Source organism: Comamonas sp. MYb396, assembly GCF_037479555.1.
Taxonomy (GTDB): Bacteria; Pseudomonadota; Gammaproteobacteria; order Burkholderiales; family Burkholderiaceae_C; genus Comamonas.
Genome location: NZ_JBBGYU010000010.1, coordinates 171,099 through 228,769, shown reverse-complemented (window position 1 = coordinate 228,769; position 57,671 = coordinate 171,099). Strand labels below are relative to the sequence as shown.

34 protein-coding genes (1 of these 34 only partly in view) are annotated in these 57,671 nt (G+C 61.6%); 26 read left to right on the top strand and 8 right to left on the bottom strand.

The features are described from left to right. Positions 1-147: 147 nt before the first annotated feature. From WH265_RS21175 to WH265_RS21115, 13 genes are all read left to right on the top strand, one after another. Positions 148-2,088: a two-partner secretion domain-containing protein gene (locus WH265_RS21175; RefSeq protein ID WP_339559567.1), complete on the top strand. Its 1,941-nt coding sequence runs from the start codon at positions 148-150 to the stop codon at positions 2,086-2,088. A 2-nt stretch (positions 2,089-2,090) separates the two neighbouring features. Next, on the top strand, positions 2,091-3,794 hold the full coding sequence (locus WH265_RS21170; RefSeq protein WP_339559566.1) for a ShlB/FhaC/HecB family hemolysin secretion/activation protein: 1,704 nt from the start codon (positions 2,091-2,093) through the stop codon (positions 3,792-3,794). A gap of 86 nt (positions 3,795-3,880) precedes the next feature. Next, the gene (locus WH265_RS21165; RefSeq protein ID WP_339559565.1) at positions 3,881-15,286 is read left to right on the top strand and encodes a hemagglutinin repeat-containing protein; all 11,406 of its coding nucleotides are present in this window, start codon (positions 3,881-3,883) and stop codon (positions 15,284-15,286) included. 87 nt (positions 15,287-15,373) lie between these two features. After that, complete coding sequence (locus WH265_RS21160; RefSeq protein WP_339559564.1) at positions 15,374-16,144, top strand: Imm49 family immunity protein; 771 nt, start codon at positions 15,374-15,376, stop codon at positions 16,142-16,144. Between the two features lie 455 nt (positions 16,145-16,599). Further along, complete coding sequence (locus WH265_RS21155; protein WP_339559563.1) at positions 16,600-17,394, top strand: Imm49 family immunity protein; 795 nt, start codon at positions 16,600-16,602, stop codon at positions 17,392-17,394. Between the two features lie 371 nt (positions 17,395-17,765). Next, positions 17,766-21,470 carry a hemagglutinin repeat-containing protein gene (locus tag WH265_RS21150; protein ID WP_339559562.1) on the top strand — a complete coding sequence of 1,235 codons (3,705 nt, stop codon included), beginning with the start codon at positions 17,766-17,768 and terminating at the stop codon, positions 21,468-21,470. Position 21,471: 1 nt separating this feature from the next. Further along, positions 21,472-21,873 carry a hypothetical protein gene (locus WH265_RS21145; protein WP_339559561.1) on the top strand — a complete coding sequence of 134 codons (402 nt, stop codon included), beginning with the start codon at positions 21,472-21,474 and terminating at the stop codon, positions 21,871-21,873. 516 nt (positions 21,874-22,389) lie between these two features. Then, positions 22,390-22,614: a hypothetical protein gene (locus WH265_RS21140; protein ID WP_339559560.1), complete on the top strand. Its 225-nt coding sequence runs from the start codon at positions 22,390-22,392 to the stop codon at positions 22,612-22,614. A gap of 233 nt (positions 22,615-22,847) precedes the next feature. Next, positions 22,848-23,552 carry a hypothetical protein gene (locus WH265_RS21135; RefSeq protein WP_339559559.1) on the top strand — a complete coding sequence of 235 codons (705 nt, stop codon included), beginning with the start codon at positions 22,848-22,850 and terminating at the stop codon, positions 23,550-23,552. Positions 23,553-23,639: 87 nt separating this feature from the next. Next, positions 23,640-25,202: a hypothetical protein gene (locus WH265_RS21130; protein ID WP_339559558.1), complete on the top strand. Its 1,563-nt coding sequence runs from the start codon at positions 23,640-23,642 to the stop codon at positions 25,200-25,202. A gap of 201 nt (positions 25,203-25,403) precedes the next feature. After that, on the top strand, positions 25,404-27,131 hold the full coding sequence (locus tag WH265_RS21125) for a molecular chaperone HscC (protein WP_339559557.1): 1,728 nt from the start codon (positions 25,404-25,406) through the stop codon (positions 27,129-27,131). Further along, positions 27,128-28,927: a molecular chaperone DnaJ gene (locus WH265_RS21120; RefSeq protein WP_339559556.1), complete on the top strand. Its 1,800-nt coding sequence runs from the start codon at positions 27,128-27,130 to the stop codon at positions 28,925-28,927. The genes WH265_RS21125 and WH265_RS21120 overlap by 4 nt, the downstream gene beginning before the upstream one ends. Further along, a complete protein-coding gene (locus WH265_RS21115; protein ID WP_339559555.1) occupies positions 28,924-29,205 on the top strand; it encodes a hypothetical protein in 282 nt (93 codons plus the stop codon). Before WH265_RS21120 ends, WH265_RS21115 begins: the two co-directional genes overlap by 4 nt. A gap of 486 nt (positions 29,206-29,691) precedes the next feature. Here WH265_RS21115 and recQ read toward each other — a convergent pair whose 3' ends face one another. Next, positions 29,692-31,620, bottom strand: a complete 1,929-nt coding sequence (gene recQ, locus WH265_RS21110) for a DNA helicase RecQ (protein WP_339559554.1) — start codon at positions 31,618-31,620, stop codon at positions 29,692-29,694. A 332-nt stretch (positions 31,621-31,952) separates the two neighbouring features. Here recQ and WH265_RS21105 point away from each other — a divergent pair, with 332 nt between their 5' ends. Beyond that, positions 31,953-33,017 (top strand): homocysteine S-methyltransferase family protein, encoded by a 1,065-nt coding sequence (locus WH265_RS21105; RefSeq protein WP_027011114.1) that lies wholly within the window; start codon positions 31,953-31,955, stop codon positions 33,015-33,017. A 42-nt stretch (positions 33,018-33,059) separates the two neighbouring features. On the opposite strand, the gene WH265_RS21100 is transcribed toward WH265_RS21105, so the two are convergent. Beyond that, entirely contained in the window at positions 33,060-33,734 is a 675-nt protein-coding gene (locus WH265_RS21100; protein ID WP_021027885.1) for a GntR family transcriptional regulator, read from the bottom strand. A gap of 315 nt (positions 33,735-34,049) precedes the next feature. Between WH265_RS21100 and WH265_RS21095 the strand changes: the two genes are divergently transcribed. The 6 genes from WH265_RS21095 to WH265_RS21070 all read left to right on the top strand — a co-directional run bounded on the left by WH265_RS21095 (position 34,050) and on the right by WH265_RS21070 (position 40,740). Further along, positions 34,050-34,784: a DUF969 domain-containing protein gene (locus WH265_RS21095; RefSeq protein ID WP_021027884.1), complete on the top strand. Its 735-nt coding sequence runs from the start codon at positions 34,050-34,052 to the stop codon at positions 34,782-34,784. Continuing rightward, entirely contained in the window at positions 34,781-35,737 is a 957-nt protein-coding gene (locus tag WH265_RS21090; protein WP_021027883.1) for a DUF979 domain-containing protein, read from the top strand. The genes WH265_RS21095 and WH265_RS21090 overlap by 4 nt, the downstream gene beginning before the upstream one ends. Before the next feature lie 24 nt (positions 35,738-35,761). Next, positions 35,762-36,430 carry a pyroglutamyl-peptidase I gene (gene pcp / locus WH265_RS21085; protein WP_339559553.1) on the top strand — a complete coding sequence of 223 codons (669 nt, stop codon included), beginning with the start codon at positions 35,762-35,764 and terminating at the stop codon, positions 36,428-36,430. Positions 36,431-36,452: 22 nt separating this feature from the next. Then, entirely contained in the window at positions 36,453-37,229 is a 777-nt protein-coding gene (locus WH265_RS21080; protein ID WP_339559552.1) for a LamB/YcsF family protein, read from the top strand. A 14-nt stretch (positions 37,230-37,243) separates the two neighbouring features. After that, on the top strand, positions 37,244-38,836 hold the full coding sequence (locus WH265_RS21075; protein ID WP_339559580.1) for a 5-oxoprolinase subunit B/C family protein: 1,593 nt from the start codon (positions 37,244-37,246) through the stop codon (positions 38,834-38,836). 179 nt (positions 38,837-39,015) lie between these two features. Next, on the top strand, positions 39,016-40,740 hold the full coding sequence (locus WH265_RS21070; protein WP_021025274.1) for an acetyl/propionyl/methylcrotonyl-CoA carboxylase subunit alpha: 1,725 nt from the start codon (positions 39,016-39,018) through the stop codon (positions 40,738-40,740). Positions 40,741-40,847: 107 nt separating this feature from the next. On the opposite strand, the gene WH265_RS21065 is transcribed toward WH265_RS21070, so the two are convergent. Next, positions 40,848-43,250, bottom strand: a complete 2,403-nt coding sequence (locus WH265_RS21065; RefSeq protein ID WP_339559551.1) for a glucose/quinate/shikimate family membrane-bound PQQ-dependent dehydrogenase — start codon at positions 43,248-43,250, stop codon at positions 40,848-40,850. Positions 43,251-43,466: 216 nt separating this feature from the next. Here WH265_RS21065 and WH265_RS21060 point away from each other — a divergent pair, with 216 nt between their 5' ends. Then, a complete protein-coding gene (locus WH265_RS21060; protein WP_339559550.1) occupies positions 43,467-44,387 on the top strand; it encodes an aminoglycoside phosphotransferase family protein in 921 nt (306 codons plus the stop codon). A gap of 180 nt (positions 44,388-44,567) precedes the next feature. On the opposite strand, the gene WH265_RS21055 is transcribed toward WH265_RS21060, so the two are convergent. Both WH265_RS21055 and WH265_RS21050 read right to left on the bottom strand, forming a co-directional pair. Next, positions 44,568-44,828, bottom strand: a complete 261-nt coding sequence (locus WH265_RS21055) for a DUF7661 family protein (protein WP_339536681.1) — start codon at positions 44,826-44,828, stop codon at positions 44,568-44,570. 118 nt (positions 44,829-44,946) lie between these two features. After that, the gene (locus WH265_RS21050) at positions 44,947-46,893 is read right to left on the bottom strand and encodes a sigma-54-dependent Fis family transcriptional regulator (protein ID WP_339559549.1); all 1,947 of its coding nucleotides are present in this window, start codon (positions 46,891-46,893) and stop codon (positions 44,947-44,949) included. A 304-nt stretch (positions 46,894-47,197) separates the two neighbouring features. Between WH265_RS21050 and WH265_RS21045 the strand changes: the two genes are divergently transcribed. Together WH265_RS21045 and WH265_RS21040 are read left to right on the top strand one after the other, a co-directional pair. Continuing rightward, positions 47,198-49,018: an NAD(P)/FAD-dependent oxidoreductase gene (locus WH265_RS21045; RefSeq protein WP_339559579.1), complete on the top strand. Its 1,821-nt coding sequence runs from the start codon at positions 47,198-47,200 to the stop codon at positions 49,016-49,018. Positions 49,019-49,120: 102 nt separating this feature from the next. Beyond that, the gene (locus WH265_RS21040; RefSeq protein WP_339536679.1) at positions 49,121-50,101 is read left to right on the top strand and encodes a YihY/virulence factor BrkB family protein; all 981 of its coding nucleotides are present in this window, start codon (positions 49,121-49,123) and stop codon (positions 50,099-50,101) included. 70 nt (positions 50,102-50,171) lie between these two features. Here WH265_RS21040 and WH265_RS21035 read toward each other — a convergent pair whose 3' ends face one another. The 3 genes from WH265_RS21035 to WH265_RS21025 form a co-directional block, all read right to left on the bottom strand. Beyond that, entirely contained in the window at positions 50,172-51,473 is a 1,302-nt protein-coding gene (locus WH265_RS21035) for an MFS transporter (protein ID WP_339536678.1), read from the bottom strand. Between the two features lie 231 nt (positions 51,474-51,704). After that, positions 51,705-53,225, bottom strand: a complete 1,521-nt coding sequence (locus tag WH265_RS21030; RefSeq protein ID WP_021027273.1) for an acetyl-CoA hydrolase/transferase family protein — start codon at positions 53,223-53,225, stop codon at positions 51,705-51,707. A gap of 236 nt (positions 53,226-53,461) precedes the next feature. Next, the gene (locus WH265_RS21025; RefSeq protein WP_339559548.1) at positions 53,462-54,754 is read right to left on the bottom strand and encodes a solute carrier family 23 protein; all 1,293 of its coding nucleotides are present in this window, start codon (positions 54,752-54,754) and stop codon (positions 53,462-53,464) included. Positions 54,755-55,041: 287 nt separating this feature from the next. Between WH265_RS21025 and WH265_RS21020 the strand changes: the two genes are divergently transcribed. The 3 genes from WH265_RS21020 to WH265_RS21010 all read left to right on the top strand — a co-directional run. After that, complete coding sequence (locus tag WH265_RS21020) at positions 55,042-55,980, top strand: double zinc ribbon domain-containing protein (protein ID WP_339559547.1); 939 nt, start codon at positions 55,042-55,044, stop codon at positions 55,978-55,980. Between the two features lie 23 nt (positions 55,981-56,003). Beyond that, positions 56,004-56,642, top strand: coding sequence for a hypothetical protein (locus WH265_RS21015; RefSeq protein WP_339559546.1), 639 nt, complete (start codon positions 56,004-56,006; stop codon positions 56,640-56,642). Between the two features lie 92 nt (positions 56,643-56,734). Further along, positions 56,735-57,671, top strand: partial view of a hypothetical protein gene (locus WH265_RS21010; RefSeq protein WP_339559545.1) — the 5' portion only. The gene runs 542 nt beyond the window's last position; only the first 937 of its 1,479 coding nucleotides appear in the window; its start codon is at positions 56,735-56,737; the stop codon falls past the right edge of the window.

Genomic DNA, 57,671 nt, shown 5'->3' with positions numbered 1-57,671 from the left:
TAATAATATTATTTGATGCTCTCAGGCCACAAAAATACAAGAAATATCAACTGTCAACGGACTAATCCCGAATTGTTAACATTTCAGCGATGACCCCTCGTTAAGATGACCGGAATTTTCTAATATCTCACTTCCTCCAGGATCGTCATGCGTTCGCGTTATTGCCTGCAGCTGGGCTTGCTACTGGCAGCCATTCAGTCTTGCTACGCCCAAGGGGTTACCACGTCAGTGGTTCCACACGCCACCAGCGGCCCCCAAGTTCATATCGATGCAGCAGGGCGTGCGCATGTCACGCCCAATGCCTCAGAAAATGGGGTGTCCTACAACGGCTTTCAGCAGTTCGATGTGGGCAAGCCCGGTTTGTCGTTTCAAAATGAGCAAGCCAATGCCCGCACGATTGTGGCGGAGGTATTCTCGGCCGCGCCATCGCGCATTCAGGGCGATATGGATGTGGTGGGCCCCCGCGCCAACCTCATCCTGGCCAACCAGAACGGCATCTCGGTCAACGGCGCCAACTTCTCCAACTTTGGCAGTGTGGCGCTCACCACCGGCGCCTTGAGCCTGCGCGATCAGCAGCAAAGCGAAGGCCAGGTGCAGCGCTATGTGGATGTAAGCACTAACCAAGGGCGCATCCATATTGGTGATGAGGGCATGGCCGGCAACCTGATCCGGCTCGAGCTGATCGCCAAAAGCATCCAGGTCGATGGCCCGCTGACCAATGAATTCACGTCGTCGAGCGCCCATATCCGCATGGTGGCAGGTGAATCCACAGCCAGCTTTGATACGGCTGCGTCGCCTGTCGATAATCTGACACCCTGGGTGTACTACAAGCCCGGCCAGGCCCAGAGCAACGAGGTCGCCATTAAGGTCGGTGCCGGCTCCAAGGTCACGGCGGGCCAGATCCAAATCCTGGTGACGGATAAAGGGGCGGGCGTACGCAATGAGGGCGAAATGGTCGCCTCAGCGGGTGGATTTACCTTGTCATCCACCGGCGATGTGGTGCAAATGGGTGGTCAGATCAGCGCGCAGGGTTCCGTCCAGATCCAAGCCGCCAATATCCACCTGCAAGGTTCCGCCGAGCGCCAAAGCCTGGTGTCGGCCGGATTGCAAACCCGGCTGGAGGCAGAGCAATCCATTCGCAATATCGATGGCGAGATTGTTGGCACCCAGCGCATCTCGGACGATACCCCCTATGCCGTTTATCTGAAGGCGGGCGACGCCATCGAAAACCGCAGCCCCATCGGCGCCGAAAAAACCACTGTCATTTTTGGCAAGGGCGATTCGGTCAAGCTTGACGCTGGTGCAGGCGGCATTAGCTCCACCAATGCGCGCATCATCAGCAACCTGAATCTGGATCTGGTCAGCACCGGAGCCATCTCCAACCAAAGCGCCCATATCGCGGGCGAGGCATCGCAATGGGAATCCTCCGGTGGGCTGAGCCGCCGCACCAGCTACAGCGCCGACCAGGGGCGTCTGGCCGATGAGAACCACCAGGGCTACTGGGTGGCGCAGGGCGATCTCAGCGTACAGGCCCAGTCGTTCAGCAATACCGGCGGCTTTGTGTTCTCCAATGCGGGCAGCGTCAAGATCAAGTCCGAGACCGACATCCACAACGAGGCGCTGACTGTGGGCGGCTACGACTACAGCCGGCGCTGCTTCCTCTTCATCTGTAAAACGCGGGCCAGCAGCACCGAAAAACTGGTGGGCGGCCAGATCATGGCGGCCACGGGGCTGACCATGGAGGCCGGTGGCACCGTGCTCAACCATGGCGGCCTGGTGTATGCCGGCCAGGGCATGCAGGTGGTGGCGCCCACAATCATTGCACGCGCCAAGCCCGTGCACACCGTCATCCTGCGTGACCGGGGCCTCAAGGCGCTATTTGGCGATACCTGGGCGCAGATCTATGCGACCGACCAGGGCGGCAGCTTTACCGCCCAGCAAGGGCGGCTGCTGCTGCAAGGCGCTGCCCGCCAGGATGGCGGCAGCTTTGTGGCCCAGGAAGGCATTGACGGCGAGATCGAAGTGCTGCGCAAGCCGCACCGCGACCCGGTCCGCATTGAAGACCACCTCGGCATTTTCTGGTGGTGATGATGCGCAACAATCTTCCTATGCCTGCGCTGGGCAAGCATGCGCTGCTGGGTACCTTGCTCGGCCTGGCCTGTCTGTCGGCAGCGGCGCAGACCAACCCCGTGCGCGACCCCAATGACCAGCTGCTGCGCGAGCAGCAGGAAAAGCTGCGCCAAGAGCTGCTGGAGCAGAACTCTGCTGGCAAGATCCAGCAGGACAGCCAGCCCGCAGCCCCCGCCGCTGACGACAACGCCTTCCCTGCCGATATCCAGGCCACGGGGCCCAGCTTCGACATCCAGCACATCCAGGCAACAGGCGACAGCAACTTGCTGAGCGCACGCGCCTTTGACCGCATCACCCAGCCCTTTGTGAACCATGCGCTGGCCGTCGAGCACATCAATGTGCTGCTGGACCGCATCAACAAGGCGCTGATCCAGGCGGGCTACACCACCTCCCGCGCCTATGTGGGTGGCCAGAACCTCAAGGAGGGCGTGCTGTCCATCACCATCGTGGCAGGGCGCATCGAGGCCATCGTCTTCAACGGCGCGCCAGCCACCGGGGTCGGTGCCTGGCTGGCCATGCCCATGCAAGAGGGCGATATCCTGCGCCTGCGCGACATCGAGCAGGCCGTTGACCAGTTCAACCGTCTGCGCCGCAACAACGTGCAGGTGCTCATCAAGCCGGGCCAAACCAACGGTGGCTCCATCGTCGAGTTCGTCAACAAAGAGGGCCCCGTTGCCCGCTACAACCTGGGCATCGACAACCAGGGCTCCAGCAACACGGGCCGCGCGCGCATCCAGGCCGGTGTGGACCTGGGCAATGTGCTGGGCCTGATGGAGTCCATCACCCTGGGCCTCACCTCCAGCAAAGAGACCAATGCGATCTATGGCCTGGTGTCGGTCCCTTGGGGCTACAACACCATCTCGGCCGTCGCCTCGATCTCGGAGTACCAGAACCTCATTGGCGATACCGCGCTGGTGTACGGCCGCTCCAAGAACTTCTCGCTGTCGCTCAACCGCCTGCTGGCGCGCGACCAGAACAGCAAAACCGCGCTCGATATCTCGCTGTCCAAACGCGAGTCGACGCGCGAGGTGAACAACTTTGCGCTCACCCCGCAAGCGCAGACCAGCCTGCGGGTGGGCGTCAACCGCCTGACCCGTTTCGATACCGCGCTGGGCGCCGGGCAATGGACAGTCGATGTGGGCCTCTCGCGGGGCCTGCCCATTTTGGGCGCGGACAAGGACCCGGATGACCTGCCCAAAGAGGCCGCGCGCTACCAGTTCACCAAGCTGGACGCTGCGGTATCGCTGGACCGGCCCGTGGCCGAGCGCCTGGTCTACCGCAGCCGGGTGAGCGCGCTGTGGAGCCACCAGCCGCTGTACTCGTCCGAGCAGCTGTTTGCCGGTGGCGTCTCCAGCGTGCGTGCTTATCCCGAGTCTTTCCTGGGTGGCGACCAGGGCCTGGTCTGGCGCAACGAGCTGGCGCTGGCCAAGACCCAGCCGCTGTGGGGCAGCGCCCGCTACGAGCCCTATGTGTTTGCCGATGCCGCCATCTTGCGCACCGTCTCGGACAAGCGCTCCAGAAGCATTGCGGGCCTGGGCGCGGGTGCGCGCATTGCCTACCAGGGCGCTTTTGCCGACCTGCAGCTGGGGCGGGCCTTGCGCTCCCCCGATGGCTATGAAAAACAAGGCTGGCGTGTGAACGCCAGCCTGACCTACCAGTTTTAACGTTGGTGCCTGAGGGCACGCAGCGACAGATGTGAACGAAGGCGCAGTGGCTGTGCCGCAGCGCCTTTGGCGACAGGAGTGTGGTGATGAGTGAGAGAAACAAGAACGAGCAGCAAAAGCCCCAGGCCACCCGGGTCTTCAGCGACCGGGGCAAGAAGCGCATTGCTGCCACGGTGATGTGGGCCCATGTGCTGACGCAAGCCAGCCTGGGCGTGCTCTCGCCCGCGTATGCGCAAACACCACCGCTGCCCCCCGCGCCCGCCATCCCCGCGATGGCGCCAATTGCAGACCCGCGCGCGCCGATGGCATTCCAGCCCGGTGTCGAATCGCTCTCCAGCGGGGCATCGCTCATCAACATCACCACCCCCAATGCGGCGGGTCTGTCACTCAACCAGTACCAGCGTTTTGATGTACCAGAGGCCGGTGTGGTGCTCAACAACAGCCAGATTGGTGGCAGGCCCTTGCTGGGTGGCACGGCAGGGGCCAACCCGAACTTGACGGGCGGCACGGCCAACACCATCGTCAACGAGGTCACGGTCCAGGGCAGCCCCAGCCAGATCAACGGCACCGTCGAAGTGTTCGGCAACCCCGCCGCAGTGATCATTGCCAACCCCAGCGGCATCAGCTGCAATGGCTGCGGGGTCGTCAATACCCCGCGCCTGTCCTTCAGCACCGGCAGCATCACCTTGCAGGATGTGAATGGCGCCTCCAGCAACTTTGATCTGGCATCGGGCATTGGCTACAACGTCCAGGGCGGGCAAATCAGCATCGATGGCCGGGGTGTCGAAGGCACGGTCGGCCAGATCGACCTGGTGGGCGAGCTGCTGCGCATCAACGGGCCTTTGCGTGCGCACTACCTCAACCCGGGCATCTCCAGCATCAACCTGACGGCGGGCAAATCGCCCAACGCCGCCACGCAGACGGCCGATGCCAATGCATTGATCGCCGGCACCGCTGCCGTGCCTGGCACCACCGTGGCCATTGATGCCAGCGCACTGGGCGCGATGACGGCTGGCCGCATCACCGTGGTCTCCACCGATGCCGGCATGGGCGTGAACCTACGCGGCCCGCTGTTGGCCTACCAGGAAGATGTCGACATCCGCAGTGCCGGCCGGGTCAACACCGGCGATGTCGCAGCCTCGCGCAACATCCGCATCAATGCCGATGGCTTCGTGGTGGCAGGCGGCAATGTGGCTGCCAATGAGCAGCTCCAAGTCAGCGGCAACGACGGCGTGTTGCTGGCCGGGCCAGCCCGGGGCAACCAGCAGATTGCGCTGAGCAGCAGCCAGGGCAGCGTCAGCACCCAAGGCCCGCTGGTCACCTCCGGCGATCTGAACGTACAGGCCGCGCAGGCGGTGCGCCTGGAGTCTCGGACCGGGGCCAGCCAGATTGCGGGCAACACGCAGCTGCGTGGCGGCACGGTCAGCGTGGCCGGCGCCTTCCAGGGCGGCGGCGATGTCAGCATCCAGGCACGCGATGGCGCGTCCATCGCTGGCGACGCCACCATTGGCGGCAACCTGCAGATGCAGACCGGTGGCGATGCTGCGCTGTTCGGCCGTGTGCAGGTCAACCGCGATGCGCAGGTCACAGCCTCCAATGTGCGCAGCTCTGGCGAACTCACCGTGGGCCAGAACCTGCAGCTGTCCGGCGCCCAAAGCGTGGATCTGCAAGGCAATACCACCGTGGGCCAGCGCCTGCAGGTCGATGGCGGCGAAGTCACCCTGGGTGGCGATATCGATGCCGGCCAGACGGATGTGACTGCCCAGCAACTGAACCTGGGCGGCGCGGACGGCAACCTCAATGCACGCGGCGACTTGAATCTCAACGTCAGCCAGTCCTTCCACAACACCGGCCAGGTCAATGTCTCGGGCAGCTTTGGCCTCAACACCGGGGGCGATGCGCGCTTTGATGGCGCGGTCACCACGGGCTCGGGCTTTGGCGTCAACGCCGGCGGCGACATCGCCATCAACAACACCGTCAACAGTGGCGGCAGCATCAACCTGAATGCGGGCAACAACCTGCAGGTAGGCGATACCTTGACCGCCGGTGGCGGCATCAACGGTACGGCCGGCGGCAACATTGCGCTGAACGGTCAGGCCAACTCGGCCGGCTCACAAAACTGGCGTGCGCAGGGCGATTTCAGCGCTACGCAAGGGTTGCAAGGCAACAACGTCAGTATCCAGGGCCACAACGTCAACGTGGCAGGCCCGGTGCTGGGCCAAGGCGCCGTCAACATTGCCGCGACTGACCAGTTGCAACTGGGCAGCGAGGTGCGTGCCAACGGCAATGTGGCGCTCTCCAGCAGCCAAGGCAGCATCAGCGCGCAAGATGTGTTCTCCAACGGCTCGGTCAGCCTGCAAAGCCAGACCCATACCGAGGTGCAGAACGTGCAGGCCGGTGGTGATGTCTCCATCACCGCCACGGCAGGCCCCGTCACGGCGCAGTCCCTGTTGGCAGGGCGTGATCTGTCGGTCAACGCCCAAGACCGCATCCATGTCGCGGGCGACCTGGGCGCTGGCCGCAACGCGGCCGTGACCTCCAGCCAGGCGGATGTGCAACTGGCCAATGCCTCGGCAGGCGGCAACCTTAGCCTCAACGCAGCGCAGTCGCTGCAAGTGACTGGTGGCGCCAGTGCCGGCGGCAACGCCACGCTGACATCGCAAAACGCCGGTGTCAGTGCCCAGTCGCTGCTCGCCAACGGCGATATCAACACCCAGGCCGCAGGCGACATCGCCATTGCCGGCGAGGTGGCATCGGGCGGAAGTGCCCGCTTGGCCAGCACTGGCGGCAAGGTCGATGTAGGCGGCGCTGTCTATGGCGCGCAAGGCGCCACCGTGCAAGGCAGCAGCGTCAGCTTGGGCCAGGGTTTGCAATCGGGCGGAGCGGCCACCATCACGGCCAGCACCGGTGACATCAGCAGCGGCGCTGGCATCGCGTCCGTAGGCAATCTCAGCCTGCAATCGGAAGGCGCCATCCAGGTGGCAGGCCCCGTGCAATCTGCCGGCCAGGTGGCCTTGCAAAGCGGTGGCGACACCCGCATCAACGGCGACCTGATTGCCGAGCAAGGCCTGCAAGCCCAAGTAGGTGGCAGCCTGGTGGCCAACACCGTGGCATCGGGTGGCAACGCCAGCTTGGCTGCGGGCAGCATTGATGTGCAAGATGTGCAGGTCACTGGCGCAGCCCAGCTGCAAGCCCAGCAAGACATTCGCATCGCCCAGAACCTGATGGCCGGCGCCATCACCACCGAATCGATGGCGGGCAACACGACCGTGGGCGGCCAGGTAGGCACGGCTGGCGCATTGGATATGCGCGCAGGCGGCGATATTGCGGCCGGCCAGGTGGTGGCAGGTGTGGCGGGCGGCGCATTGGCATCGATTGATGCCGATGGTTCCGTGCAACTGGCCAGCCTGCAAACCGGTGGCGACTATGTGGGCCGTGCAGGCCAAGACCACGCGGTGACCGGCGAGATGGCCGTGCAAGGCCATGCCGATGTGCAGGCGGGCGGCACTATCCAGGCCGGATCGCTGGCAGCAGGCGCGGGCCTGCAGGCGCAGGCGGGCGGCGATATTGTGGTGAACGGCGATGCGCTGGTCATCGGCAACGCCCAGCTGCAAAGCGGTGGCGCCCAGCAGGTGGCGGGCAACCTGCAGGTGACCGACCAGCTCGTCTCTGACGCGCAAGGCGGCCTGCAAGTGGGCGGCGATCTGGTGGCTAACAATGGCCTGCAGGTCAGCAGCTCGGCAGGCGCGCTGCAAGTCGGTGGCATGCTGGGCACCCAGGGCCATGCCTTGGTCGATGCGCAGCAAGGCATTCAGGTGGGCGGCAATGTGCTGGCCCAATCGGTAGATGTGCGCAGCAGCGCCGGCGCCATTGCGCTGGGCGGCCAGCTCGCTACCCAGGGCAATGCATCGCTGCAGGCGCAGCAAGACATCGCCATTGCCGGCGCTACGGCCGTCATGGGCAACCTGCAGGCCAGCAGCACCGCAGGCAGCATCAGCTTTGAGGACCAGCTGCAAGTGGCGGGTGATTTCAGCGGCCATGCGCACAAGGACCTGAACTTTCTGGGCGACAGCCTGCTGCTCGGACAGGCCGACCTGAAGGCCGATACCGGCCGCATCCTGAACCAGGGCAATATGACCTTTGGCCAGGCGGTGAACATCGACACCACCGGCGATCTGGTCAACGAAGGCACGATCCAGTCGCAGGGCGATATCAGCATCAGCGCCCGCAATATCGACAGCAACCTGGCCAGCCAGGGCGGCATCGCCACGGCGGGTAATCTGCAGTTGGCAGCTTCGGGCAGCACACGCCTGGGCCAGAGCGGCACCTTGAGCGCCGCCCAGGACATCACCCTGCAAGCCGCATCGGGCACGCAATCGGCCGGCACCATCCAGGCCGGGCAAGACCTGCATTACTCCGGCGGCACTCTGTCCAACAGCGGCACCGTGGTGGCGCAGAACGCGGACATCGATGCGGGTCTCGCCAACCAGGGCAAGGTCTACATCCAAAACCAGCTGGGCGTGACCGGCAGCAGCAGCAACAGCGGCGAGATTGCCGCCAACACGCTGACCATGGCCGCACTGACCAACAGTGGCAAAGTCGGCGCGCAAACCGCATCGCTGGGCAGCACCAGCAATGCCGGCGAGATCACCGCCAATACCATCGACATCAGCGGTGGCCTGGGCAATACCGGCGCTGTCAGCGCAGGCGACAGCCTCACGGTAAGCGGTGGCTACACCAGCAATGACGGCAGCATCACGGGCGGCTCGGTGTCCATCTCGGGCGGCAGCATCAGCAATGGCGGCCAGATCCAGTCATCGGGTGCCATGCAAATTGCCGGTGGCTCTTTCGAGAACCGCCTGCAAGAGACCAAGAGCTGCGCGCTACCCGGTGGCTGCAGCACCCCCGATAGCTACGAGTACAGCCAGACGCCCGGCACGGTGTCTGCTGGCACCACGCTCAGCATCAACACCAGCACTGCCCACAACCAGGGTGTCATCCATGCAGGCTCTGACATCACCATCAACAGTGCGCTGAACAACGAACGCAGCACCAACGACCCCTATACCTCGGGCGGTGCCAGCGGCGCAGCCGTCTCGGGCATCATCTCTGCGGGTGGCAACCTGACAGTGACCGGCGCATCGCTGCAAAACAGCGGCCAGCTGCAAGCGGCCAATGCGGTGCAGATCACCACCGCCGGCGCTTTTGCCAATACGGCGCCTACCGCTGATGTGGCAGGCCAGGTACTGGGCCAAAGCGTGCAGATCACCGCTGGCTCGGTCAGCAACGAAGGCATGGTGCTGGCCCAGGCCGGCAATGCCCAGATCACTGCCACCAGCGGCGCCATTGCCAACCAAGGCAGCATCGTCGCCAGTGGCGATCTGGCCTTGACCGCAACGGGCGCCGTCTCCAACGGCAAGGACGGCAAACTGCTGGCCGACAACATCGCCATCAAGGGCGCGTCGTTCAGCAACGCGGGCATTGTCTACGGCCAAAACGCCCCGCCCAGCACCATCAGCATCGAGACCACCGGGGCCTTCAGCAATGCCGCCACCGGTGTGGTGATTGCCGGAGAAAACCTCGACATCAAGGCCGGCGGCTACAGCAACGCTGGCGGCACCGTGGGCAGCTTGCAAGACGCTAGCCTGACGATGGCCGGCACCTACACCCCCGCCGGCAATGCGCTGGTGGCCCTGGGTAGCTTGGATCTGAACGTGGGCGGTATCTCCGTGGGCGCTGGCGAGAGCTGGAACGTGGCCAGCCAGGATGTGCGCTGGACCGGCACCCTGCACAACCAAGGCACGGTGGCCATCGCCGGCAATGCCGATGGAACCATCCGCAACGAAGCCACCGGCACGCGCGACCGCGCTGGTGCGCCCGATATCAGCCAGGGTGCCTATGACGTCGATGCCCCGCCAGCGGGCCTGACGGGTGCGCAGGTGATCAGCTACACCGATGTGGCCAACCGCGCGCAGCTCTACATTGGCGGCGCCTTTACTGGCCATCTGGACAACATCGCCTCCGATGCGCAGGTGAGCGGTTCCTTCTCCCTCAACCAGCAAAACATCGACCAGACCGTGGTGTGGGAGGGCAAGGACGCCAATGGCGATACCGTGCAGATGACGGGCACCTCTGTCTCCAAACCCCGCCTGGATACCAGCGCTGGCGCCACCGAGCTGACCCTGACCGGCCCGAACATCGGCACCATCGTTGGCGACAGCCTCATCATCAACGGTGGTGACATCACCATCAAAACCCCCATCGATCCTGCCACCGGTTTGCCGCTGATCACCGATGCACAGAACACGCAGGTGAACGCAGGCAACGCCCAGGCGGGCGATGGCTCTGAGACGACCACGGGCGAGATCAAGCCCCTGGTCGTAGAGAACGCCCAGGCCATCAAGTACAGCGATGGCGAGGGCACGGACACCAGCGGTGCAGGCGCTGGCGCCGGCAACAACGCCGGCGCGGGCAATACCGGCTCTGCCGGCACGCCCGTGGCGGGCAATGGTGATGGTCCAGCGCCCACCCCGCCAGAGCGTGGCCTGAACCTCAAGGACCCCATCTTCCAGACCCCGGAAGGCGCCGTCGCCGTGCTGATGGGCGCGGGCTTCAGCCCGCAATGGAGTGACTGGAGCCAGCTGCGCGTGGTGCCCGGCGGCCTCAGCGCCAATGACCTGCAGCTCAACCTGAGCGGCCAGTTCATCAACCACGGCCGGTTGGATGTGACCAACCAGCTGATCATCAATGCCGCGCAGGGCATCGACAACTTTGGTGCCAGCATCAGTGCAGGTGGCACCGCCAGCCTCAACGGCAAGTACCTGAACAACGACAACGGCCTGATCCAGGCCGGCTCCCTGATCACCGACATCAAGGGCGACATCAGCAACAACCGGGGCCGCATCGTTGCCAGCAACGGCGGCTTCCTGAAGGCGGATGGCAATATCTCGGCGACCGAAGGCCAGTTCATCAGCGACGCCGGCAAGTTTGTGCTCGACGCCGGTGGCGATGTGGACCTGATCGCCAGCAAGGTGGTGGGTAAACAGGGCGTGGGCATCAATGCTGGCGGCAACGTCAACCTGGGGGTCAAGCAGACGACCCAGACCACCCATGCCGATAAAAACAGCCGCGAATACCAGGCCTGGAACAACAGCGCCACTGGCAGCGATACCTTTGTAGAAGGCATCGCCGTCATCGACAGCCGCCAGACCAGCACCAGCACCGCCACCACCAGCGTGGGCACCACCATTGACAGTGCGGACGGCAGCGTTGCCATTGCCGCCGGCGGCAAGCTCGCCATCACCGGTGGCAGCATCAATGCCGGCCAGGATGTGCTGCTGCGAGGCGCCGAGGTAAGCGTGCGCGCCGCGCGCGACACCACGGTGACTGAGCAGGCGCAGAGCCGTACGGTAGACGGCCGCGTGACCGACAGCCAGACCAGCAGCACGAACAGCGAAAGCTACAGCGGTGGCACAGTGACGGCCGGCGGCAAGGTGGCGGTGATTGCCAATGGTGATGCGAGCCAAGGCAGTGGCAATGTGTTGCTGGCGGGTAGCCGGATTGAAGGCAAGCAGGGTGTTGGCATCTCGGCTACGGGTAACGTGGCATTGCAAGCCCTGCAAGCGGAGAGCACCACCACCAGCAATGGCCAGCAAACCACGTACACCAGCACCCGTACCGAAGGACAAAGTGCTTCGGTAAAGAACTACGGTGCGGCCGTATCCAGCAGCGAAGGCGATGTGCAGATCGGTGCCAAGGGCACTGTGGACGTGCTTGGCTCCAATGTCAGCGCGGGCAAAGACATCGTCATTCAAGGCGCCAGTGTCAACGTACAGGCCGCGAAGGACAGCACATCCACCAACGATTACGAAAAGCGCGGTGGCAAGGAGCGCCGTGTTGCGCAAACCGATGAAGTGCTCAGTGGTGGTGAGATCTCTGCGGGCGGCGGCATCGCGCTGATTGCCAATGGAACACCGGTGCCCAGTGCCAGCAATGCGAGCCAAGGCACAGGCACAGCCGACGACCCGATTGCCCACAAGCCCAGCGTTGTCCAGCCTGGTACAGGCCCCGGCAATATCACGCTGCAAGGCGCCACGGTCACTGCCAAGGGTGACACCTCTCTGATTGCCAGCGGCGATGTGAATGTGCTCGATATGCAAACCGAGCACGGACGTTATGAGTCCAGCTACAGCAAGAGCAGTGGCCTGCTGAGCAGCAAGCGCACCACCACTTTGGATGTGGGCCATTCCAGCCTCAGTGAAGGAAGCATCGTCAGCGGCGACAAGGTCTATGTGCAAGCGGGCCAGGACGTCAACCTGCGCGGATCGCACGTGATCGCGCAAGACTCGGCGACCATCACTGCCAAGCGCGACGTCAACATCTTGGCCGGGCAAGACACGGCCAGCGCGGAGAGCTTCAAGGAAACCAAGAAGAGCGGCATCTTTGGCAATGGTGGCTTTGGTTTCACCATCGGCAGTAGCACCACGACCACTGAGCGCACCAATGAAAGCGTGCGCGCTGCAGGCTCTAGCGTGCAGGCCCAAGGTGGCAAGGAGGGTGAAGGCAAGAAGGGCGACGTCACCATCGTCGCGGGCAACCATTACCAGCAGACGGGCTCAGCAGTGTTGGCTGCGGGTGACATCGACATCGTGGGTAAGACGGTCAGCATCGATGAGGCCAGAGAGATTGAGCGCGACAAGTTTGAAATGCGCGCCAAACAAAGCGGCCTGTCGGTGAGCTTCAGCAATTCGGTGGTGAGCCTGGCTCAAAGCGCTCAGGCGACTGCCAATCTTGCGGCTGCAACGACGCAAGTCAGCGATGCGCGTATGCAGGCAATGGGGGCAGTATCTACTGGCTTGGCGGCATATGACACAGCGAATTTGGCTACGGATTTGGCCAACAACCCAGGCTCAGCGGCGAGTGTCGGTATCAATGTCAGCTTGGGTAGCAGCGCTAGCAAAAGCAATAGCAGCTACGAGGTCGACAGTGCCTCTGGCTCATCCATCCATGCGGGTGGCAACGCCAGGATCACAGCCACAGAAGGCGATTTGCATGTCCGTGGCAGCAGCATCGAGGCAGGCAAGGATCTGTCGCTGGATGCCAAGAAAGGCAATCTCATCCTGGAAGCAGCTGAGAACCGCTTCCAGGAGAAAAACAGTCACTCCAGCAGTTCGGCGAGCATTGGCATGGGCTTCAATGTGGGTGCGAACTCGGGCTACTCGTTCAATGCCTCTGCCAGCCAAAGCAAGGGCAACGGCCAAGGTGAAAGCCTGAGTTACACCAACACCCAGATCAAGGCGAGTGGTAACACCACCTTACACAGTGGACAAGACACCACCTTGCGTGGCGCTACCGTGGCTGGCGACAGCGTCAAGGTCGATGTGGGTGGAAACCTGCTGATCGAAAGCCTGCAGGACATCAACGTCTATAAGGAAACCGGAAGCAGCAGTGGCTTTGGTGTGTCAGTTTGCGTGCCACCGCTTTGCTACGGCTCGTCAAGCCTCAGTGTCAGTGCCGGGCGCACCAATATCCACAGCGACTACGCAAGCGTGGGTGAGCAAAGCGGCATACGCGCAGGCGATGGCGGCTTCCAGGTGAATGTGGCTGGAGACACCAACCTCAAGGGTGGTGCCATCACCAGTACACAAACGGCGATCGATGGCGGCAAAAACAGCTTTACCACCGGCGGCACGCTGGCGATGAGCGATATCGAAAACAGTGCTCAGTACGACGCGAACAGTTGGAATGTGTCGGCCTCGGTATCCGGTCAAATAGGTGATCAATCCACAGCAAAGACGCCCGAACAGATCACCTCAGCTGAGAAAGACAAAGGCAGGGCCAGCGGTAGTGCGGGTGTTGGCAGCGCAAGCGGCAGTGCCAGCAGCACAACCTATGCGGGTATCTCTGGCGTAGCAGGCAACAGCGAAGCCAGAACCGGCGACAAAGAAACCGGCATCAAGCCGATATTCGACAAAGAGCGCGTAACGGCCGATGTCAATGCGCAGGTGCTGATCACGGCAGAGTTTGGTGCGCGCGCCAGCAAGCTGATCGGCGATGAGTTTGGCAAAAAAGAGAGAGAACTCAAGGAGCTGGCCGATAAGGAAACTGATCCCGCCCGCAAACAGGAACTGAAAGATGAAGCCGAAAGATATGGTGAAGGTGGCATCTACCGGGTGATCGCGCACACGGTAGTGGGCGGCCTTACTGGCGGCGCAGGTGGCGCAGCTGGTGCAGCTGCAAGCCAAGCGGCTGTCGGCCATGCAGATGAACTGTTGACTGAACTGGGAGTGACGGGGCCGGGTAGGGATGCCGCATTGGTGCTGGTTGGCGGTGCTATCGGTGTGGCTACAGGCGGTGCTGCAGGGGCAGGTGCTGCAACCAACGCCACTGTCAACAACTATCTGACCCACCAACAGTGGAAAGGCCTCGCCAAGGATCTCGAAAAATGTGAAGGCAATCCTGAATGCACTAATGCAGTATCAGACCGATACCAAACCCTGAGTGATACCCAAGAAGGCCAGATGCGTGCTGCTTGCCAAGATCTGGGCAGTGCAGCTTGCTTACAGCATGTCAATGCCGCGCTAGAAGGACGCAAGGAGCAAGAGCAGCTTGCGGTGGATGGAAAAATTCCACCAGAGTATCTGGGTGGCCGCGACTACAACGCAAACGCAAAACAGACCGCGTACAACATCCTTAGTAACAATTTCCGTCAAGCATGTTCAGCATCGACCGCATGCTCGGATAAAAGTGAAAAAGCCATGCTCACGCTGGCAGGCGTGGTGTTGGATTTCACGCCTGGTATTGGCGATGCCAAGGCTTTTGTTGAAGCGGAAACACCATTTGACTATTTGCTAGCCGTCGCTGGCACGATCGGAGGTCCTGCAGGCGATTTGGTCGGTAAGTTGCTGAGAGAGGGCAAAGCGCTCGAGAAGGCCGGTGACATCGAAGGTGCCGCTTCTAAATTGGAGCAGGCGTTTAGGGCTGATGGCACGTTCCCAAATAGCAGAGGGGTTCTTAGCAAGGGAAAGCTGGCAGACTCAACCGTTGTCCCAATTGACTCCATGAAACAGCGATTGATAATCAGTGATGTGGTGGCCAATAACGATAGATATGGCGTCAAAACTGAAGCGTTGGTAAATGATATTTTGAACGCCGATCCTAGTATGAAAGTTCTGGACGGAACAAAATATCATGGTAACAACGGTCTGGATCATGTGGTTCAATATGTCGACCAAGAAACCGGTAAAACCATGACTATGGTTATTGATAGTAAACAGTTAGCGAAAAGAGGGACGGTTACGCTCGATACAAAGGCCGCTGGTGGATTGATGCAGTTATCTGATCAATCATTGATTAATGTCATTGAGAAATTAGGTAATACACCTGCCAGCAATGCCTTGTCAAATGCTTTGGATAATGGAACGCTGGTGAAGGGTGTAGCTTATGTTGACAAGAATACTGGTGAGTTAAAGTTTATTAGGGTTAAAAATTAAATGAATAAATACACATCAATATATGAAGATAGCGTGAACAATGGATTGACACATATAAAAGGCTTGGCTATCTTGAGGGAGAATACCGTGGCCCTTTTGAATGCAAAAGAAGGCTCGCGTTCAGGTTGTCTCTTAACCTTGTCGGGGAATATGGAGGCTATTGCTTTTGAATCATATTTTAAAAATGTTAATATTGATGGCTTTAAGCAGTATTTATATTTATGTGCAAAGCAAAGAATAATGCGGCAACATATTTTTCCTGGCGAAGGGTATTTGGTTACAGATTTATTCACTGTTTTAGTTTCTGACAATGCTGAGTTGATCGAATGGTATCGACAATGCAATTCTATGTTTTATCCAGATAAGGCCATTTCTGATGGAGATAAGGATAATCCTAAGAATTGGATGTTTTATCGGTATCAATCATGGTTGGCCTTAAATTCCCGTTGGGATGAGCTGGGTGAACGCTGCGAAAGAGTATTAGCAATAAAAGATGAAATAAAAAAGGATCGATCGTATCTTATTGATCATCGTTTTTATTTGGCATTGGCCAAAGGCGATAAAGCCGGAATGGAAAATGTGTTGGAAGAAAAAAGCCTTCCCAAAAATAGAAGAATTAGATATGAGCAGGAATCGGGAATAACAAGAGATTTCATTGATTCCTATGCAACGTTTTTTGCAAAACTGGCTTGGTATAACGGCTACGAAGTGGAGGTCGAAAATCCTTGGATTCCCAAAGATTGGCTGCCGATAAAACCCAATGATCAATACGACGATGTTTGGGAGTTTATGAAGGAATTTGATATTTGGCAGCCGTTTGCAGAGCCTTGGACAAAGTTCTCACCAAGGCTGCGTTAGTGCTGGTTGTCCGAAGGACTTGAGTAGCTGATTTGATAAATTCCTGAGAGAGGGAAAAGCCCTTCAGAAGACCGACGATGTTGAAGGTGCTGCAGCTAAATTGGGGCAGGCGTTTAGGGCTGATGGCACCTTCCCAAATTGCAGCGGCTTTCTTCGCAAGAGAATGCTGGCAGACTCAACTGTTGTTCCCAACGACACGATGAATTAGTGAATGATGATCAGCGATGTGGTTGCCAGTGGCGATGAATATAGAGTCAAAATTAAAGCGTTGATAAATGACGCTTTGAGCGCTGATCCTTGTATGAAGGTTCTGGGAGTGGGGATATTGTGGTAACAACGGTCTGGATCATATGGTTCAACATTTCGACCAAGAAACCGGTGGGTAAGACTGAATGAATACATACACTTCAAACGTCAAAGACAGTAGAAGCAATGGTCTATCTCTCTTGGAAAACATGGCTAATGTTGACCAAAGACCCATTGATCTTTTAAATGCAAACGAAGGTTCTAGATCGGCCTGCTTATTGCTCTTGTCAGATAATTTGGAGGCGATAGCTTTCAATTATTTCTTTAAAAATAATGACATTTTAACTTTCAAGCAATTTTTATATTTGTCTACGAAACTTCGAGTTATGCGACAGCACATCGATCCAGGGAAAGGGTATTTGATAACTGATCTTTTTACCGTGCTAGTTTCTGATAATGCTGAGTTGATCGAGTGGTATCGGCAATGCAATTCTATGTATTATCCAGATAAGTCCACTTCTGATGGAGATAAGGATAATCCTAAGAATTGGATGTTTTATCGGTATCAATCATGGTTGGCCTTAAATGCTCGTTGGGATGAGTTGGGTGAACGCTGCGAAAGAGTACTGGCAATAAAAGATGAAATAAAAAAAGATCGATCGTATCTCATTGACCATCGTTTTTATTTGGCATTGGCCAAAGGTGATAAAGCCGGAATGGAAAAGGTGTTGGAAGAAAAAAGCCTTCCCAAAAATAGAAGAATTAGATATGAGCAGGAATCGGGAATAACAAGAGATTTCATTGATTCCTATGCAACGTTTTTTGCAAAACTGGCTTGGTATAACGGCTATGAAGTGGAAGTTGAAAATCCTTGGATTCCCAAAGATTGGCTGCCTATAAAACCCAATGATCAATACGACGATGTTTGGGAGTTTATGAAGGAATTTGATATTTGGCAGCCGTTTGCAGAGCCTTGGACAAAGTTCTCACCAAGGCTGAGTTAAAGCTGTTTGCGCGAAGGCCTTGAGCCAAGCGAGCGACTGTTGACTCCTATCCGAATGCAAGCAATTTTTGCTCGCTTTGCACAAAGACTTTTGACAGGTCTTGCGTTCTCCCTGCCCTCAAACAATCCGTGAGACCACTCACCTTTCGATCCATCGCCCTTTTTATCCTGCAAGCCCTGATATTCGTGCTGGTGCAAGCGGGATATGGGGTCGCGGGCTCGGTCACGACCACGGGCGTCATCAAATCCCTGGCGGTTGAGAACGCCCAGGCCATCAAGTACGACGGTGGTGAAGGCACGGACACCAGCGGTGCTGAGGCAGGTGCCAGCAACATCAACCTCAAGGGTGCCACCGTGGTGGCCCTGGGCGATGTGTCCCTGGTTGCGGGAAACAACATCAACGTGCTGGACCAGCACACCGAGAGCCACGAGTTTGAGGCGGAGTACAAAAAGACCAGCGGCTTCTTGAGCAAGAAGACCAGTACCTCGCAATCGGTCACCGACACCGTCGCCACGGTCGGCTCGCAAGTCAGCGGCAAGAACGTGCTGCTGCAAGTCGGCCAGGTGGGCGAAGACGGCAAGCTGGTCGCGGGCAGCGGTGATATCAAAATCCAGGGCTCCGACATCAGTGCCAGCGACAAGGTCACCTTGAACGCTGGCCGCGACATCCACATCGTGCCCGGCCAGGGCAGCCTGCAAGAGTCGCATGAAGAGACGCACAAGCGCTCGGGCTTGTCAGCCAGTTTCATGTCTGGCGTGTCGGTAGGTACCAGCAGCGCCAAGGGCACGGGGAGCTCCAGCCAGACCATCAACGTGGGCTCGCGCATCCAGGGTGGCGACATCCAGATGCAAGCCGGGCGCGATGCCACCATCCAGGCCAGCCAGGTGATTGCCGACCGGGACATCGATGTCAAGGCCGGGCGCAACATCAACATCACCGCTGCGCGCGATATCCAGAACAGTGAGTACGCATCGAGCAGCCGTAGCAGCGGCATTGGCCTGTTGCCAGGCCTGTCTGCCAATTTCACGCTGCTCAGCCACACGACGACCGATCAAAACGGCAAGGACCGGCTGGGCGTAGGCACCACCAGCGTGTTGAGCGCCAACGAAGGCAACCTGACCCTGCGCGCCGGCACCGACGAGCAGTACAAGGGCACGGGCCAAGGCAATGTGACCACGCAAGGAGCCGACCTGCTGGCCAAGGAGCGCGTCAGCATCAGCGGCAATGCGGTAGACCTGCAGGCGGTAGAGACCACGCACGAGAGCGAAGACCATCTGCGCAGCAAGAGCCTGGTGGTGGGCACACGCCCTGCGGGCATGGTGGGCGCCATCATCAACACGGCCGATGCAGCGCTGCAAAGCGCTCGAAGCGGTTCCAATCGCCTGGCCGCAGCCAATGCCCTCAAGGCCGGTTACGACGCCTACAAGTTCGACCAAAACGGTGCGGCCAATGAGGCTGCTGCCGTCCGCCAGGTCACTAGCAGCGGCGGTGACGGCAAAGCGATCGATCCCAATGCCGCCAGCTATGGCGTGAGCGTCTCCATCAGCTATAGCGAAAGCCGCCAGGACAGCAGCCAGAACAGCACTACGCAGCGCGGCACCAACGTCCAGGCGTCCAACATCGACATCACTGCGAACGAAGGCGACATCACCACCCATGGTGCCAAGCTGCAGGCAGAGAACATTGCGCTTGACGCTGCCAAGAACATCCACCTGCTGGCCGTTCAAAACACCCAAGCGGTGCAAAGCAGCAGCAGCAGCTCGGGTGGCGGCCTGGGTGTAACGGTGGCGCTGGGCGAGCAAAGCGGGGTGAGCTTCCAGGCCAACTACGGCCAATCGCGCAACCGTGGCAATGGCACGGAGACCGTGCACGACAACACGCAGATCATTGCCGGCAACCGCCTGAGCATTAAATCGGGTGGTGATACGGAACTGCGCGGCGCGCAAGTGGCAGGCAAGCAAGTCTCGGTCGATGTGGGGGGCAACCTCACCATCGAGACCTTGCAAGACAAGACCACCTACGAGATGCAGCAAAGCAGCTCAGGCTTTAACCTCAGCCTGTGCATACCGCCCATCTGCTATGGCAACCCGGTGACCGGCAGCGTCAACGTCAGCCGCACCGAGCTGAACCACAACTACCAAAGCGCGGTGGGGCAAAGCGGCATCTCTGCCGGTGAAGGCGGCTACGACATCAAGGTGGGCGGCAACACCCACCTGATTGGCGGCGCCATCACCAGCACTGCAGAGCCGGACAAAAACCAGCTGCAAACGCAAAGCCTGACCTTTAGCGACCTGACCAATACGCAGGACACCCATGTCAGCGCAAGCAGCATCGGCCTGAGCTATGGCGGCGGCAGTGCCCTGGCCACCGCTGCAGCCAACGCCACCAGCAACCTGCTGGGCGGCACCGCTGCCCTGGCTGGCCTGCCTGAAGCGGGCAGTGACCGCAGCCAGACCCAAAGCGTCATCAGCCCCGGCAGGGTCACCATCACCGGCCAAGACGCCGATGGCAGCAGTGCCCAGGCAGTGGCCACGTTGACTCAGCGCGACCCGGAGACGGCAGATCAAGGCCTGACCAACCGCCTGACCTTGGTGCAAGCCCAGCAGATTGAGGCGAACCAGAGGGAGGCGCAGGAAAACCTGCAGGCGGCCAACATCTTTGGTGGTGTGGCAGCTGGCGTGGTGGGGGATATTGCCGAAGACAAGCAGTGGAAAGAGGGCTCGCCAGAGAAGGTAGCTTTGCACGGCATAGTGGGCGCGGCTGTTGCGGCCATCGGTGGCGGCAATGCTGGCATTGGTTTGTTGACCGGTGCAGCCAATGAACTGGCAGTTGGCGTTATGGCCGATTACTTAGTGGGCCTGGGTTATGTGAAGGGAACCCCCGAGTTCAATGAGCTGATGAAGGCTGGCTCGGCCGCACTGGGTACTTTGGTAGGCAAGGCTGCTGGTGGCAACGCCACGGACGTGGCCGTGTCAGGCCAGTTGGCTAAGGGTGCAACGGAGAACAACTATCTCAAGCACACCGATGTCGACAAGCTCTCTAAGGCCTTGAGAAAGTGCGAGGACCAAGCCTGCCGCGACTCGGCCATGCTGGAGGCGTATACCGCTAGCGCAAAAAATGACGTTGAACTGCTGAACTGCAATGCCACCGCCAACTGCGATGAATTGATTGCGGAATACAGAAAAGGCTATGCAGCGATCCAGAACTTGGTGGACGCAGGCGTTGACGACAATACCCTTGGGCATATCTTCAACATGGAAGATAGCGCCTCCAGGATGATTGGCACCGGTGCGTATAAAAAGCAATGCGTCACCGCAGAATGCGTCACTACCGCGCAGTATTTGGTGGGGATTGGAACCGGGCTGAGTAATATCACTCCCGCAGGTGTTGCGGTTGGGACCGTTGATGCTGCCTACCAGCTCATTAACTCCATTGCCAATAGAGGGCTGACTGAAACCACGATTGCCATCGTCAAGGGCATTCAAGGGTTGCCAGAAAATATCGTTGAAGGGCTTAATAGCACTGACCCCAAGGTCCGGGGTGAAACGCTGGTTAATGCGTTGCTGATTACGGGCGTTGCTACGACCGTTGGTCCGAAAATTGGTGTGAAGATTCTGGAGAATGCTGGCACGGGGCCATCTGCGGGATCTCGGGCGGCGCAGAGAGGGGGCGTTAAGGTAGGAGATAACTCACCTATTTCTGGAAATAATGTGCCACCCCGTGTTTTCACCTCTGGGGATCCACTAGTTGGGCAGACTGCAACTAATATTGAAAAATTTTTACCGGGGTCTGTCAGGGATGTTAATGTTCCTATTAAAAATGATGCTATTGGAAAGAATTCTGATGCAGATATCATGTTGAAGAATGGAGATGTTATTGAAGTCAAGTCGGGAGGCGGAAAGGGTGCTACGAGCCAAGTATCGAATCAATCCAAAATAATTGGCGATTCTGGTGAGGTGATTGTCTATGGGCCAGATTTGAAGCCTTCTGTTGTAAAGGGGATTCAACGTTCCGGTACTAAAGTTTTTAGTGATTTCGATGATCTTGTTTCATATATAAAATCGAAAGGCTTGTGATATGTTTAGTTTTTTGATTGTTTCAAATGATATAAATTTCTCTAATTGCATTTTTCAGGTTTTCTGCACAATGGGTGCGCCTAAATTAGAGGTTGATGGTCGAATATTCCTCGAGGCTGATCAAGGAATGAAGCATGGTTGGATAGCATGTCAACGTATAGAAAATATCAATGATGACTATGAGGAGGAGGAACTGATAGAGATTAATAAGTTAGTTCCTAATGCCTCTTTTTATTTGGTGGAGGGGAGAAATGAAAAGATGATTTTTTCTAATGAGTTAATAATGAAAATAAATCCGTTGTGTAAAGTACTTGTAGATAATGATCATGGATTGATTGCTGATATTTCAGTGATAAAAAATAGAATTAAAAATAACCAGGATTGGCTTTATTCTACTAATTAGGTGCTTCATCTGCTAGTGTGGTGATGGGTCAATTTAAATGATGAATTAGATAAGCTATTTTGTCGAAGAACGATGAGAGTGATTTAAAGGTTATTGCATTCTAGTTTTTTATGGAGTCTATGTTCTTGATTTGGTCGTAAAAGAGTGGGTTGTGCAAGATGTAAAAAATTTGGGAGGACCCTGTGAAATTTCACTGCGTAGGCGCAGCGGAAGAAGGGACTACGAAGTACGAATTTTAAGGAAGTCTTCACGAGTTCGGCTCTTCGGTGTCTACAACAATTGAGGCTCAGCGATTCGCATTACAGATCTTGGGGAAAGACGACCCAGCAAGGCAATCTTGAAATTTTTGTCACTGGAGCTTTAAGTTTGTCGAATTCAATCTGGGTCTGAAGTCCGATGGTAGATTTGCAATTATTCATTGAGCGCTGTTTAAATTTTAAAATATAAGAGTTTTGAGAACATATTAATTAATTTGCGAAGAGAATGCCAAAATTTGCATGTCGTTGTGGTTATGTAATGAATCTATCTAATGGTTCTCCTGATTTTGAGCTGGCTCTCGTTCCTGAACGTTGTATTGATGAAATAGGCGAGAAGTTAGATGTGGATAATAATATTAATTCTGAGAGATTTTTCGAACTAATTGATGAAGTGAAAACTACTGTTTATCGTTGCCCATCCTGCGGAAGAGTTCACTTTGATGAAGGAGCTGGAGTTTTTAGAGCGTTTGTGCCCGAATTTTAATAATTGGCGAAGATAGATATGCCTGTTAGGAAAAAATGACATGAGAGTGCAATGCCTAATTGGTAATCAATAGATTTAACACGACATTCATGTCGAGAACGATCGCTTTAAAGATAGATCGAGACCCAATATAGATAATTATTTTAAATAGTGAATTTATCCGCTCCATCGATAGAAATTTTAAATTAATTATTTAAGAGCTAAAGCTTCGACCAATACATGGAATTTAGGAAATGATCAAAGTAAACAAGTCTTTTGTTAGTGCCATCGCCAGCGCCGCCCTACTGGCAGGCTGTGCCACAACCACCAACACGCCCCCTGGAGCCGTCAAGGTCGACTACTCCAGTGCGTTCATCAATGGCGCCAAGCTCAAGGAAGTGCCGACCGAGGTGCAGATCGTGAAGCGAGAGGACACGGGCAATGCGGTGGCTGCGCAGGTGGGGCTGAATGTGCTGATGCTTGCCTTGGGCGGCGGCGTGGCCGCCAGTGGCTTTAGCAAGGATGACCTCAAAGGTGCGCCCATTGAGGATGTAGCGGACCGGCGCTATTTGCAAAACCCAGTCCCCACCGGTTTTGTTCAATCGCTGCAAACGGCTGTGGATGCGCGTATGGCGCAAGACAAGCTGGCCCAGGCGCAGAGCTTTCGTTACCCGTTGGTGGTGGGTGGCGGCTCCGCGCAGCTGGTGTACGACAGCCTGACGGGCGCTGAAGTCCCGAACTACCAGCTCTTGCTGAGCCTCGATGTGTATAAGCGCCGCGAGTCCAATTGGGTGCTGCCTCCAAAGCTGGTGGCCTGCAGCGGCCGCTCCGAGCCCGCGCAACCTTTGGCCTATTGGGCAGAAGACTCTTACCGCAATGTGCAGCAAGAGCTGAACCGCATGCTGGCCGACTGCCAAGCCAAGGTGCTGGCGGATCTGCCCAACCTGTTAGAGCAGTAAACCCCTAAGAACCCTGAAGAGGATCCCTCGCCTTGCCAGCGCGCTGGCAGGTTTTTTTAGTGCGTTAGTGTTGAAAAGGATAGTTGGATGAAGAAGCATTCCTTGGCCTGGTTGGCCCCTGTACCGGTGGCGGTGTCCCTGTTGAGGGCGAGCGGCGCGCAAGCAGCCGAGCGCAGTTTTACGCCGCAGGCGGGTACCTGGGTGGTGACCAGCGAAGTCAATGGCAAGCCGGGCCGTGGCCTGGCCATTGATGTGCAGGAGGACACGTTCTTCATGCAGGTTTACAACTACCAGGCCAATGGCGAGGCAACCTTCCACACGGCACTCGGCGTGATGCAGGGCAACACAGTGACGGCGCCGCTGACCTACTACGCAGGCGGCCGCTACTTTGGCAGCGAGGCGCGCACGGCCGATGAAGCCGGCCAGGCTGGCAATGTGACGATCACCTTCGAGAACGGCCTGAAGGGCACGGTGCAGTTCCCCGGGGAGGCGCCGGTGGTCATTGAGCGCTTTGTGGCGGGCGACTCTGCCGATGCCTTCAAACCCCAGAACGCTGCCTTGATGCAGGGCGGGCAAAACGCCGTGTGGGCCACCATCGATGGCACGAACCTGCACGAGGTCTGGCAAAGCAATCTGGTGCCAGCGGGCGCCGGCTACCGGCTGACATTGCGCCCGTTCAGCCAGGTCATCGCGCCACCGTTTACCGTTATCCGCGAGCTCAACTACGACTGCCAGCGCACTACTCAGAGCGCCGCTGGTTTCGACTGCACGCAAGACGCTTCGCAGGCGGATTTGGACTACCTGCCTAAGCTGAGCTTTCGCTATGCCGCTGCCGATGTAACGGGCACCGCCGTGGCCAGCGAGGCATCGGGCAAGGAGCTGAAGTTGGTGGGCCACCTGCTGGCCAATGGCACGGTGCCCAGCGCCAATGCGGCCGAATGCCAGCCTGCGCTGCAAACCTTTGTGCCGGGCAATAGCTGCAATGCCTCGCGCATTCCCGTCAACGGCACCTGGGTGGTGGCCGATGAGCTCAATGGCAAGCCGGGCCGGGGTATCAGCATGGATGTGCAAAACGGCGTGGCCGTGCTGCAGATTTTTGACTACCTGAGCAACGGTGCATCTACCTTCCACATGGGCTCGGGCGCTTATGGCCAATCTGCGATGGATATCGGCCTGTTCCAGTACGCAGGCGGCCGCTACTTTGGTGGCCCCGCCCGCACCGGCCACGAAGTGCAAGATGCCGGCGCGGCCTATATCGATCTGCAGCAGGCCGATTCGCTGGTCGAAGGCACCATCCAGTTCCCCCGCGAGGCGCCCAAAAAGATCATCCGCATGGACCTGACCGGCCACGGCAGCCCTGTGGAATCGCTGCTGGGCTACTGGCAGTTGTCGATGAGCAAGGGCAACCTGCGCGTCAACACCCGTGCCACCCTGGACCGCATCACCGATGGCGTCGCTACCAACAGCACGGGCAGTGTGCGTTGCCAGTTCGTATCCGTTGCGGAGCGTCGCGCCACCTGCGGCTTCTACACCGTCGGTGCAGCACCGCAAGAGATGGCCAGCACCACCTTCTTCTACAACGGCCACTCGCCCGCGACGGGCAGCGTGATGAAGATCAAGGACAGCAAGGGCAATGTGCTGGGGCTGTGATGGTGAGGGGGTTGGCGGGATGCTTTGAAACGGGCATCCGCCAACCGCATTCGCTGCGTCGCCTGCTGCCTACCGGCAGTAAAGGGGGCGCAGCGGATGTGGATACGTTCAATGATCGCTACTGCGAAAGCTCGCACCAGCCAACCACCAAAGCGCGCCTGCTTGCATCACGCTGGGCGGCTTATCGACTGCTGAGGAAATATGTTCGTAGGTATTGATTTAGGCACCACCCATAGCCTGGTGGCGGTGTGGCAAGACGGCAAAGCCAGGCTGGTGCCCAATGCCCTGGGGCAGGTGTTAACGCCTTCGGTGGTGAGTGTGGACAAGGACGGCAGCCTGCTGGTGGGTGAGCCCGCACGCGAGCGCTTGCAAAGCCATCCACAACAGAGTGCTGCGGTGTTCAAACGCGATATGGGAACGGCACGGGTATTTCGGCTGGGGGCGCATGCGATGCGCGCTGAAGAGCTGTCGGCCTTGGTGCTGCGCTCGCTCAAGGCCGATGCAGAGGCAGAGCTGGGAGCGGTCATCACCGATGTGGTGATAACAGTGCCAGCCTATTTCTCGGATGTGCAGCGCCATGCCACCCGGTCGGCGGGGCTACTGGCGGGCTTTACCGATATCACCTTGCTGAACGAGCCGACAGCGGCTGCTCTGGCCTATGGGCTGCACCAGAGCGAAGGGCGGTTTTTGGTGTTTGACCTGGGCGGCGGCACCTTTGATGTATCGGTGCTGGAGCTGTTTGATGGCGTGATGGAAGTGCGTGCCACCGCAGGCGACAACCGCCTGGGGGGTGAGGATGTGGATGTGCTGATGGTGCGGCGCTTTGTGCAGCACCTGGGCCTGACGGAAGAGCAGGCGCAGCAGCCGATGACCGCTGCGCGGCTGCAGCGCGCGGCCGAGGCAACCAAGCGCAGCCTGGCCGTGCAGGAAGAGGCGCTGATGCGCATTGAGCTGGACGGCAAGCCGCTGGCAATGACCTGGACAGCGCAGGATCTGGAAACCGTGCTGGAGCCACTGATGGAGCGCATGCGCCAGCCCGTAGAGCGCGCACTGCGCGATTCAAGAATCCGCCCGCAGGAGCTGGATGCTGTGGTGATGGCTGGTGGCAGCACGCGCCTGGTAGCCGTGCGGCAATTGGTGACCCGCCTTTTTGGGCGCTTTCCGCAAACCGCTCTGGACCCGGACCAGGCAGTGGCGCTGGGCGCTGCGGTGCAAGCAGCACTGCGGGGGCGCGATGCAGCATTGGCCGAGCGGGTAATGACCGATGTGTGCCCTTATACGCTGGGTGTGAAGGTTACTAAATACCTAGCCGATGGAAGAACCCAGGACGGTTTTATGGCACCTGTACTGGAGCGAAACACTATCATCCCCGCGAGCCGGGTCGAGCGGTTTTTTCCTAACTCCGCAGAGCAGCGGCAATTGAATATTGACATCTTCCAGGGTGAGGCACGCCGCGTGCAAGACAACATCGGCTTGGGCTCCTTGATATTGCCCTTGCCAGCCCGCAGCGATGGTGATGGCTTGTCGACCGATGTGCGCTTTACGCTAGATGCCAATGGCTTGCTGGAGGTGGAGGCCGTGTTGTTGCGACATGGGCAACCCCAAGGGGTGGCCAGGCAGTTGGTGATTGAGGCTTCGGCAGAGCGCCTGTCGCCCAAAGAGCTGGCAAAGAGCCTGGAGCGTATGAAGGCGCTCAAACTTCATCCGCGTGACCGGCTGGAGGTGCGCGCATTGATAGCGAGGGCCGAGCGCCACCACGCGCAGCTTTTGGGACATTGGCGTACAGCGCTGGCAGACGCAATCATGGAGTTTGAGGTAGCGCTGGAGACGCAGGACGATCGCCAGTTTGCCCAGCCGCGACAGCAGCTGCAAGCGATGCTGGCGCGCATTGAATCAGAACAGTACTTGCCTGATACGGACTGGCAATGAATCTGCAGGAAGTATTTGCGCAACTGGGGTTGCCGGTAGATGCGGATGAGCGGGCGGTGCGTCGCGCTTATGCGCGCTTGCTCAAGGATATCGACCAACTCGCGCAGCCGCAGGAATTTATCGCATTGCGCAGTGCCTACGAGCAGGCCATGGCATATGCGCGTGGGGAGGCTGAGCTTGATGTGTGGTCCGAGCACGTTGAGACCCAGCCGTCGCCACCAGAGCCATTGCAGATGATGGATCAGCCGGAAATCGCGCAATCCGACGAAGAGCCCGAAGCGAGACCGGACTCTAGCGCTGACTCTGACCCCGCCTCAAACGCAGAATACGAGCCCGAACAGGAACCGGAACCCGTTCCGGAACCTGAGGCTAAGGCTGAGCGGCTGGTCACGAATGCCATGGCCGTTGCTGAGCAGCTGCTGGATGCTTGGAATTGGCAGTTTGCAGCAGCGGACATGGAGGCGGCAAAGGAAGAGCTGCAACGTTTGCTGGCAAGCCCGGAGCTGGAAAGCATTGAAAACCGGGAAGCGTTTGTGATGGCGCTTGCGCAGCGCATTGCGGGAAAGACGCTTGGCGTGCGTCGCAGTGCCCTGTTGGTTGCTGCAGATAGCCTGTTTGCCTGGCAGCGAAACGGCATCAATAACGAAGTGCTGGAATACATCTTGGATGCATTCCAAACCCTTAAGACGAAGCAGCGCCAGGTTGCGATTGCCTTGTTGGGTGCGCCTGACCCCAAGGTGGCGCAAGCTCTTCGGCTGACGCCTGAGAACCTTGAACTGTTTGAGGAGCAGTGGCGCCATTTGTTGAACTGGTGGTTGCCTGAAGGTCAGCTGCAGAACTGGATGTCGCAATGGGCGCAATTGCCAATGCACACACGCGCTGCTGATGGCATCCACCAGTTAGCGAAGCAGTGGAAGCCCAGAGCGAAGGCATATTTGACGCACTTCGGCTTGATCGCTGTGATCTTGGTGGCAGCGCTTCTCTTCTTCAATTGGTTTGCGGGTCGTACCCACGGATCACAACAAGCAAAATCTGACATGGAGTGTGCACAAACCTTGGCAGGTGGCCGCGCAAACTCTTGGCAAGCAGTGCCAGCAAATGATCTCTGGAAATACTCTTCCTGCATCACGAACCCTCGCGTTGCCACCAAGGTAGATAAACGAGGCTTGGAGCAGGCCAAGCGCATTGCGCGTGTGCTGACCGGAGTTGGTCATCAGTTGGGCGGCGGATCATTCAGCTCAAGGCTGTCCCATCTGTATTTGAATATGCCCGATGGTCGTGCCTTTGGCTTTGTTCGCCCAGAGTCGCCCGTGCGCTACTGCGCCGAGCTGCGTAGTTTTGCACTGCGTAACCAGTGGCTGCAGGTTGGTGATGTGCTATCGGCAAAGGCATTTGTGCAAGAACTGGCTTGGTGCACGACTCAGAAATCTCCACGCGATAGAGATGCCACGCAAGGTCTGATGGCGAAGGATAAATTGGCTATCAATGACCTTGAGCGTGATTACTCGACCGTCTTCTGGAACCTGCTGAGCCATGTAGATGCCTGGCCGGATGCAAAGAAGCCTCTGTTGTCATTGCAGCAATTAGTGAACGAAGCCAAGCTCCCGGATTACGACTGGCGGCTGCCGCCTGAGTTGGGTGCAGATGCTTTGGAGTGCGCCCATGATTCGTCCCTTATTCCCTGCCAAAGACCCGATTCATCCTTGTCGACTTTGCAGGAGCGTGCAGAGGAAAGAAGACGCCAAGGCAACGCTCAGTTGAAGGAGTTGGACACACACCAGCTCAAGCTGCCATGAAAAGCAACGGAGATGCCGATACGAGTGATCTGAACTGCAGGGTATGTGGTTACTTGCTCAATGATCCCCCATGGGGTGAGGACGGCTGCAGCCCTACCTGGAGCCTATGCCCATGTTGTGGAACTGAGTTTGGCTATGAAGATGCCACCCCTGCCAGCATAAAACGTAAGCGGATCGATTGGATCTCTGGTGGTGCCAAATGGTTTGAACCGCGCTTGATGCCCGTTGGCTGGAGCTTCGAAATTCAAAGTCTGGGCATTCCTGAAAAATTCAGGTGAAGAACTCAAAAGGAACCTGGCAATGAAATTTCCTAGCGAGCTGGAATTTATGGAGTGCTTTGCACTGAACCCGTTGAGTTGGATCGCTCTATGGGCTTCTTCCGTTTCGTAAAGGCTTCGCCCGATGGATGCGTCGAAATGGACTTTTCCTTTAGCGCTATTTCCCATTCATTTCAGGTGCGCCTGAAGTCAGCCGGCCTTGAAGTTGCCTGCGTATCTTCAGAGAATGTCAGCCAGATAGAAGTCGGGCGAACCCAATGAGGCAAGGGAATTCACGTTCTATTCGACTTAGAGGGCAGCAAGTCAGAAGCGGAGCTGACGGTAGAGCCAACGCTGCACTTGTCTTGGTGGAGCATTCAGATCTAATTCAGCATTGCTTTTAGGCCATGAAGCGCCCGGGAAGCCATGTCGGGAGGAGGCTAATCATGCGGGGCGGCGGAGGTCCGGGCATTGAGCCGTTAAATCCAATAAACCTCCAGCCCGGCATCAATCCCTACACACCCGCAACACCGCCTCCCCATACGCCTCCAACTTCTTCACCCCAATCCCGCTCACCCCCTGCAGCTCATCCAGGCTCTGCGGATTGCGCTGGGCGATGGCGGCCAAGGTCGCGTCGGCGAAGACCACGTAGGCGGGCACGTTGTGTTCCTTGGCCACTTCGGTGCGCCAGGCCTTGAGGTTGATGAAGCGGACCTGCTCGTCGGGGCCCAGGTTTTGCGCGGCGACGGCGGGTTTGGTGCTGCGCTGGCGTTTGCTGGGGCTGCGCTCGGCGGTGCTTTCGCGCAGCTCCACGGTTTGCTCGCCGCGCAGCACGGCGCGTGAGCCGTCGCACAGGGTGAGGGTCTCGAAGCTGTAGCCGGCCTCGGTCTGCACCTTGTGGGTGGCGAGGGCGCCAATGGCCAGCAGCTGGCGCAGCACGCCGCGCAGCTGGGGTTCGGTGTAGTCCTGGCACAGGCCAAAGGTGCTCAGCTGCTGGTGGCCGAACTGGCGCACCTTGTCGGTTTCCTTGCCGCGCACGATGTCGAGGATATGGCTGGCGCCAAAGGTGATCTGGCTGGCCGAATGGGCGCGGTAGATGGTGGACAGCAGCTTGCGCGCGGCATCGGTGCCGTCCCAGGTCTTGGGTGGGCTCAGGCAGTTGTCGCAATTGCCGCACTGGTAGCGCGGCGCCTTCTCGGCGGATGCGACGGAGGCCTCGGGGTGGGCCGAGTCGTAGTCGCCGCCCTGGCCGTAGACCTCGTCAAAATAGGCCAGCAGGCGCACGCGCCGGCAGTCGGTGGCCTCGGCCAGGCCCAGCAGCGCGTCGAGCTTGCCGCGCATCACCTGCTTGAAGGCATCGCCCGCCGGGCTCTCGTCGATCATGCTGCGCTGGCTGACGACATCGCGGTAGCCATAGGCCATCCAGGCGTCGGCGGGCAGGCCGTCGCGCCCGCCCCGGCCGGTTTCCTGGTAGTAGCTCTCGATGTTCTTGGGCATGTCCACATGGGCGACAAAGCGCACATCGGGCTTGTTGATGCCCATGCCGAACGCGATGGTGGCGACCATCACGACGCCTTCTTCGCGCAGAAAGCGGCTTTGGTTCCTTTGGCGCAGCTCGGCGCCCAGGCCGGCATGGTAGGGCAGGGCGTTGATGCCGGCATCGCACAGCGATTGCGCGACCTCTTCGACCTTCTTGCGCGAGAGGCAGTACACGACGCCGGCGTCGCCATCGTGCTCGCGCTCGATAAAGCGCAGCAGCTGGGCGGTGGCGTCCTTTTTCTCAACGATGGTGTAGCGGATGTTGGCGCGGTCAAAGCTGCTGATGAAGACGCGCGCCGATTCGAGCTGCATGCGCTCGACGATGTCGGCGCGGGTCAGCGCATCGGCCGTGGCGGTGAGCGCAATGCGGGGCACGCCGGCATAGCGCTGGTGCAGTACGGTCAGCTCGCGGTACTCGGGCCGAAAGTCATGCCCCCACTGGCTGACGCAGTGGGCCTCGTCAATGGCGAACAGGGCCAGCTTGCCCATGGCATGCAGCTCATCGAGCAGGCCCAGAAAGCGCGGGGTGTTGAGCCGCTCGGGCGCCACATACAGCAAGGTGATGCCGCCCGACATCAGCTGCAGCTCCACATCGCGGGTCTGGTCGTAATCCAGCGTGGAGTTGAGGAAGGCCGCGTCCACACCGATCTCGTGCATGGCGCTGACCTGGTCGTGCATCAGCGCGATCAGCGGCGAGATGACGATGGTGGTGCCGTGGCCCTGCTGCTGGCGCACGATGGCCGGGATCTGGTAGCACAGGCTTTTGCCGCCACCGGTGGGCATCAGCACCAGCGCATCGTCGCCGCCAATCACATGGTCAACAATGGCTTGCTGCGAGCCGCGAAAATGCGCATAGCCAAAGGCATCTTGCAAGACGGTGTGGGCGAGGGAAGTCACAAATTGCTAGAGAAGGCAGCTGTGCCAGCCCCCTGGGAGGGCCGCGCAAGCGGGGTATCGTCAACGGGCCAGAAGAAGTCGCCCAGACACGGAGCCCGGGCGCAGGCGCAAAGCGCTATTGTGCGCGTTTTGGGGCGCAGCAACGGCAGGGCGGGGTTTGTGGGGCGGTAACGGGCGGTTTTGTGGCGCGGATGCCTTGCAATTGCGCTGTAGAAGCGCTGCAGGTGTGCTGTAGAGGCCCCGCAGCAACCGGGTGCCATACAACCAGCGCCGGTATGGCAAATAACGCCTGGGCGCCACGCCTGGCGGGCGGCCGACCTACAATGGCCGCCATGTCACTGCCCCGCTATACCCGAGCCCAAGAACTGCCCGCCACCCTGGCCAAGCGCCTCGTCATTCTCGATGGCGCAATGGGCACCATGATCCAACGTTTCAAGCTGGGCGAGGCCCAGTACCGGGGTGAAGGCTATAGCGGCCCGGGCAGCGTGGGCGAGCGCTTCAAGGACTTTGCCTACGACGTCAAGGGCAACAACGAGTTGCTGTCGCTGACCCGCCCCGATGTGATCAGCGACATCCACGAGAAATACCTGGCCGCTGGCGCCGATCTGATCGAGACCAATACCTTTGGCGCGACGACGATTGCCCAGGAGGACTACCACATGGCCGATCTGGCCTATGAGATGAACCTCAAGAGCGCCCAGCTGGCGCGCGCGGCCTGCGACAAGTACAGCACCCCGGACCACAAGCGCTATGTGGCCGGCGCGCTGGGCCCCACGCCCAAGACGGCGTCGATCAGCCCCGATGTGAACGACCCGGGCGCGCGCAATGTGACCTTTGAGGCGCTGCGCCAGGCCTACCTGGCGCAGACCTTGGCGCTGATCGAAGGCGGCGCCGATGTGATCCTGGTCGAGACGATTTTTGACACGCTCAACGCCAAGGCGGCGCTGTTTGCGGTGGACGAGGCCTTTGAGCAGACCGGCGAGCTGCTGCCGATCATGATCAGCGGCACCGTCACCGATGCCTCGGGCCGCATTCTGTCGGGCCAGACGGTGACGGCCTTCTGGCACAGCGTGCGCCATGCCAATCCGCTGTCGATCGGGCTGAACTGCGCGCTGGGCGCCACCCTGATGCGCCCCTATGTGCAGGAGCTGGCCAAGGCCGCGCCCGACACCTTCATCAGCTGCTACCCCAATGCCGGCCTGCCCAACCCGATGAGCGATACCGGCTTTGACGAGACGCCCGAGATCACCAGCCGCCTGGTGCACGAGTTTGCCGCTGAAGGCCTGGTCAACATCGTGGGTGGCTGCTGCGGCACCACGCCCGACCATATTGGCGCCATCGCCCAGGCGGTGCAAAGCGCCACGGCGCGCAAGCTGTTCTACCCCGCAGAGGCCTGAACGGGGCGCCCCACCCAGGGGCGGCTTTTAAAGCGGGTGTGCTTACAGCACCATGCCGGCATCGCTCATGCGGCGGGCATAGACGCTGAGCAAGACGCGCTCGGAATGGGTCAGGTAGTCATGCATCAGCTTGGCCGCCTGCTCCATTTCCCCGGCCTCGAAGCGCTCCAGGATGTGGGCATTGAGGTCGATGTAGGGCGCATGCATGAACTCGGCATCGCCCAGCATGCCAAAGGCTAGGCGCAGCTCCACCAGCAGGTGCGAGAACAGGGTGTTGAGCCGCTCGCTGTCGGCCAGTGCCACCACCCCTTTGTGAAAGCGCATATTGCCGGTGCCCACCTCCACCCAGCGGCCAGCCTCGCGCAGCTGCTTTTGGGCGGCGACGGCTTCGCGCATTTCCTTGCGCGCCGGGTGCTGCGGGATGGCCTGCTGCAGCGCCTGGCATTCGATCATGCGGCGCACGCGGTAGATGTCCATGATCGAGGCCATCGACGGGATGGCGACAAACACGCCCCGGTTGGGCAGATGGCGCAGCAGCCCTTCCTTGGTCAGCAGGCGGAACACCTCGCGCAAGGTGTTGCGCGAGATCTCCAGGCTTTCGCTCAGCGCCACCTCCGAGAGGCGTGATCCGGGCTGGAACTCGCCACGCACGATGCGGTCGCGAATCTGCTCGGCCACGCGGTCATTGAGCGAGAGAGTAGGCAGTGCAACATTCATGGCGATCGCAGGTAGTCAGAGATTGACACACATGATAGCGGCGGCCTGTGGCCCGGCCCAGCGCATTGCCCCCAGCGCCTGAATCGGTCACTGTGGCGATTTTCTTCGCCATAAAGACGAGAATTTCGCCTACATCGCTATTTGAAAGCAGATGTGTACGGGTTTTCCCGATAAGAAAGCTTGTTTTGTTTGGCTAAACTTTTGTATTGTTCAACAAACTAAAATTTCGCATTGATGAAATTGATGGGTTGTTGAACAAAAACTATGCGGTACCCAGTCCTTGGGAACCGTGCCTATAACAAACCTTGTATTGTCATGGACAGCTCAATCGTCAACCTCTGGCCGCTCCTCGGGGTAGCCGTCATCATCGTGGGATTCGTCCTGCGCTTCAATCCCTTTGTGGTGGTGGTCGTGACGGCGCTCGTCACCGCTGCGCTGGCGGGTTTCCCCCTGCAAAAAGTGCTGGCCGAGCTGGGCACGGGTTTTGTCAAAACCCGCAACCTGCCGCTCATCCTGGTGTTGCCGCTGGCCGTGATCGGCCTGCTGGAGCGCCATGGCCTGCGCCAACACGCGCAAAACTGGATCGGCCACATCAAGTCAGCCACCACCGGCCGCCTGCTGATCGTCTACCTGGGCGCGCGCCAGCTGACCGCCGCCATCGGCCTGACCAGCCTGGGTGGCCACCCCCAGATGGTGCGCCCACTGCTGGCTCCCATGGCTGAAGGTGCGACCGAAACCCGCTACGGCAAGCTGCCCGAAGCGCTGCGCTACCGCCTGCGCGCTTTCAGCGCCGCCACCGACAACGTCGGCCTGTTCTTTGGTGAAGACATTTTTGTGGCCTTCGGTGCGATTGTGCTGATGACCACCTTCCTGCATGAAGCGGGCATCGATGTCGAGCCGATCCATGTGGCCGTCTGGGGCATCCCCACGGCGATCTGCGCGTTCCTGATCCATGCCTACCGCCTGCGTCGTCTGGACCAGTACATCGCCAAGGAAATGGCCAACGCGCCTGCCGCAGCATCGACCACCCGTGAAGGAGGTGCAGCATGATTTTCAGTATCACCCAAGTCTATTGGCTCGCCGGCCTGGTCATGGCGGCCGTGGCCGTCTTCAACCTGCTCGATGCCAGCAACCCCAAGCGCTGGACCACCGGCCTGTTCTGGGGCCTATATGCGGTCATGTTCCTGCTGGGCGACAAGATGCCGCCTGAAGTGGTCGGTGCCGGCGTGATCGTGCTGGCGCTCATCGTGCTGGTCAAGGGCGTGGGCGGCGGCAAGCCGCAAGTGCGCAGCGATGCCGAGAACAAGGAAAGCGCGCTGCGCCTGAAGAACAAGCTGTTTGTGCCGGCGCTGGCCATCCCTGTGGTGACCGTGATCGGCAGCGTGCTGCTCAAGGACTTCAAGATCGGCGGCAACTTCCTGATCGACCCCAAGAACGCCACCTTGGTGAGCCTGGCGCTGGGCTGCATCATCGGAGCGGCGATGGCCTGCAAGATGACGAAGGAATCGCCGGTGCAATCGCTGCGCGAATCGCGCCGCCTGGTCGATGCGATGGGCTGGGCCATGGTGCTGCCGCAGATGCTGGGCATGCTCGGTCTGGTGTTCTCGGACGCCGGCGTTGGCAAGGCCGTGGCCCATGTGACCACCACCTACATCAACATGGACCTGCGCTTTGTGGCCGTGGTGGTGTACGTTGTCGGCATGGCGCTGTTCACGGTCATCATGGGCAATGGCTTTGCCGCCTTCCCGGTGATGACGGGCGGCGTGGGTGTGCCCGTGCTGATCAATGTGTACCACGGTGACCCGGCCATCATGGCGGCCATTGGCATGCTCTCGGGCTACTGCGGCACCTTGCTGACCCCGATGGCGGCGAACTTCAACATTGTGCCGGCGGCGCTCTTGGAGCTGCCGGACCGCAATGCGGTGATCAAGGCGCAGGTGCCCACGGCACTGGGCATCCTGGTCTGCAACGTGTTTTTGTTGTACTTTTTGATGAACCACTGATCGCCGCAACCACAGGACTTCTGCATGACTGACGCAACCGTACTGGTGCTGGGCTTTGAGCCCTTTGACAAAGCCCCCCTCAACCCCGCGTGGGAAGTGACCCGCAGGCTCGATGGCAAGGCAATCGGCGCTGCGCGCATCGTCGGCGTGCAGCTGCCCTGTGTGTTTGGCAAAGCGCTGGAGGCGCTGGACGCCGCCTTGAAGCAGCACCAGCCCAGCCTGGTGATTGCGCTGGGCCTGGCTGGCGGCCGCACGGCCTTGTCGATCGAGCGCGTGGCCATCAATGTCGATGATGCCCGCATTGCCGACAACGCCGGCCAGCAACCCATCGATGTGGCGGTGGCCGCCGATGGCCCTGCGGCCTATTTTGCGCGCCTGCCCATCAAGCAGGCGGTGGCTGCGATGCGCGCAGCCGGTGTGCCCGCCGAGGTGAGCAACACCGCCGGCACCTTTGTCTGCAACCATGTCTTCTACGGCCTGATGCACCGCCTGAACACCGTGCCCGCCTGGGCACAGACGCGCGGCGGCTTTGTGCATGTGCCCTACCTGCCCGAGATGGCCGCAGCGCTGCCGGGCGCCCCGAGCATGGCGGTGGAGACGCAGTGCAAGGGTATTGAAGCGCTGATTGCGGCCGTGCTGCGGCATGATCCAGAGCAGCAGGATCTGCAGCTGAGCGCAGGCCAACTCCATTGATAGAAACAAGAAAGGTAGCACCATGTCCCTCACCATGGATTTGAACAGCGATCTGGGCGAGAGCCTGGGTGCATGGACCATGGGCGACGATGCGTCCATGCTGTCCATCGTCAGCAGCGCCAACGTGGCCTGCGGTTTTCATGCAGGCGATCCGGCTGGCATTCTCGATACCTTGAAAAAAGCCAAGGCCAACAATGTCGTGGTTGGTGCCCATGTGGCCTACCGCGACCTGGTCGGTTTTGGCCGCCGCAACATGGATGTGGCCCATGCCGACCTGGTGAGTGATGTGATCTACCAGATTGGCGCGCTGCAAGGCCTGGCCGCTGCGGCAGGCACGACGGTGCGCTATGTCAAACCCCATGGCGCGCTGTACAACACCATCGCCCAGGACCGCCGCCAGGCCGCTGCCGTGATCGAGGCCATGCAGGCCGTGGGCGGCCAGCTGGCGCTGGTGGTACTGGCCGGCTCGCCGCTGATGCAATGGGCACGCGAGGCGGGCCTGACGGTGATCGCCGAGGCCTTTGCCGACCGGGGCTACACCCCGCAAGGCACCTTGGTGTCGCGCCGCGAGCCCGGTGCCGTGCTGCACGACCCGGAGATGGTTGCTAAGCGCATGCTGCAGCTGGTGCAGCAAGGCACGGTGCAGGCCAACGATGGCTCGGTGGTCGAGGTGCAGGCCGATTCCATCTGCGTGCATGGCGACAGCCCCGGCGCGGTGGCGATGGCCCAGGCGGTGCGTGAGCACCTGCAGGCCGCTGGCGTGCAGATCCGCTCCTTCATGGACAAGGCGGGCGCATGAGCGACGAACGCACGATGCGCTTTTTGCCGGTGAGCGACCAGAGCATGCTGGTGGAGCTGCAGGACCTGGAGCACACCCTGGACCTGCTGGCTGCTTTGCAGGCCGAGCTACCCGCTGGCGTGCAGGAGCTGGTGCCCGCTGCGCGCACCATCCTGATCGCCTTTGACCGCTGGCAGACCAGCGCGGCCGACCTGCAGCGCCACATGGCTGCGCTGCAGCTGGGCCGCCAGGCGCGCAGCGCCGGCCAGCGTGTCGATATCGCGGTGCACTACGACGGCGAGGACCTGGCCGATGTGGCGCAGATCCTGGGCATTGATGTGCCCGAGCTGATTCGCCGCCACAGCGGCAGCGACTACAGCGTGGCCTTTTGCGGCTTTGCGCCCGGCTTTGCCTATCTGACCGGGGGCGACCCGAGCCTGAACGTGCCGCGCCGCAGCACGCCGCGCACCAAGGTGCCTGCGGGCTCGGTGGCGATTGCCGGCACCTTCAGTGCCGTCTACCCCAATGACACCCCCGGCGGCTGGCAGCTGCTGGGCCGCACCGATGTGCCGATGTGGGACCTGCTGCGCAACCCGCCCGCCCTGCTGCAGCCGGGCATGCTGGTGCGCTTTGTCGATGCCAGCACCGCTGCGGGCCAGGCCTTGCTCCAGCAGCAGTCTGCCGTGCAGGCCCCGGCCCCGGCAGCGACGGAGCACAGCGGCGCCGGCATGCGCGTGCGTGCCACCGGCCTGCAAACCCTGGTGCAGGATGCCGGCCGTGCCGGCCAGGCCGGCCAGGGCGTATCGGCCGCCGGTGCGCTGGACCAGGGCGCGATGCGCCGTGCCAACCGCCTGGTGGGCAATGCTGCGCGCCTGTCGGTGCTCGAATCGGTGGCCGCAGGCCTGCAATTGCAAAGCCTGGGCGCCACCGTGGTGGCCGTCACCGGCGCCACCGGCCCGCTGGCCGTGCGCAGCGCCAGTGGCGCTGCCTGGCAGGCCGCACGCAATGCGGCCATTGCCTTGAACGATGGCGATGTGCTGCAGCTGGGCGAGCCCGACAGCGGTGTGCGCAGCTATGTGGCCGTGCGCGGCGGTTGGCTGGTCGAGCCCGTGCTGGGCAGCACCAGCACCGACACCTTGGCCCGCATTGGCCCCGCCGCATTGGCTACCGGCCAGACCCTGGCCGTGGGCGATGCGCGCGATGCCGCAGCCGTGGAAGCCGCTGATGAGAACCCGCCTGCGCTGCCTAAGGCCGGTGAGACCGTGGTGCTCGATGTCGTCATGGGCCCGCGTACCGACTGGTTCACCCCCGAGGCGGTGGCCCTGTTTGCTGCGCAGCGCTGGCAGGTCACCCCCCAATCCAACCGTGTGGGCTTGCGCTTGGCCGGTGCAGAGGCTCTGGTGCGCAGCCAAACCCAGGAGCTGCCTAGCGAGGGCACGGCCCTGGGCGCCATCCAGGTGCCCGCCAGCGGCCAGCCCGTGCTGTTTCTGGCCGACCACCCCTTGACCGGTGGTTACCCGGTCATCGCCTGCATTGCCTCCTACCACCTGGACCTGGCCGCGCAAGTGCCCGTCGGTGGCTGGTTGCAATTCCGCCCCCTGGCGCCCTTTGCGGACCTGGTGGGCTGAGTGTTGAACAGGGCCTGCGCGCCCCGTTCTTGAATGGATATAGCTATGAATCAAGTGTTGATTGCAAACCGTGGCGAAAACCGACGCGCAGCGGCGGTTTCTCTACATTGCAGTGCCTGCGCAGCAGGCTGCGGCGATCTCGCTTCCCTGTCGTTGTTTGGTTGCTCGGAGTCTCAGCCATGAAAAAAGTATTGATTGCAAACCGTGGCGAGATCGCCGTCCGCATTATTCGTGCCTGCACGGACCACGGCCTCAAGAGCGTGGCGGTGTATGCCGATGCCGATATCGACGCCCTGCATGTGCGCATGGCCGATGAGGCCTATGCGCTCGAAGGCCAGCGCCCGGCAGAGACCTATCTGGACATCGCCAAGCTGATTGCAGTGGCGCAAAAAAGCGGCGCAGATGCGGTGCACCCGGGCTATGGTTTTCTGTCCGAAAACGCCGCCTTTGCCCGCGCGGTGATCGGTGCCGGTCTCACCTGGGTGGGACCACCACCTTCGGCCATTGAGCAGCTGGGCGACAAGGTGCAGGCGCGCAAGCTGGCGCTGAGCGTCGGTGCCCCGCTGGTGGCGGGCACGCCCGAGCCGGTCAAGGACGTCTCCGAAGTGCATGCCTTTGCGCGTGACCATGGTCTGCCGATTGCGGTCAAGGCCGCGTTCGGCGGTGGTGGCCGTGGCATCAAGGTGATCTGGAAGGCCGAGGACATCGACGAGCTGTATGGCGCGGCGGTGCGCGAGGCGGTCACGGCCTTTGGCCGTGGCGAGTGCTTTGTCGAGCAGTTCCTGGACAAGCCCCGCCACATCGAAGCCCAGGTGATGGCCGACCAGCACGGCAATGTGCGGGTGCTGGGCACGCGCGATTGCTCCTTGCAGCGCCGCAACCAGAAGCTGGTCGAAGAAGCACCAGCGCCATTCCTCACCGACGCGCAGCGCGAGCGCATCCACCAATCGGCCCGCGAGATCTGCCAGGCCGCGGGCTACGTGGGCGCCGGCACGGTGGAATACCTGCTGAGCCAAGGCGGCGCGATCTCGTTCCTGGAGGTCAACACCCGCTTGCAGGTGGAGCACCCGGTGACCGAAGAGACCACCGGTACCGACCTGGTGCGCCTGCAGTTCCGCGTGGCCGAAGGCGAAGTGCTGGCCGATACGGCAGTGCCCGCACCCCACGGCCATGCTTTTGAGTTCCGCATCAATGCCGAAGACGTGGGCCGTGGCTTCCTGCCCGCCCCTGGTCTGGTGACCCGCTTCGAGGCCCCATCGGGCCCCGGCGTGCGTGTGGACAGCGGTGTGGAATCCGGCTCGCAAGTGGCGGGCCAGTTCGATTCCATGCTGGCCAAGCTGATCGTCTGGGGCCCCAGCCGCGAAGTGGCCGTGCAACGCGCACGCCGCGCGCTCAAGGAGTTCAAGATCGAAGGCGTGCCCACCGTGCTGCCGTTCCACGAAGCGGTGATGGCGCATGCCGACTTCATCAACGGCGAGCACTTTGGCGTGCACACCCGCTGGATCGAAACCGAGCTGATGCCCCAGTGGGATGCCCAGCCCGAAACCCGTCCCCAGCCCGCTGCCACCGCTGGCCTGCAGCGCGTCGCCATCGAGCTCGACGGCCGCCGCGTGATGCTGGGCCTGCCCGCCTCCCTGCTGTCGGGCCTGTCGGCCCCTGGCGCTGCACCAGCGCCTGTGGAAGCCGCCGTGGACGAGAAGGCCGTCACCGCCGCCTCCGCCGGCACCCTCACGACCTGGAAGGTCGCTGACGGCGCCAGCGTGCAAGAGGGCGAGCTGATCGCCGTGATGGAAGCCATGAAGATGGAAATGCAGATCAACGCCCCCCGCGCTGGCCGCATCAGCCTGAAGGTGGACGCAGGCAGCTACCAGGCGGCCGGTGCCGTGATTGCACGGATCGACTAAGCGGCATTTTTACCAATGCAAAGGGCCGCGCAGCCATGGGTTGCGCGGCCCTTTTTTATGCGTTGGGGAGCGCTGCTTTTGGCGACGGCTCCCCATCCGTCTGCCCATCAATCCGGCAGCGCATAGGCCATCAGCGAGTCGCCCATCTTGGTGCCGAACGAGCCATGCCCGCCAGCCATGATGACCACATACTGCTTGCCGCCGATGTCGTAGGTCATGGGGGTGGCCTGGCCGCCCGCTGGCAGGCGTGTCTGCCAGAGCAGATCGCCATTGCTGGCGTTGAAGGCGCGCAGGTAGTTGTCCTGCGTTGCACCGATGAACATCAGATTGCCGCCGGTGGAGATCAGGCCGCCCAGGCCGGGCACACCGGCCTTGATGGGCGGCAGCTGCATCAGCTTGGGGAGGCTGTCGCGGATGGTGCCCACGCGCTTTCTCCACACGACGTCATGGGTGGCGAGATCCACACCCGCGACGGTCATCCATGCGGGTTCCTTGCAGGGCAGGCCCAGCGGTGACAGGAAGGCATTGAGCTCCACCCCATACGGCGTGCCGTACATGGGCTGCACGCCTTGCTCGGTGCCGGCGCCTTTTTCGGTGCGTGGGCGGTTCGGGTCTGCAGGGATCAGGCGCGAGACAAAGGGCAGGCCCAGCGGGTTCATGAAGGCCACCTGGCGATCACTGTCCACCGACATGCCGCCCCATTCAAAGATCCCGAGGTTGCCTGGAAACACCAAGGTGCCGTTTTCAGACGGTGGCGTGTAGATGCCCTCGTAGTTCAGGCGGTGGAAGATCACCCGGCACATCAGCTGGTCGAACATAGTGGCGCCCCACATGTTCTTGTCGGTCAGGTTCTCGTGCGGGCCCATGTTCAACGGCGAGAAGGGCTGTGTTGGCGAATAATGCTCGCCCTTGGTTTGCGGGCCGTGCTTGACGCTTTGCGGCACCGGTTTTTCGGTCACCGGCAGGATGGCTTCGCCGTTCAGCCGGTTGAGCACGAACAGCTGCCCGGTCTTGGTGAGTACATAGATGGCGGGCACCGTTGTGCCATCGGGGCGCTTGAGGTCGACCAGCGAGGGCTGCGAGGGCACATCCATGTCCCAGAGGTCGTGGTGGGTGGTCTGGAAGTTCCAGACCAGCTTGCCGGTGCTGGCATCCAGGGCCAGCATCGAATTGGCATAGCGCTCTTTCAACGCGGTGCGGTCGCCGCCCCAGATATCGGGCGTTCCCACGCCGGTCGGCACGTAGACGATGTCGGTCTTGGCGTCATAGGCCAGTGGCGCCCAGGCGTTGGGGGAGTTGTGCACAAACTCGCCTTTCTCGCCCGGCATCTGGTTCGGGTCCTCGGCGCCGGTGTCAAACACCCAGCGCAGCGCACCGGTGTTGACGTCATAGCCGCGGATCACGCCCGAGGGCTCTGCGTTGGACAGGTTGTCGGTGATCGAGCCGCCAATCACGATCGTCGAGCCCGTCACCACCGGGGGCGAGGTGGGGTTGTAGCCGCCACGGTAGGGAAACGGCATATTGGCCTGCAGGTCCACTTGGCCCTGGTTGCCAAAGTCGCTGCAAGGCTTGCCAGTGTCCGGGTTCACCGCGAACAGGCGCCCGTCGTTCACCGGCAGAATCACTTTGCGGGGGCATTCGGCAGAGGCCTGGGTCAGGTTCTTTTGCACGCTGGCACTATTGCCCTCGACGTTGGCGCTGTCGTAGTAGGACACGCCTCGGCAGGTCAGATGCTGGAAGGTGCGGTCGGCTTTGAGCTGCGGATCAAAACGCCAGAGGCGCTTGCCGGTTGCGGGGTCGAGCGCATCGAGGAACTGGTGGGTCGTGCAGATGAACATGCGGTTGCCCACCTTGATAGGGGTCAGCTCCGCCGTGGTTTCGCCCGAGTCGTCATCGCCCTTGAAGTCGCCGGTCTGGTACTTCCAGGCCAGCTGGAGCTTGCTCACATTGCCATCGTTGATCTGCGCCAGCGGCGAGTAGCGCACACCGGCCTGGGTGCGGCCATAGGCCGGCCAGTCGGCATCGGCCACGCCGGCCACCGGCGTTTTCTGCGCCGATGGCGCGCGCGCCAGGCTGCCATTGACTTCTTGCGGATCGTTGAACCAGCTGAGGCCCAGCACCGCAAGCACTGCCACAAGACCCAGAGACAGCAGCGATTTGGCGCCCGCGCTTTGGCCCAGCCGCCGGCTCGCCCAGGGCAGCAGCAGCCACAGGCCCAGCACAAACCAGATATCCAGTCGCGGCGTCAGCGCCCAGAAATCGGTCCCCGACTCCCAGATGCCCCATGCGATGGTGGCAAGCAGCAGCACGGCATAGAGCCACAGGCTAGCTACGCGATCGCGCGCATACCACCAGGTGATGACGATCATCACCAGGCCTGCCACCAGGTAGTAGGCCGAGCCCCCCAGTGCGATCAGCCACCCCCCGCCCGCCACCAGAAACAAGGTCACCAGGACCAGGATCGCTACCGTTATGTTTCTAGCGATGGGTTTGCCATGCGATTGCGTCATTGCTTCCACTTTCAGGCCATCGGGCCCAAGGTTGAACGGAAGACTTCTACCCATTGGAGCAGTCGCTAAACCATCGAGTCTCTGGGCCGCTGAATTGGATGAGTCGGCAACCATTGCAGCACCAGACGATGGCAGTGTCTGTCAGCCAAATGCGGTGTTTTCCTCGCTGCAGCTGAAAAGCCCGGGCACCCGAATGGGCGCCGTCTTGCTTTTGATGTGCGCAGCAGCCATCAGCGGCCGGCCAGGGTGGCGCGTCAGGATTTCCAGGTGGGCACATGCATGTCTACGACAATGCGGTGCATGTCCTCCGACCTCGAACCCTTCAATATCTATCTCCAGCGCTGGGGTGCAAGCGCTGCTGGCAAGCCTCTGGTCACGGCGACCAGTGATCTTCTGCCGGTCAGCCTGAGCGGGTCACAAGCAGGCCTGCCGGCGATGATCAAGGTGGCGCGAGATGCTGACGAACGCATCGGCGGCCAGGTGCTGCAATGGTGGGGTGGCCATGGCGCGGCGCGGGTCTATGCCTGTGATCCAGCGTCAGGCGCGCTGCTGATGGAGCGTGCCATGGGCTCCCAGGATTTGCTGCGCATGGCCTTGGCAGGCGAGGATGATGCTGCGACGGCCTGCATCTGCCACACCCTGGCCCAGCTGCATTCCCACCGCGCACCAGACCCCCCGGAACATCTGCTGCCGCTGGCGGATTTTTTCAGGTCGCTGGCGCCGATGGCGCAGCGGGAAGGGGGGCTGATGGCCGACTGCGCCATGGTCGCCCAGGAGCTCTTGCTAGATCAGCGGGAGCAGGTCGTTTTGCATGGCGATGCGCACCACCGCAATATTCTTGATTTCGGGCAGCGCGGATGGCTAGCGATAGATCCCAAGCGCGTCAGCGGTGAACGCTATTACGACTATGTGAATGTGCTGTGCAACCCGGAGCTGCCAAGCTGCACCGACCCGCTGCGCTTTGCGCGCCAGTTGGCGGTCATTGTCGATGTGGCGGGACTGGAGCGCCAGCGCCTGCTCCGATGGGTGATGGCCCACGCCGCTTTATCCGCTGCCTGGTTTTTAGAGGATGGATTGCGCAGCCAGGCCAGGCACGAGTTGGCCGTGGCGCATCTCGCTCGCCAGGCCTTGGCCTGAGGCTTTCAGGGTGGGCAGCTCGCGCCTCACTGCAGCGGCACCGCCGCCGGTGCTGAAGCTGCTGCGCAGCTGTCCAGGCAAGCGCCGTGATGGTGTGGGGTGGCAGGCTATCCCTTCGGGCACCGCCCGAATGCCAACCAGAATGCCAGCCCTATTCCCGGTGGCTGCGGACAAACCCATTCAGGGAGTGCCTGCGTTCCTGGATGCATCCCCCGCACCCGTCACCCCCATCTCCGTCACATCGCCCCTGCTGCCTGTCGCCATCTCATGGTAGATGTCGTAGAGGTACTGGGCCAGCTCGCTGGCGGGCAGATCGGCGGGGACGGCCAATTGCACGGGTGCGCGCTTGCCGTCCTGCCCGACGGCATAGCAGCGCCAGCCGGTGCTGACGGGTTCCAGATCAAGGATGCGGCCAAAGACATTAAAGCGGTATCGGGGCATGGGCAGGCAATGCGGCAAGGGGGTGGTGGCACCAGCCTAACCGAGGCGGCGCAGGCCGTTGCTGTAGCGGGGCTCTTGCGTGTTGCGTGCGGGGCGCGATGAGGCTGTGAACAAGGGCCTAAGGCCGCTCTCCGTCCTGCCTGGCAAACACCCGGCTGAGCTGCTGGCGCTGGATGCGGCGGTGGATGGTAGAGCGGTTGACGCCCAACAGGCGCGCGGCTTCGGAGACATTGCCTTGGCACTGGGCCAGAACTTGCTCCAGCGTGGCGCTACCCAACGCAGGGCCATCCGCTGCATCGCTGCCCGCGTCCGGCCCCTGCGCCACGGCGGGGCTGCGCTGCAGCGCATCGGGCAGGTGCTCCAGGTCGATCTGCTGCTCGGCCAGCGCGGCGGCATAGCGCAGCGCATTGTGCAGCTCGCGCAGATTGCCGGGCCAGGGGTGGGCGCGCAGGGCGGCTTGCGCGGCCTCGCTCAGGCGCAGGCTGCAGCCCATGGCGGTGAGCATGTGCTCGGCCAGGGCCGGCAGATCGCTGCGCTCGCGCAAGGCGGGCAGCGGCAGCTCGGCGGCGTTCAGGCGGTAGAGCAGGTCGGCGCGGAACTGGCCGCTGCGGGCCAGCTCGGCCAGTGGCCGGTGCGATGCCGAGATGACCCGGATATCGACCTTGCGCGGCGCACGCGCGCCCAAGGGTGTGATCTCCGACTCGGACAGCACGCGCAGCAGCTTGGCCTGTAGGGCCAGCGGCATGTCGCCGATTTCGTCGAGAAAGAGGCTGCCCTGGTGCGCGGCCTCAATCAGCCCGGTGCGGCCTTTGTGCGCGCCTCCCGTCCAGGTGCCGGGCAGGTAGCCAAACAGCTCGCTCTCGAGCAGCGCCTCGGGGATGGCGGCGCAGTTGATGGCGACAAAGGCACCGCTGCGGCCGCTGGCCGCATGCAGCGCGCGGGCCAGAAACTCCTTGCCGCTGCCGGTCTCTCCCTGCAGCAGCACCGGCAGGTCCTGCGGCGCCAGCCGCGCGGCCTTGTGCAGCACCCGGCCCATGGCGGCATCGCCGGTGTTCAGCGCCTGCAGCGGCGCTGGCAATGTGGGGCGCGGGATGGGCTGCGCGCTGCTGCGCGGCTGGGGCGGCAGCGCATGGGCAAACCAGATGCTGCCGTCGCGTGCGCGCAGGATGCGCTCTTGCGCCGGGCGGTTGCGCATCAGCTGCGGCAGGGCCTGCAGGTCGGTGTCAAAAAAACGGCCCAGGGGCTGGCCGGTCAGCAGCGGGTGCTGGCGCCAGTTCAGCCCGGCAATGGCGGCCAGCATGCGGCTGGCGGCATGGGTCATGGCGCGGATGCGGCCGCGCGCATCGATGCTGAGGGCCGCATCGGCATCGACATCCAGAAAATCCGGTGACTGCGCCAGGCGCAGCACCCAGTCGCTGCCCGACTGGGCCATCAGGTTGGCCAGTTCCACCCGGCGCACGGCGGCGGTGACCAGGTGCAGCGCCATCTGCTGGCTGGCGCGGGCGGCGGGCGAGCGCAGCAGGGACAGATCCAGCACGGCCGCCAGCTGGCCCTGCAGGTCGTAGATGGGCGCGGCGGTGCACGACAGGCGCGTGTGGGTGAAGTCGAAATGGTCGCTCTGGTGCACCGTCAGCGCCTCGCCCGTCGCCAGGCAGGTGCCGACGGCCGAGGTGCCGGCGACATCCTCGCGCCACTGCGCGCCCAGGTAGAGGCCGGCGCTGCGCAGGTCGCTGGCGTGGCTGTCATGGCCCAGAAAATCCACCGCCACGCCATGGCGGTCGGCCAGCAGCAATACATAGTCCAGCCCCTTGAGCTGCTGGTAGAGGCGCTCGAGCCCGCTGCGGGCAATGCGGATCAGCGGCTCGGACTCTTCGCGGTGGGCGCGCAGCTGACCGGCGGGCACGATATGGGCCTCGCTGGTGCGGCTCGGGTCCAGCCGGTGCTGGTCGATGCAGCGGCGCCAGCTGCCCAGCACGGCCCGGTCGCGCGCCTCCCCCTGCAGCGGGTAGCCCATGCCAAAGGCTTCGAGCTCCTGGACATGGGCGGTATAGCTGTGGATGGGCATGGCGGGTCTCCTGCAATCACCGGGCTGATTCTGTGCCCGCCCGCAGGTGCTGCCAATCAGGCTAACCCGCAACAGATGCTGCAGTGCAAAAGGGCGCATGCAACAGGTGTTGCATCGGCTGCGGCAGTGCCGCTGCCAGCCCGCTGCTGGCAAACCCGCAACGCGCGCGCCTGGTGCAAGGAGGTTGCAGTGCAGCATGGGCGCTTGGCATGGGGCTTGCAAAAACAGCCCAGCTGCGGCCGCTCAGCCGCTGCGCTATCCCCAAAAAAGGAGACAAGCCATGACCACCGCTACTGCCACCCCGATGGCCACACCCACGGCTGCAGGCACACCCGCCGCCCGCGCCCAGGCCCTGCTGGACCCGCTCAACCAGGCGCTGGCCGCCCGCGATTTTTCGGCGGCCAGCCAGCTGTTTGCCCAGGACTGCTTCTGGCGTGACCTGGTGCTGCTGACCTGGAACCTCAAGACCTGCGAAGGCCCGGCGCAGGTGGCCGACATGCTGGCCGCGCAGCTCGATGCCGCCGCGCCCCTGGTGCTGCAGCTCGATCCGAAGGAGGAAGTGACCGAGGCCGATGGCATGCTGAGCGCCTGGCTGGTGGTGGATGCGCGCCATGCGCGGGGCCTGGGCCATCTGCGCATCCGCGATGGGCGCATCTGGACCTTGCTGACCACGATCCAGGAGCTCAAGGGCTTTGAAGAGGCGCAAGGTGTGCGCCGGCCGATGGGGGCCGAGCACGGCATACGCCGGGGCCGCAAGACCTGGCTGGACCGCCAGCAGGAAGAGGCCGAGACCCTGGGCGAGAGCCGCCAGCCCTATGTGCTGGTGATTGGCGGCGGCCAGGGCGGTATTGCGCTGGGCGCGCGGCTGCGCCAGCTGGGCGTGTCGCACATCGTTATCGACCGGCAGCCGCGCCCGGGCGACCAATGGCGCAACCGCTACAAATCGCTGTGCCTGCACGACCCGGTCTGGTACGACCACCTGCCCTACATCCCCTTTCCCGAGCACTGGCCGGTGTTTGCGCCCAAGGACAAGATTGGCGACTGGCTGGAGATGTACACCCGGGTGATGGAGGTGAACTACTGGTCATCGACCCAGTGCTTGGGCGCGCGCTATGACGACGCCGCCCAGGAGTGGGAAGTGACGGTGGAGCGCGAGGGCCGCCAGATGGTGCTGCGCCCCCAACAGCTGGTGTTTGCCACGGGCATGTCGGGCAAGGCCAACATCCCCCGCATCGAAGGCCTGGAGCGCTTTCGGGGCGAGCAGCAGCACTCGTCGCAGCATTCCGGGCCCGAGGCCTATGCCGGCAAGAAGGTGGTGGTGATCGGCGCCAACAACTCGGCCCACGACATCTGCGCAGCGCTCTGGGAGCATGGCGCCGATGTGACCATGGTGCAGCGCTCGTCCACGCATATCGTGCGCTCCGATTCACTGATGGACATTGGCCTGGGCGATCTGTACTCGGAGCGCGCGGTGGCCAGCGGCATGACCACGAAAAAGGCAGACCTGGTCTTTGCCTCGCTGCCCTACCGCATCATGGCCGACTTCCAGGTGCCGCTGTATGACCGCATCCGCGAGCGCGATGCCGAGTTCTACTGCCAGCTCGAAGCGGCAGGCTTCATGCTGGACTTTGGCGATGACGATTCGGGCCTCTTTATGAAGTACCTGCGCCGCGCCTCGGGCTACTACATCGATGTGGGCGCCTGCGACCTGGTGATCGACGGCAGCATCAAGTTGCAGGCGGGCGAGAACAAGGGCATCAGCCACCTGACCGAGAATGCCGTGGTGCTGAGCGATGGCACCGAGCTGCCCGCCGACCTGGTGGTCTATGCCACGGGCTATGGCTCGATGAATGGCTGGGTGGCCGAGCTCATCAGCCAGGAGGTGGCCGACAAGGTGGGCAAGGTCTGGGGCCTGGGATCGGACACGACCAAGGACCCGGGCCCCTGGGAGGGCGAGCAGCGCAATATGTGGAAGCCCACCCAGCAGCCGCAGCTGTGGTTCCACGGCGGCAACCTGCACCAGTCGCGCCACTATTCGCTGTACCTGGCGCTGCAGCTCAAGGCGCGGCAGGAAGGGCTGGCGACCCCGGTCTATGGCCTGCAGCCGGTGCACCATCTGCGCTGAGGGTGCCCGGGCGGATCGCAGATTGTCAGGAATTGGCACCTGGTGCCAGCTATGGCCGATGGCTGACACCGGCGGGCCGTCCTTCAATGCCAGAATCGGGCGATGGTGACACAAGACTCGACGCTCGCCCAGCGGGTGCAACGCAAGCTCAATCCTTTCCGCCCCTTCTACCATGCGGCCGAGCAATGGCTGGCGGCCGATGGTCTGCGCATGAGCGCGGCCATGTCGTTCTACGGCATGCTGAGCCTGGCGCCGCTGCTGCTGCTCTTGGTGGGGGTGCTGGGCTGGTGGCTCGATCGCTCCTACATCGAGAGCAACCTGATCCACCAGGTCGAAGACATCATGGGCTCGCAAGTGGCCGATGTGGTGCGCGGCGCGCTGTCGAGCGCGCAGACCAAGTCGCAGGGCCTGATCGCTTCGGCGATTGGTTTTGTGATGCTGCTGTCGGGCGCGACCGGGGTGTTTGTGGAACTGCAGACCTCGCTTGAGCGCCTGTGGAACCATGGCGAGAAGGTCGACAAGAGCGGCACGCCCTGGTGGTACTCGCTGGTGCAGCGCGTGCGGGGCCTGGGCTATATCCTGGTGCTGGGCTTTTTGATGCTGATATCGCTGGTCCTCACGACGATGCTGAGCATGACCACGCGCTGGGCGGGTGCCGTGCTGCATGTCGAAGCCCCCGGCATGCTGCTGGGCGTCATCAACGAGACGGTGTCCTTCCTGATCACCGTCACCCTGTTTGTCGGCATGATGCGCATCGGCACCGGCACCAAGCCCCGGCTGCGTTTTCTGATTGCCGGCGCGGCCATTGGCGCCTTCCTCTTCACCATCGGCAAGCAGGTGCTGGCCTGGTATCTGTCCACCGCTGCCGTGGTCTCGGCCTATGGCGCGGCCGGCTCGCTGGTGGTGCTGCTGATGTGGATCTATTTCTCGTCGGCCATCCTGCTGTTTGCCGCCAGCTGCGCCCGCGCGCTGAACAGCGCAGACATTGCCTTGCATGGCAAGGGCGGCGGCGCGGGGGAGGAGGACAGCACGCGCCTGCGGCCATCGGCCGGGCAGGCCGCCACCGTGGATTTCCAGATTTAAGAATCCACCGCAGCAACAACAATGCGCCCGAGGGCGCATTGTTTTTTGGGGGGGAGGGATAGGCCGTTCTTCAGTGGGCCTGGGCCTTCACATCAAAGCCTTCGGCGCGGGTGTCATGGCGCATGAAGAACACCAGTGCAAACGCGACGACGGCCAGCGATGCCAGGAACATGACGGCGTAGACATCGTTGCCCATCTTGTCCTTGAGCGTGCCAAAGATCGTGGGGCCGATGTAGCCGCCCAGGTTGCCGATGGAGTTGATCCAGGCGATGCCCGCCGCGGCGGCGGTACCGCTCAAAAAGGCGGTGGGCAGGGTCCAGAAGGTGGGCAGCGCGCTGAAGATGCCAAAGGCAGCCAGGGTCACCGCCGCCATCTTGGGCACCGGTGCGGCGGTGTTGGCGGCGATCAGCAGGCCGGCCACGATGCAGGCCAGCGGAATCAGCACAAACCATTTGCGCTCCTTCATGCGGTCGGAGCCGCGCGTCCAGAAGATCATCGCGATGGCGCCGACCAGGTAGGGGAAGGCGTTGATAAAGCCCACCTGCACATTGGACAGGCCACCAAAGCCCTTGATGATCTGCGGCAGGAAAAAGCCCAGGCCGTAGAGCGGCACGGTGATGCCCATGTAGACAAAGCCCAGCGCGATCACCTTGGGGTTGAGCAGGGTCTGCTTCCAGGAGATCTTGTGGATGGATTCACGATTCTGGCGCTCGGCCGTCAGGGTCTGGGCCAGCCAGGCACGTTCCTCGTCGCTCAGCCACTTGGCATCCTGCGGGCCATCGGGCAGGTAGAACAGCACGACAAAGGTCAGGAAGATCGCGGGCAGCGCTTCCAGGATGAACAGCCACTGCCAGCCGTGCATGCCGCCCATACCGTCCATATCAAGGATAAAGCCGGAGATGGGCGCGCCGATCACCGTGGAGATCGGAATGGCGAACATGAACCAGCCAACGATGCGCGCCCGGTAGGCGGCCGGGAACCACAGCGTGATGTAGAAGATCACGCCGGGGAAAAAGCCCGCCTCGGCAATCCCCAGCAGAAAGCGCACCACATTGAAGCTGGTGGCGCTGTCCACCCAGGCCTGGCCAGCCGAGAGCACGCCCCAGCTGAACATGATGCGGGCAATCCATTTGCGCGCGCCAAACTTTTCCAGTGCCAGGTTGCTGGGCACTTCACAGAGAAAGTACGACAGAAAGAAGATACCGGCCGCGCTGCCAAAGACCGCTGCCGAGAACCCCAGGTCCTTGGACATGCTGGCCCCGGCAAAGCCGATATTGACGCGGTCGAGGTAGGCGATGAAGTAGCAGACCATGAGCAGCGGCAAGAGCCGCCAGCTGATCTTGGAGATGGTGCGCTGTTCCAGGGTGTCCATATTTGGTCTCCGATGCTGTTATGGGTAGGACGGGTGGCTAAGGTGCTTCGCTTTTGATAGCTGTATGTTCAGCTTTATCAACGGCTGCTGCGGTATTTTCCATAGCATATTCCATGGATCGCCGCTATTGTGCGCCGCAGCGCCCGCTGCCGCTATTGCGTCGGAGACAGATGCAAAAAGCCCCGCGCAGCGAGGGCTGGCGGGGCATGGAAACGGGGTCAGGGTCCGGAATCAGGCGGTTTTCATCGATCCGGTATCCAGGTAGCGCTGGTGCCAGGACAGCGCCTCGGTCAGGATATGGGGCGTGTGCAGGCCGGCAGACTGGTGCATCGCGCGGTCCACATAGTCCTGCAGCATGGGGCGGAAGTCCGGGTGCGCGCAGCGCTCGATGATGAGCTTGGCGCGTTGCCGGGGCGAGAGACCGCGCAGATCGGCCAGGCCCTGCTCGGTAACGATGATCTGCGTGTCGTGCTCGGTATGGTCCACATGCGAGCACATGGGCACGATGCAGGAGATATGGCCGTTCTTGGCCACCGAGGGCGTGACGAAGAACGACAGGTAGCCGTTGCGCGCAAAGTCACCACTGCCGCCAATGCCGTTCATCATGCTCGAGCCCATCACATGGGTGGAGTTGATATTGCCGTAGATGTCGGCCTCGATCATCGAGTTCATCGCGATCACGCCCAGGCGGCGCACCAGCTCGGGGTGGTTGGAGATCTCCTGCGGGCGCAGGATGATGCGTTCGCGGTAGAAGTCGATGTTCTCCTCGAAATCGCGGTAGGCAGCCGCCGACAGCGAGATGGAGGTGGCCGAGGCGCGCGCCATCTTGCCCGTGCGCAGCAGGTCCAGCATGCCGTCCTGCAGCACTTCGGTAAAGCCCAGCAGGTTGTCGAAAGGGCCGGTGAGCAGGCCGGCCAGCACCGCATTGGCCACATTGCCCACGCCCGACTGGATGGGCAGCATCTCCTGGGGCAGGCGCCCCATCTTCATCTCGTGCGAGAGAAAGTCGATGATGGAGGCGGCAATGGTGTTGGAGTTGGCGTCCGGCGCAGCAAACACATTGTCGCGGTCGCCTTTGTGGGTCTCGACGACGGCGACGACCTTGTCCAGGTCCACCTTCAGGTAGCCCTCGCCAATGCGGTCATCGGCATGGGTCATGCGGATGGGCACGCGGCGCGGCGGGATGGCGGTGCCGTAGTAGATGTCGTGCATGCCTTCCATCTTGGCGGGCGGCTTGGTGTTCACCTCCAGGATCACCTTGTCGGCAATCTCCAGCCAGGTCTTGTTGTTGCCCACGGCGGTCGACGGGATCAGCAGGCCATCGGCGGTGATGCCCAGCACTTCAACCACCGCCACATGCATGTGGCCCAGAAAGCCGAACCAGGCGTGCTGGGCGACGTGGGACAGGTGCATGTCGATGAAGTCGATGTCGCCGGCATTGATGGACTTGCGCGCGATCGGGTCGGTGTTGAAGGGCAGGCGCTGGCCGATGGCAGCGGCCTCGGCCAGCACGCCGTCGCATTCTGCAGCGGTGGAGGCGCCCGTCCAGACATTGATCTTGTAGGGCCGGCCGGCGGCATGCTCGGCCTTGGCATGGGCTGCGATGGCCTGGGGCAGGGCCTTGGGATAGCCTGCGCCGGTGAAGCCGCTCATGCCTACATTGGCGCCAGCAGGGATCAGGGCGGCCGCGTCGGCTGCGGACATGATGCGGGAGTGCAGCGCGCTGCAGCGCACACGGTCATTCAACGACATGGGGGGAGACTCCAGGAAGGTGTTTTCGTTATTGTCTACAGATGCTGCCCGGCGGCAATGGCTGGGCTGCGAGGCGGGCAAATCTTAGCAGTCGTTGCACCCGAAACCATTGAGGATCCGGGAATACCCGATTGTGGATAAGTGCTACTGCGCAGGCAATTTATTGTTGCACTGCAACAATTTAGCGCATAAAAAAGCCCGGGACAACCGGGCTTGGGGATGCGTTGGCGTGCCGCTCAGCGCTTGTCGCTGCGGTTGAGCAGTTGGTAGAGGATGATCGCGCCAAAGGTCGCGGTCCCGATGCCGCCCAGCGCAAAGCTGCCGAACTTCAGGGTGAAGTCACCGGTGCCGATGATCAAGGTGATCGCCGCAACGATCAGGTTCTTGTTCTGCGAGAAATCCACCTTGTTTTCCACCCAGATCTTGGCGCCGGCCACCGCAATCAGCCCGAACACCACGATGGACACACCGCCCATGACGGGCAGTGGAATCGCCTGGATCAGCGCGCCGAACTTGGGCGAGAAGCCCAGCAGCAGTGCAATGAGGCCTGCGACCATGAACACCGCGGTGGAGTAGATGCGGGTGGCCGCCATCACACCGATGTTTTCTGCATAGGTGGTCACGCCCGTGCCGCCCACGCCGCCGCTGACCATCGTGGCCACGCCGTCACCGATGAAGGCCCGGCCCATGTACTGGTCCAGGTTGCGGCCGGTCATGGCCGTCACGGCCTTGATGTGGCCCAGGTTCTCGGCCACGAGGATGATCACGATCGGGGCGATCAGCACCATCGACTGCGGGCTGAACTGGGGGGCAGAGAAATTGGGCATGCCGATCCAGGCGGCCGTGGCCAGGCCCGACAGATCCACCGGCTTGCCCAGGCCCATGCCATTGGTCAGGATGGCGTAGAGGATGGCTGCGGCAATCAGGCCCACCAGGATCAGCAGGCGCTGCACCATGCCCCGGGTGAGCACGGCCACCATGCCGACGCAGACAAAGGTCATCGCCTGCATCCAGCTCTCGAAGTTGTTGCTGGCCATGTTCTTGACGGGAACCGTGGCCAGGTTCAGGCCGATCACGGCCACGATCGCGCCCGTCACCACCGGCGGCATGAAGCGCTCGATCCAGCCGGTGCCCACCGCCTGCACGATAAAGCCGATCAAGGTGTAGAGCAGGCCGCAGGCGATGATGCCGCCCAGCGCCATGCCGATGTTGGCATTAGGCCCGGAGCCGGCATAGCCGGTGGCGGCAATCACCACGCCGATGAACGCAAAGCTCGATCCCAGGTAGCTGGGCACGCGCCCGCCGGTGATCAAAAAGAAGATCAAAGTGCCGACGCCACTCATCAAAATGGCGACATTGGGGTCAAAACCCATCAAAATGGGCGCCAGAATGGTCGAGCCAAACATGGCGATGACATGCTGCACCCCCATGATCGAGGTTTGTGGCCAGGGCAGGCGCTCGTCGGGTGCGACGACATCGTCAGCGCCGGGGCGCACTTCACGCCAGCGGGGAAGGAAGGAATCAGACATGGTTTTGGCAGGCCGCAGGCAGGGCTGCTCCGGGAGGGGCAGTTGCAGGCGAGCGAGAGAAAAGGTGCTGCATCATAGTGAATTTGCCAAGCCTTGTAGAGAGAGGGAAACTCTCTAAGCAGGGCCAGGGCGGGGACTGCAGGGGCCCCAGCGGCAATGACCGTGCAAGTCTGTGGTGTGCTGACACTGGCTTGTTTGGCCAATGCGATAGATAATCACAATGACATTGATAACAAATACGGTAGGTTGCTAGCAGCAACCTGTTTGTTTAGGGAGAGAGGGTTTCCATGAACTGTGTGCAATGTGGCGAGGCATTGGCCGCCGGCGCCAAATTTTGTCGAAAATGCGGCTGCAAGCTGCAGACCGCCGTGGCGCCCGAGGCCGCAGCCAGCCCGCGCAATATGCCGGCTGCGCCGGTGGCCGCCTACGCCACCTGCCCCGATTGCGGCGCGCTGTGCAAGGGCCAGGCGTTGTTTTGCAAGCAGTGTGGATGCCGTTTTGAAGAAACCCCTGGATTTCAGGACACGGCCCCCGACTGGGATGCCCCGCTGAGCGTGGCCGAAGAAAAGGCCATCCTGGTCTTTGGCAATGTGCAGGACAGCTCCCTGCCGCCCTCGAGCCTGCCGCCGGGCGAGCGCATCCAGACCAGCGCCGCGATGGTGATTGGCGGAGCGGCGGCAAGCCCGACAGCGGCCGTGCCTGCGCCCGCACTGCGCGATCCCGAGGTGCCCTTGTGGGAGACCGATGCCGCTGCCAGGCGTGCCCCTCCCGTTGCCCCCGATACCCCTGTGCGGCCACGTGCCAGCGCGCAGCTGCGCAACCCCATGCCCGAAGCCCCCCAGCCCCCCAGTGGCCAGGGGCTGCGCATCGTGCTGGCGCTGCTGGGCGTCGCTGTCCTGGCCGGTGGCGGCGCCTGGTGGTGGAAGAGCCAGCAAGGGCGCCCGGCCGGTGGCGCGGTGGCAGCGCCCAGCGTCTCCGCCCCTGCTGCGCCCGCCCAGCCCGTGGCCGCCGATGCGGCCGTGCCGGTAGAGTCCGCAGCGCCTGCGATGGTCGCGACCGATGCCGCACTCGCCCCCAATGAAACGCTGCTGGCGCCAGCGCCCGCCGAGGACGCGGCAGCCGCTGCCGTGGCGGTGGAAGAAGCGCCCGCCCCGGCACCTGCACCGGCCCGCCCGGCGGTGCGCAAGCCGGCGCGCAAACAGACCTTGGATGATTTGCTGAATTGAAGGAGAGCCTTGTGAAGCTGTTGATGAAAATGTCCGCCCTGGTGTCGGTGCTCGCGCTGGCCGGTTGTGCAGCCCCTCCGCCAGAACCCGCGCCGGCTCCGGCGCCGGCTGTGCCGGTGCAGGTCGAATGCGGTGTCGCATCGCCCCCCGGCTGCCGTGAGCCTGCCGTGCCACCTGCACTGCTGACCTGGGAGCAGAAGATGAAGGGCGAGATCGATGAAGCCGAGGCCCTGCGCCTGCGGGCCGTCGAGGCCATGTCGGCCCTGCCTGCCAAGCAGCGCATCAAGGAAGGCAGCAAGACCATGACGACCGAGCAGGTCTTCAGCACCAGCCAGGCGCCCGCCACGCGCGCCATGCCGGTGCTCGATTCGGTCTCGCTCGATCTGCCCTGGGCCGCCAAGTCGCGCCAGGAGCACAAGGATGCGATGGTCGCCATCAAGGACATCGCCACGATGATGGCCGACAACCGCGGCGGCGCGACGATCTATGTGACCGTCTCGCCGCGCGATCTGCGCGCCAAGAAGGTCAACACCAATTCCGGCACCGCGCCCACCGAGGCCGGCAACCCGGTCGAGGTCAAGAAATCCGCCGACAAGAATGTGCCCGCCGGTGTCGAGCACTTCGTGATCCAGGCCAAGCCCTGGCCCAGCCGCATCGACTGAGCAGGCGGCCCATCCCTCCATCTCCGCCATGAACGCGCCTGCGCGGGCCATGGCGGAGCAGCTATACGGTAAAAACGACGAAGGAATCGCAGATGTCTTCTCCCCAATCGATGTTGAAGTCCATTGACTTTGGCCAACTGATGCGAGCGGCCGAGGGGCTGACCCAGTGGCGTGTGCTCGGCTTGTCGTTCCTGACCTGGCTGGCCGGAGGGCTGGTGATGGTGGGCGGCCAGATGCTGGCAACCCGTGCGGGCAGCATGCTGCTGGCGCTGCTGTTCCTGGTCATCGCCTCGGTGGTGTTCTCGGCCGGCATGTCGGCTGTCGGCATCCTGCTGCAGGACAAGGCCAAGGATGTGGAGCAGCGCAGCGTTGCCGCCGCGATCCGGGCGGGCCTGCTGTGTGTGCCGCGCTTTATCCTGTTTGGTCTGCTGGTGCTGGCCGTGGTGCTGGGCCTGTGCCTGGTGGCGGCCATTGTGTATTTCGTCTGCAAGATCCCGTTCATCGGACCGATCCTGCTGTTCTTTGCCCACCCGGTGATGGTGATCGCCGCCTCGGTGTTCTTCATCGCGCTGTACTGGGTGGCGGCGCCCCTGCTCGCGCCCGCGATCTGGGATGGCCGCTCGCTGCGCCGCGCAGTATCGCTGGTGGTGGCCGTCGTGCGCACGCGCCTGGTGCCACTGGTGCTGATGCTGCTGGCGCTCTACATCGTCATCACCGTGATCACCCTGGTGGTGTTCACCGGCTTTATCCCCGGCTTTGCCTACATGACGGCCATTGCCAGCGGCGTGATTGGCCCGAGCATGATGGCCTCGATGGGCGGCATGGGCAACTCCGCCGCCTTTGGCGCGATGGCCAGCAGCGGCCATATGCTGGCCGGCACCCTGTCGACCGTGATCCTGTTTGCGGTGCTCATGGCGCTGACCATGCAGGTGATGATCATGGGCGTGAACATCATCTACCTGATGGTCACCGACGGTCTTGATGAGCAGGGCACCGAAGAGAGCCTGCAGGCCGGCATTGACCTGGCGC

Bases quoted from the DNA above. Each gene is read 5' to 3' on its own strand.
- WH265_RS21145 (WP_339559561.1), top strand. From the start codon at position 21,472: ATGTTTAGTTTTTTGATTGTTTCAAATGATATAAATTTCTCTAATTGC.
- WH265_RS21100 (WP_021027885.1), bottom strand. From the start codon at position 33,734: ATGAATGTTGCACTGCCTACTCTCTCGCTCAATGACCGCGTGGCCGAG.
- WH265_RS21125 (WP_339559557.1), top strand. From the start codon at position 25,404: ATGTTCGTAGGTATTGATTTAGGCACCACCCATAGCCTGGTGGCGGTG.
- WH265_RS21130 (WP_339559558.1), top strand. From the start codon at position 23,640: ATGAAGAAGCATTCCTTGGCCTGGTTGGCCCCTGTACCGGTGGCGGTG.
- WH265_RS21080 (WP_339559552.1), top strand. From the start codon at position 36,453: ATGTCCCTCACCATGGATTTGAACAGCGATCTGGGCGAGAGCCTGGGT.
- WH265_RS21050 (WP_339559549.1), bottom strand. From the start codon at position 46,893: ATGCCCATCCACAGCTATACCGCCCATGTCCAGGAGCTCGAAGCCTTT.
- WH265_RS21020 (WP_339559547.1), top strand. From the start codon at position 55,042: ATGAACTGTGTGCAATGTGGCGAGGCATTGGCCGCCGGCGCCAAATTT.
- WH265_RS21035 (WP_339536678.1), bottom strand. From the start codon at position 51,473: ATGGACACCCTGGAACAGCGCACCATCTCCAAGATCAGCTGGCGGCTC.
- WH265_RS21095 (WP_021027884.1), top strand. From the start codon at position 34,050: ATGGACAGCTCAATCGTCAACCTCTGGCCGCTCCTCGGGGTAGCCGTC.
- WH265_RS21140 (WP_339559560.1), top strand. From the start codon at position 22,390: ATGAATCTATCTAATGGTTCTCCTGATTTTGAGCTGGCTCTCGTTCCT.
- WH265_RS21030 (WP_021027273.1), bottom strand. From the start codon at position 53,225: ATGTCGTTGAATGACCGTGTGCGCTGCAGCGCGCTGCACTCCCGCATC.
- WH265_RS21135 (WP_339559559.1), top strand. From the start codon at position 22,848: ATGATCAAAGTAAACAAGTCTTTTGTTAGTGCCATCGCCAGCGCCGCC.
- WH265_RS21105 (WP_027011114.1), top strand. From the start codon at position 31,953: ATGTCACTGCCCCGCTATACCCGAGCCCAAGAACTGCCCGCCACCCTG.
- WH265_RS21165 (WP_339559565.1), top strand. From the start codon at position 3,881: ATGAGTGAGAGAAACAAGAACGAGCAGCAAAAGCCCCAGGCCACCCGG.
- WH265_RS21155 (WP_339559563.1), top strand. From the start codon at position 16,600: ATGGCTAATGTTGACCAAAGACCCATTGATCTTTTAAATGCAAACGAA.
- WH265_RS21175 (WP_339559567.1), top strand. From the start codon at position 148: ATGCGTTCGCGTTATTGCCTGCAGCTGGGCTTGCTACTGGCAGCCATT.
- WH265_RS21170 (WP_339559566.1), top strand. From the start codon at position 2,091: ATGCGCAACAATCTTCCTATGCCTGCGCTGGGCAAGCATGCGCTGCTG.
- WH265_RS21055 (WP_339536681.1), bottom strand. From the start codon at position 44,828: ATGCCCCGATACCGCTTTAATGTCTTTGGCCGCATCCTTGATCTGGAA.
- WH265_RS21065 (WP_339559551.1), bottom strand. From the start codon at position 43,250: ATGACGCAATCGCATGGCAAACCCATCGCTAGAAACATAACGGTAGCG.
- WH265_RS21075 (WP_339559580.1), top strand. From the start codon at position 37,244: ATGCGCTTTTTGCCGGTGAGCGACCAGAGCATGCTGGTGGAGCTGCAG.
- WH265_RS21045 (WP_339559579.1), top strand. From the start codon at position 47,198: ATGGCCACACCCACGGCTGCAGGCACACCCGCCGCCCGCGCCCAGGCC.
- WH265_RS21115 (WP_339559555.1), top strand. From the start codon at position 28,924: ATGAAAAGCAACGGAGATGCCGATACGAGTGATCTGAACTGCAGGGTA.
- WH265_RS21120 (WP_339559556.1), top strand. From the start codon at position 27,128: ATGAATCTGCAGGAAGTATTTGCGCAACTGGGGTTGCCGGTAGATGCG.
- pcp (WP_339559553.1), top strand. From the start codon at position 35,762: ATGACTGACGCAACCGTACTGGTGCTGGGCTTTGAGCCCTTTGACAAA.
- WH265_RS21090 (WP_021027883.1), top strand. From the start codon at position 34,781: ATGATTTTCAGTATCACCCAAGTCTATTGGCTCGCCGGCCTGGTCATG.
- WH265_RS21025 (WP_339559548.1), bottom strand. From the start codon at position 54,754: ATGTCTGATTCCTTCCTTCCCCGCTGGCGTGAAGTGCGCCCCGGCGCT.
- WH265_RS21070 (WP_021025274.1), top strand. From the start codon at position 39,016: ATGAAAAAAGTATTGATTGCAAACCGTGGCGAGATCGCCGTCCGCATT.
- WH265_RS21040 (WP_339536679.1), top strand. From the start codon at position 49,121: ATGGTGACACAAGACTCGACGCTCGCCCAGCGGGTGCAACGCAAGCTC.
- WH265_RS21015 (WP_339559546.1), top strand. From the start codon at position 56,004: ATGAAAATGTCCGCCCTGGTGTCGGTGCTCGCGCTGGCCGGTTGTGCA.